Origin of the sequence: Dactylosporangium sp. NPDC050588, assembly GCF_040654975.1 — a bacterium.
Classification (GTDB): domain Bacteria; phylum Actinomycetota; class Actinomycetes; order Mycobacteriales; family Micromonosporaceae; genus Dactylosporangium; species Dactylosporangium maewongense.
On sequence record NZ_JBFAJA010000018.1, the window covers coordinates 1 to 55,687 of the forward strand.

The window sequence follows — 55,687 nt, forward strand, 5'->3', positions numbered from 1 at the left end:
CCCCACCCCCCCCCCCCCCGCCCCCGCGACCGGCACTGCGAGCTGCCCAGGTTGACGAGGGACTCCTGGGCATGCGGGACACCCGAAGCCTCCTGGCCTTCTTGGGGGCGACCGTGGGTGTCCGGCCCGGATCCGGTGCGCGCCTGATCCGGGATGCACGACCTCCGTGTCCGGGTCGACGAGGGACTTCCCGGGCGAGCGGTGACGTTCGCGGTCGCCTTGCCTCCTTGGGGCGGCCGTGGGTGTCCGGCCCGGTTCCGGTGCGCGCCGGGTCCGGGCCGCAGGTCGTGTTTCCGCGCTCCGGAAGGCGCCGCGCGCCGCGGCACGGTTCAGTAGGGGACGCTGACCCGGTGGTGGACGTGCGTGGGGTCGGCGGCTGACTTGAGCACGGCGTCGGCGACGTCGGCGCGGGAGATGGTCCGGCCGCCGCGGAGGCTGCGGTCCAGCGCGGTCCTGTATGGACGGTGGCCGCCGTCCGTGAGGCGGGGCGGGCTGATCAGGGTCCAGTCGACGTCGCCCGCGCGCAGGACGCGCTCAGCCTCGGCGAGGTCGGCGAAGTTGTCCCGCAGGACGCGCTGGACGACCGGCTTGGCCACCGCGCGCATGAGGAAGCTGTCGCCGGGGCCGGTGAAGCGGCCGTCGGCGTCGACGGACACGATCCGGCGCACGCCCGTGGCCCGCATCGCGGCGACCGCGGCCCGGGCGCCGTCGGCCTGGACGGTGACGGGGCCGCCCTTGCGGTGGCCGAGCGCGGAGAGCACCGCGTCGCGCCCGGCGACCGCCGCCTCGAGGGCCGGCGCGTCGTCGAGCGCCGCCCTGACCACGGTCACGCCCGGCAGGTCGAGCTCGCGGCGGACGACGGCGGTCATCTCGTGCCCCTGGCGCAGACCCTGCTCGAGCAGCTGTCGCCCGATCCCGCCCGTCGCGCCGAACACGGTCAGCTTCATGGCCGCCCTCCCTGGTAAGTGAGCACTCACTAACCTCTATCATGGTGGGTGAGTGCTCACGAACTTGTCAAGGAGCGGGATTGGCCACGCGAGACGTGATCCTGGACGCGGCGGCGTCGGTGCTGCGGAGCCGGGGGCTGGCCAACGCCACCACCAAGGAGATCGCCCGCGCCGCCGGCTACTCCGAGGCGACGCTCTACAAGCACTTCCGCGACAAGGTCGACCTGATGGTCGCGGTGCTGCACGAGCGCGGGCCGCAGTTCATCCCGATGCTGCTCACGCTGCCCGAGCGGGCCGGCACGGGCACGGTCCGCGACACGCTCACGGAGCTCGCCACCGTCGCGATCGGGTTCTACCGCGACGGCCTGCCGATGTTCACGTCGATCTTCTCCGACCCGGCGATCCTCAACGCGCACCGCGACCAGCTCCGCGCCCAAAACCTCGGCCCGCACCGCGCCAACGACGGGCTCGTCGACTACCTGCGCGCCGAGCAGCGGCTCGGCCGGGTCTCCGCGGACGCGGACCTGGAGGCGGTCGCCGGCCTGCTCCTCGGCGCCTGCTTCCAGCTCGCCTTCATCGGCTTCTTCGCGGAGCGCCGCGGCGACCTCGAGTCCGCCGCGGCGTTCGTCGCCCAGCTCCGGCTGTGACGCGGGCGGGGCCCGGTCAGTAGCGCAGGATCAGGGCGATGCGCCCGTCGGTGGCGAGGCTGCCGTCGCCGACGAAGGTGACCTCGCCGGACTGGCGGGCGACGAGCTCGACCACGTCGTCGACGGCGTCGTCGACGAGGGTGCCGGCGGGGCCCTGGCTCGGCTGCTGCTCGGCGGGGTGCAGGTGGTCGCCGTGGATCCAGGCCGGGCTGTGGTAGCTCTCCTCGACGAGCAGGTGCGCGCCGCGGCCCTGGCGGGCCAGCTGCCACACCTCGGGCAGGCCGGCGGCGACGCGGTGCGCGCCGCGGGCGACGTCGAGGTGCTCCAGCGCCGCGATCTGCTCGAAGGCGTGGAATGCGGCGAGGTGCGGGGCGAGCACCTTGTGCAGGTCGTGCGGGCCGGAGCGGTCGTAGTTGCCGGGGACGGTGCCGGCGATCTGGGCGTGCCACTCCTCGGCGAAGAACGCCAGGTAGCGCTCCACGCCCAGGACGAACACGGGCCGCGTGTCGAGGGCGTCGACCTGGGTGAGGGCGGTGGCGATGTCGCGGAAGAACTGCCGGTGCCGCTCGTCGCGGTGCGCGCTGGGCCGCTGGCCGTAGTCGCGGGGCAGGCCGAGCGCGCCGCCGGGGCCTTCGTGCGTGAACGGGAAGCCGTGCGTCGTCACCTCCACCAGGTTGGCGCCGTCGCCGCTCCACAGGCGGGTCGGCTGCTCGGACAGGACCAGCGCCCAGTACCGGTGGCGGCGGGCCGCGTCGGCGACGACGTCGCGGATCTCGTAGGTCTCGGCGACGACGACGCGCTCGTTGACGGGGGTGTCGAGGAGGCGGACGTGCACCTGTCCCGGCGAGGCGAACAGCGCCAGCCCCTCGCCGACCTGCCGCAGGTCGACGTGCGCGGCGGCCTCCGCGATCTCGTCGTACACGGCGGTGGCGACGTCGTGCGGGATCGCCTCGTCGGCCTCCAGGCGGCGGCGGGTCTCCGTGAGGAGGTTGCGCAGCCGGATCGGGTCCTGCTGGTTGGCGGGCGGCGTGCGGTGGGTCGGCATCAGCAGGGACACCGCCGGGTAGCCGCTCGGCGTGAGGGTGGCCAGATCCTTCACCGTCATGCGCCCACCGTCGCCCGCCGCGACCGCGCGCCGACTCGCCCGCCCCAGGTGAAAGCCCCACGCCAGGCGGGACCGCACCAGGTGAAACCGCACGGTGCGGGCCGCGTCCGGTGAAGGGCCCGGACCGGGCGAGTCCGCACCGGGTGAATGCCCGGAAACCTAGGATCGGGGGATGGGCAGGGAGTTCGAGATCGTGCGCGAGGGCGCGCTGCCGGTGGACCAGGTCGCGGTGTTCGACGGGTTCGCCGACGGCACCGCGGGCTGGCTGTGGCCGATGGAGTACGAGCACCGCGAAGGTGGCGCCGCGGCGTTCGGCGGCACGGTGACGGTCTGGGATCCGCCGCACCGGCTCGTGAGCCGCATGGACGGGCCCGACGGCTGGTTCAACCAGCTGGAGCACGTCGTGGCGGCGGCGCCCGGCGGCGGGTCGACGTGGCGCTACGTGCACAGCGGCATCTTCGTCGACGACTGGGAGCAGCAGTACGACGGCGCCAGCCAGCACACCGACTTCTACCTGCACACGTTCGGGCAGTTCATGCTCCACTTCCGCGGACGGCCCGTCACCTACGTCACGGTCGACGCCCCCGCCGACGCGGGTTTCGCCACGGTGCGGGCGGCGCTCGGCACCGACGCGACCCCGGAGGGCGGCCCGGTCGACCTCAGCCTCCCGCACGTGGGGCGGGTCCAGGGCGTGCTGGACTACCGGCACCGGCACTTCGTCGGCATCCGCACCGGCGACGCGCTGATCCGCTGCTTCGGCCGGTCCGCGTTCGGCGGCGTCGACGCGGTCGCGGTCCACCACTTCGGCGGCGCCGACCCGGCCGCCCTCGAGAAGGCCTGGCGCGACTGGCTCACGGAGATCACCGGAACGTGAAGAGCCGCCCGGTGAGCGGGCCGGGGCGGACGGGGGCGGCGAGCCGGTGCATGCCGACCCGGAAGGGGGCGTCGTCGGGGGCGGTGAAGGACAGCTCCGTGAACCCGTGCTCGGCGAACAGCGACCGCAGCTCCAGGCTCGCGTCGCCGGCCCGGGTCCAGATGACGATGCCGCCGGGGACGAGCAGCGCGGGCAGCGCGGCGACGGTGCGCCGCGCGTCGTCCGCGTCGAGGTTGCCGAAGACGCCGCAGGTCAGCAGGATGTGTGCGGGCTGGACGCCGGCATAGGTCCGGGCGTCACCCGCGTCGGCCATGCGGATGTCCACATCGGACAGCAGCAGGTCGTCGGCGGTCTCGCGGGCCCGGGCGGCGAGCGTGGGGTCGAGCTCCACCAGCAGCGCGCTGACCCTGCGGTCGTGCTCGGCGATGACGGGCAGGACGTCGCGGCCGTCGCCGGCGCAGATGCTGATGATCCGCAGGGTCCCGTCCACGGTCTCGCCCGGTCCGGCCCGATGGGCTTCGCCGCTTCGGCCCGGACCGGGCGCGGGCGCGGCGCTCAGCGCCCGGCGCAGGTCCCGCCGGACCACCTCGAGGCGGCGGCCCAGCGACGATCCGGGCGTCGTGTAGAACTCATGCCACTCGACCCAGTCTCTGCTCACCGGGCCATTGAACTACAGTCCGCGGTAGGTCCGCAGGGAGGCCAGCCGGCCGGCGTCCGTGCGGAAGACCCACGCGAGCGGGGTGTCGCCCACCCGGCCGGTGGCCGTGACGGTGGCGCCGTCGCTGAGGACCGTGTCGAGCTCGACGTCGATGGCCACGTCGAGGGCATGGACCGCGGCGGCGACGTCGGCGGGGGTGCGCACCGACGGGTGGCCGTGGTCGGTCCAGTCCGGTGCCAGCAGCGAGTCCACTGTGGACGCGTCGCCGGTGCGCCACATCTCGAAGTACCGCCGCACCAGGTCCGCCGGGTCGCCAGGCTCGTCGAGGCGGGCCACCGCCGCCGCCGGCAGGTCCAGGTCGAAGCCGGCGAGGTTGTCCGCGAGCTGGGCGACGGTGCGCGGGCCGACGATGACCGACGTGACGCCGCGCTGGCGCCTCGCCCACGCCACGGCGACGGCGACCGGGGTGGTGCCGAGCCCGGTGGCCACGGCGGCGGCGAGGCCGGCCTGCCAGTCGTACCGTGGCCGCAGCATCGCCTCGGCCCAGCCGAGCGCCGCCGCGGTGCCCATGTCCCGCAGCCGCGCGACCCGCGAGCCGTCCTCGACGGTCCCGCCCCGGTAGCGGCCGGTGAGGACGCCGCCGCCGAGCGGCGACCACACGAGCGCCCCGACGCCGAGTCCGGCGGCGGCCGGCAGGAGCTCGGCCAGCGCGTCGCGGGCGATCAGCGACAGCTCCGGCTGCACGCTGACGAACGGCGTCACGCGCAGCGCCCGGGCGGTCCAGTGCGCCTCGGTGAGCTGCGCGGCGGTGACGTTCGAGCAGCCGAGGTACCGCACCTTCCCGGCCCGCACGAAGCCGTCCAACGTGGACAGCGTCTCCTCGACCGGCGTGCCGGCGTCCCACTGGTGGCACTGGTAGAGGTCGACGTGGTCGGTGCCGAGGCGGCGCAGGCTCGCCTCCAGGGCGCGGGTCAGGTGCCGCCGGGACAGCCCGCGGTCGTTCGGGCCCGGACCTTGTGGCATGCCGGCCTTGGTGGCCAGCACGACCTCGTCGCGGCGGCCGCGGATCGCCCGGCCGACGATCCGCTCGGACTCGCCGCCCGCGTAGGCGTCGGCGGTGTCGATCAGGTTGTGCCCGGCGTCGAGGAACGCGCCGACGATCCGGGCGGCCTCCGGCTCGTCGCAGCCCCGGACGCCGCCGCCGGTGCCGAAGTTCATCGTGCCGAGCGCGGCCGCGGACACCCGCAGCCCGGAGGCGCCCAACGTTGCGTGACCCATGCCGGACCCCCGTATGATCGCAGTTTCGGAACGCGCGTTCCGAAAGATACGGAACATTCGTTCCGTCTGTCAACGACGGGTGGTGTACGTGCGAGCCGACGCCGAGCGCAACCGGGTGCGGGTCCTGGAGGCGGCCGAGGAGGTCCTGGCCAGGGACGGCCTCGCCGTGTCGATGCGGGCCGTCGCCGAGCGGGCCGGGGTCGGCCTCGGCACGATCTACCGGCACTTCCCGACCCGCGAGGCCCTGCTGCAGGCCATCGTCGTGGAGCGGGTGCGCCGCCTCGCCGAGTCCGCCGGCCCGCTGCTCGCCGCCGCCGACCCGGTCGAGGCGTTCTTCGCGTTCCTCACCCGCATCGTCGACGTGTCCGCCCGCAAGAAGGCGCTGGCGGACGCGGTCTCCGGCGCCGGCCTCGACCCGAAGGAGGGACTCGGCGGCATCGGCGGTGACATGCGCGCCGCGATCGAGGCGCTGCTGCTGCGGGCGCAGGCGGCCGGTGGCGTACGGGCGGACCTGCGGATGCCCGAGCTGCTGGCCCTGCTGAGCGCGGCCTGCCTCGGCGCCGAGCGCAACCAGTGGGACGACGCCCTGCGGGACCGGACCCTCGACCTGATCTTCGACGGGCTGCGCGCGCGATAGTCGGGACGGCCATGTATTGACGTCAATGGAATCCTGGGGCTTGAATTCCGACGCATGACAGCAACGCTGGTCGAGTTCAGCGGCAGCCGGGGCGGGGTCTGCGGGCTGAGCTGGGGACAGATCGCGATCTGGCGGGCCATCCAGCGGATGGTCCCCGACGACGCGGTGCTCAACATGAGCTGGGTGACCGACCTCGAGGGCGAGGGCATCTCCGTCGGCACGCCGCTGTCGCGGATCACCGGCACCGTCCGCACCGTCATGGAGCGGCACGAGTCGCTGCGCACCCGGGTCCGCGCCGGTGCCGACGGCGCGCCGGTGCAGGACCTCGCCGCCGCCGGCACGATCGAGGTCCACGTCGTCGACGCCACCGCGGACACCGCGCCCGCCGCGGCGAAGGCGCTGCAGGAGCGGCTGACCGCGCCCGCGTACGACTACCCGCACGAATGGCCGCTGCGGGCCGGCGCGGTGCGGGTCGGCGACGTCGTCACCCACGCGGTGTTCGGCATCTGCCACCTCGTCACCGACCGCGGCGGGCTCACCGCGCTCGTCCGCGACGTCGTGCTGTGCCTGCGCGGCGAGCCACTCGCGGACGCCGACGACCGGCAGCCCTACGACCAGGCCCTGCACCAGCAGTCCACGGCCGGTCGCCGGCAGAGCCAGAAGGCGCTGCGGTACTGGAGCCGGCACCTGGAAGCCGTGCCGCTGCAACGGTTCCCCGTCGAGCGCGAGCGGCCCGCGGGTGAGCCGCCGTTCTGGGCCGCCACGCTCAGCTCGCCCGCCGGCGACCTCGCCGTCCCGCTCCTCGCGGGCCGGCACCAGGTCAGCACCTCCGCGGTCATCCTGGCCGCGGCCGCCGTCCAGCTCGCCCGGCAGACCGGAGCCCGGGAGGCGGTGCTGCAGGTGATCGTCAGCAACCGGTTCCGCCCCGGGCTCGCCGGCGCCGTCGGCCCGGCGTCGCAGGACGGGCTCTATGTCATCGACGTCGGCGACGACGACCTCGCGCCGGTCATCGGCCGGGCGATGCAGGCGTCGCTGCAGGCCTACCTGCACGCCCAGTACGACCCGGCCGCCCTCGACGACCTGCTCGTCACGGTCGGCGCGGCGCGCGGCGGCGAGGTGGACCTGTCGGTGTCGTTCAACGACCGCCGGTTCGACGCGCAGACCCCGGTCGCCGCCGGCGGGGCCGTGACCACCGAGGCGATCGAGGCGCTGCGGCCGGCGACCACCCTGACGTGGGAGCGGGTCGAGCGCTACGGCGCCCGCTACTTCCTGCACGTGAACGCCGTCCCCGGCACCCTCGACCTCACCCTCTTCGCCGACACGACCGTGCTGCCCGCCGCCGCCGTCGAGGCCCACCTGCGCGGCATCGAGGAGCTGCTGCTGCGGTCCGTCTGAGCGGACGGGTACCGCTGCGTCAAGTTACCGGCGCGTGCCGTGAGGTTGATCACCTGCTGTTTGATGATCTTGCCGAATGTGCAAGTTTCAACTCTTGAGCACCTGGAATGTGCAAGGTCACGGGGACCTTCACAGGAAAGGAGGTGATCGAGTGAGACGGATCAACCCGAAGGGGAGACCGGAGCATGAGCGGGCGGTGGCCGTGCTGCGCGCCTCGTACGCTGCGGTCCCGGACGGCAGCCCGGTCCGCCTGGCGAAGAAGACATCGAACCTGTTCCGACCGAGATCCGCGGCCGGCCCGGCCGGCCTGGACGTCAGCGGCCTCGACGGGGTCATCGAGATCGACCCGGCCGCCCGCACCGCCGACGTGCAGGGCATGTGCACCTACGAGGACCTCGTCGACGCCACCCTGCCGCACGGCCTGATGCCACTGGTCGTGCCGCAGCTGCGCACCATCACGCTCGGCGGCGCCGTCACCGGCCTCGGCATCGAGGCCACGTCCTGGCGGCACGGGCTGCCGCACGAGTCGGTGATCGAGCTCGACATCCTCACCGGCACCGGTGAGATCGTCACCGCCCGACCCGACAACGAGCACGCCGAGCTGTTCGCGGCGTTCCCCAACTCGCTGGGCAGCCTGGGCTACGCCACCCGGCTGCGCATCGAGCTGCAGCCCATCGCGCCGCAGGTCGAGCTGCGCAACATCCGCTTCGACGACGTCGAGGAGCTTCTCGAGGCCGTCGGCGTGGTCATGCGCACCGGGAGCTGGGACGGCGTGGACGTCGACGTCATGGACGGCGTCGTGTTCCGGCCCGGGGAGTCCTACCTCGTCCTCGGCCGGTTCGGCGGCACCGGACCGACCAGCGACTACACCGGCCAGTCGATCTACTACCAGTCGCTGCGGGCCAAGGCGACCGACAACCTCACCGCCTACGACTACCTGTGGCGGTGGGACACCGACTGGTTCTGGTGCTCGGCCGCGTTCGGCGCGCAGCAGCCCCTGCTGCGCCGGCTCTGGCCCACCAGGCTGCGCCGCAGCGACGTCTACCACCGCATCGTGCGGCTGGAGAACCGCTACGGCGTCGCGGCCAGGATCGACCGGCTGCGGGGCAACCCGGACCGGGAGCGGGTCGTGCAGGACGTCGAGCTGCCCCTGGCGCACACCGGCAAGTTCCTGGACTGGTTCGCCGGCAACGTGCCGATGGCACCGATCTGGCTGTGCCCGCTGCGGCTGCGCTCCGGGACGGCCTGGCCCCTGTACCCGATGCACGCGGGCGAGGCGTACGTGAACGTCGGCTTCTGGGGAACAGTGCCCATCGTGCCCGGCGCCGCCGACGGCGATGTCAACCGGGCCATCGAGGACAAGGTGTCCGAGCTCGGCGGCCACAAGTCGCTGTACTCCGACGCGTACTACGACCGCGAGACCTTCGACCGGCTCTACGGTGCCGACGCGTACCGCGCCGTCAAGGGTCGCTACGACCCCGGCCACAGACTGACCGACCTCTACGACAAGGTAGTAGGACGACGATGACCATCACCAACAAGCGTTCATCGGCGCCGCGGCAGCGTCCGCCGATGCCCACCGTCGCGGAGATCGTCCGCGCCGTCACCAGCGGCGAGCCGGCCGTGCGCATCACCGCCTACGACGGCAGCGCCGTCGGGCCCGACACGGCGCCGATCGGCCTGCACGTCGCCTCCGAACGCGGCCTCACCTACCTGCTCACCGCCCCCGGTGACCTCGGCATGGCGCGCGCCTACGTGTCCGGCGACCTCGAGCTGCGCGGCGTGCACCCCGGCGACCCGTACGAGGCGCTCAAGGCCCTCGAGGGCGGCCTCCAGCTGCGGATGCCGTCGCCCGCCGACGCGCTGCGGCTCGTGCGCGGCCTCGGCTGGGACCGGCTGCGCCCGGTGCCGCCCCCGCCGCAGGAGCACGTGCCGAACTGGAAGCGCACCCTGCAGGGGCTGCGCCACGGCCGCGGCCGCGACGCCGAGGCCATCCACCACCACTACGACGTCTCCAACGCCTTCTACGAGAAGGTCCTCGGCCCGTCGATGACCTACACCTGCGCGGTCTACCGCTCGCCGAGCGACACCCTGGAGCAGGCCCAGTCCAACAAGTACGACCTGGTCGCCGGCAAGCTCGCGCTCAAGCCCGGGATGCGCCTGCTCGACGTCGGCTGCGGCTGGGGCGGCATGGTCCGCCACGCCGCCCGCGAGTACGGCGTGAAGGCCCTTGGCGTGACCCTGTCGCGCGAGCAGGCCGCGTGGGCGCAGGCGGCGATCGAGCGCGAGGGCCTGTCCCACCTCGCCGAGGTCCGCCACCTGGACTACCGTGACGCGCCGCTGGAGCACTTCGACGCGGTCAGCTCCATCGGCCTCACCGAGCACATCGGCCTGCGTAACTACCCGGTGTACTTCAAGACGCTGCGCGACCGGCTCAAGCCCGGCGGCCGGCTGCTCAACCACTGCATCACCCGCGCCGACAACCGCACCTCGCACCGTCCGGGCGCGTTCATCGACCGGTATGTCTTCCCCGACGGCGAGCTGGCCAGCCCCGGCAAGCTCGTCAGCGCCGTCCACGACGCGGCCTTCGAGGTGCAGCACGAGGAGAACCTCCGGGTGCACTACGCCCACACGCTCGCGGGCTGGAACCGTAACCTCGTGGAGCACTGGGACGCCTGCGTCGACGAGGTCGGCATCGGCACCGCCCGCGTCTGGGGCCTGTACATGGCGGGCTCCCGGTTCGCCTTCGAACGCAACCAGATCCAGCTGCACCAGATCCTCGGCACGAAGACCACCCGCCTGGGCGAGTCCTCCTACCCGCTGCGGCCCGACTGGACCGCCTGACCGTCCGCACCGCATCGCAGCACAGCGGCACGTCTCCCCGGAGGCGTGCCGCTTGTCTTTGTCTCAATGTATCTGTTAGAAATATCTGGCAGATACAAGGGGATGGTCATGAGCAGATCCAGTCAGACGCAGGTGGCGGTGCTGGGGGCGCTGAGCGTCGAGCCGATGACGGCGTATGCGCTGCGGGAAGCGATCCGGGACGTGCTGGGGCACTTCTGGAGCGAGAGCTTCGGGCAGATCTACCCGACGCTGCAGGCCCTCGAGGAGGCGGGACACGTGCAGCGCCGGGGCGGCACCCGGGCCCGCTCGTCGGTGTTCGTCATCACCGAGTCCGGGACGGCGCGGCTGATCGAGCTGCTGAACGAGCCCGTACAGGAGAACCCACCGCGAAACGGGCTGCTGCTGCGGCTCTTCTTCGGGCGCGTCCTCGGCCGGGAGCGGTGCCGGGAGCTGCTGCGAGGGGCCCGCGACGCCGCCGACGCGCAGCGCGCCGAGTATGAGCAGCTGCTCGCCCGGCTCACCGCCGAGGAGGGCGACACACCCGACTTCCCGTACATCCGGATGACCATCCTCGCCGGGATCCACCACTCCCGGGCGGCCGCCGCCTGGGCCGGCGAGTGCCTCGAAACACTCCAGGATCCGTAGCAGGGGGACCCATGACTCGTGTCCGGCTCAACTTCGTCCTCTTCGCCGCAGCCGTGGTCGGCGCCGGGTGGATCGGCGTCGCCGCCGACCGCGCGAGCGGGACCCCGCTCACCAACGAGGCCGCGTTCAGCGACAGCGGCGGCACGCCCGGCATGCTGCTGTTCATCCTCGGCCCGGTCGTGACGGCGCTCGCGCTGTACTTCGCCTCCCGCGACGGCGCCGGCGGCCTCGGCCTCACGCTGCGCTTCCCACACCGGGCCCGCTGGTTCGGCGCGGCGACCGCGCTCTACCCCGTGGTCACCGTCGTCACGGTCGGCGCCGGGCTCGCCGCCGGCGGGGTGACGCTGTCGCTGACCGGCGGCGATCCGCTCCTGGCCGCGTTCCTGACCGTGCTCGCCGTCCAGGTGGTGAAGAACCCGATCGAGGAGTTCATCTTCCGGGGGTACGGCACCCGCACGGCCATGGCGCTGGGCCTGCCCGGCCGGGTCACCCCGCACCTGCTCGTCGGCGTCGTGTGGGCCGCCTGGCACCTGCCGCTCTACCTGGTGTGGACCTCGGACGCCGACATGCGCCTGGTGACGTCCCTGTCGATGCCGCTCTTCGTCGCGCTGATGTTCGCCGGTCTGACCGCCGCTTCCCTGGTGTACGGGGAACTGCGTGTCCGGACGGGCTCCATCTGGCCCGGCGTCGTCCTGCACAGCATGACCAACGCGATCGCGACCCCGCTCCTGGTCGACGGCCACCTGAAGTTCACCGGCCACGCCGACGCCTGGTTCTCCCCGGTCGCCGGCTCGATCGTGGTGACGGTGCTGTTCGCCGCGCTCGGCCTGCTGTTCGTCGCCCGCCGCCCGGCCCCGCCGGCGCCGTCGGACGCCACCCCGGCCCCACTCGCCGCAGCGCGACCGTAGCCGGCCCGACTGTCCGGTGGCCCACCGCCCCTCACCGCCCCGGCGGGCCACCGATCCACGCCTCGGCCGTCGTCGGCCGGGGTCAGCGGCGGCCAGGCGTCGCCGGCCGGCGGGGTCAGCCCGAGCACGCGGCCGCGGACCCCCGGCCAGTCGACGGGGTCAGCGGTCAGCGACCGGGTCCAGGATCGGCTTGACGTCGAGGATGGGCGTGCCGTCGAGGGCCTCCAGGGCGTCGACGTGGACGCGGGTGCCGTCGACGGCGAGGATCGTGACGCGGTGCAGGCCGATCGGGTTGGGGCGGTCGGGGGAGCGGGTGCTGAAGACGCCGGTCGCCGGGCGGGTCAGGTCGCCGCGCGGGTGGACGGTCAGGGTGGTGCGGTCGGCGCGGTCGAGCCAGGTGAGCAGGAGGACCTCGGTGCCCGGGGTCAGGTCGCGCAGGCCTGGCGCGGCGGTGTCGGTGAAGCGGAGCCAGGCGTCCGGGGCTCCCTCGTCGCCCTGCCTGGGGGCGGCGGCGCGGTCACGCAGTGGCGACTCCACCCAGCCGATCGGGTGGACGACGAAACCGGTCATGGCGGTCGACCGTACACGAGCGGGGACGGCTCACGGCGAGTTCCCAGCCGAAGTCCAGTTTGGGCGGAGGTGTGGTGTGCAAGGTGGACATCATGAGTGACGAGGACCGCCAGTGGAGCGCACCGCCCACCGCAGCACGCCCTGCGACGCCCGGCCAGCCGCCGGGTGCGGACGGCTCCCCGGGCGCCTCCGACGTCCCACCGCCCGGCGGGGCCGCTGAGCCGCTGTCGTCGCCGCCCGCCGGGTCCTCGCAGGCGTCGCCGCCGGAGCCGATCTGGGCCAGGCCGGTCGGGGGCGAGCAGCGCACGGGGGCGTCCGGGCAGGTGCCGGCGGGTCCGTTCCCGCCGTCGGTCGGCCAGCCCGCCGCCGGGGCACACACGACACCGCTGCCGGGCCACCCGCAGCCCGCCGCCGGAGCGCACCCGGCGCCGTTGCCGGGGCACCCGCAGCACGCGGCGCCATTGCCGGGGCACCCGCAGCACGCGGCGTCGTTGCCGGGGCACCCGCAGCAGACGACGCCGTTGCAGAGTCACCCGGCGCCGAGCGCGCAGACGTGGCCGGCGCAGCAGACGGGCGCGTTCCCGGCCGGCGGTTCGCCCGGGATCGGCTCGACCACGGCGGCGTTCCCCGCGGTCGCCGCGCCCGGCCGGCAGCCCCACAACGGCCATCCCGGCTACGGCAGCCAGCCGGTCTCCGGCTACCCGGTCTCGGGCTACCCGGTGTCCGGTCACCCCGCCTCGGGTCAGCCCGCATACGGGCCGCAGCAGCCGGTGCGCGGAGGACGGGTCGCCGGGCTGATCGTGGCGGGCGTGGTCATCGCGGTCGTGTCGGCGTTCGGCGGGGGGCTGGTCGCGACCAAGTTCGCCGGCGACAGCGCCGCGCCCACCACCGTCATCACCCGCAACGCCGCCCCCAACCTCGAGCGCGGCTCCGTCGGTGCCGTCGCCGAGGCGGTCCTGCCCAGCGTCGTGGACATCACGACCGGCGAGGGCGAGGGGTCCGGCGTCATCATGAGCACCGACGGCACCATCATCACCAACAACCACGTGGTTGCCGGAGCGACCAAGCTGACCGTCACGTTCAGCACGGGCAAGACCGCCACCGCCACCGTCGTCGGCACGGACCCGGCCGGCGACATCGCCGTCATCAAGGCGCAGAACGTGTCGGGGCTGACGGCCGCGAAGTTCGGCGACAGCGACGCCCTCCGGGTCGGTGACACGGTCCTCGCCGTGGGCAGCCCGCTCGGCCTGCAGGGGTCGGTGACCGCCGGCATCGTCAGCGCGCTGCACCGCACGATCAGCTCGGGCGAGCAGGGCGCGAAGTCGATCGCCGACGCGATCCAGACCGACGCGGCGATCAACCCCGGCAACTCCGGCGGCGCGCTGGTGAACCTGGCCGGCGAGGTCGTCGGCATCAACACCGCGATCCTCACCGCCGGCGAGAACAGCAACGGCAACATCGGCGTCGGCTTCGCGATCTCCGTCAACCGGGCCCGTTCCGCCGCCGACCAGCTCGCGAAGGGCGGGAAGGTCAGCCACCCGTACCTCGGCGTGCAGCTCGGCGACGGCGACGGCGGCGCCCTGATCGGTGGCGTCGTGGCCGCCGGCCCGGCGGACAAGGCCGGCATGAAGACCGGCGACATCGTGACGAAGATCGGCAGCACGCAGGTCAAGGACGCGACCGACCTCATCAACGCCATCCAGGCCGCCAAGGCCGGCGATCAGCTCAAGATGACCGTCAAGCGCGACGGCGCCGAGCAGCAGCTCACCGTCACCCTGGGCGAGTCGCCGTGACCGTCCGCCCGGCGATCAGCGCCCGGAACCGCTCGAAGGCGGGCTTCGGCGTGTAGTCCGAGCGCACGAGCCCGAACTGGAACATCGTGGAGGGGTTGGCCGAGTCCGCGTCGCGCAGCGAGAAGTGCTCGTATGTCGTGATGTTCAACGGCACGGCCAGCCCCTCCACGGTTCGCACGACGGTCTCCAGCACGTCGGCCTGGCGCTCGTACGACCGGCCGGCGCCCGTCGCCCAGCCGTGCTCCGTCACGTGGACCGGGACCGTGGCCGGGATGCCTGCGGCGGCGAGGCTGACGTCCCGGAACCCCCGCAGCACGGCTGTCACCGCGCCGGTGAAGGCGTCCGCCGGTACAGGACGGAACACGTCAGGAAAGAAGTCCAGGCCGACGTAGCCGAGCGCGTCGCGGAACTCGCCGCCGCCGAGCCGCCCCAGGCCGGTCCAGAACTCCTGCGCGGGGTCGAAGACCGGCGTGGAGTTGCAGCCGACCAGCACGTCGAGCCCGAGCCGGTCCGCCTCGTCGCGGGAGGCGAGGACGCCCTCCACGACCGCCCGCCGCGCGTGCGGGGACCCGCCGTCGCCGCCCGGGCCGGCGTGGTTGGCCTCCTCGCCGACCTGCAGCGTCGCGAGGACGCCGCCGTGCGCGCGGACCAGCCCGCGCAGGAACGCCAGCCAGCGGCCGAGGTCGTCGCCGGGCTCGCGGAAGCAGGCGACCAGGTCGAGCCGCCGCCCGCCGGTCGCGTGCTGGGCGGGGCGCGGCGGCGCCTCCTGGTGGCCGCCGAGGGCGTCGCTGTAGTGCACGTAGCCGCGGACGATCTGCGGGCGCAGCTCGTCGAGCCGCTCGTCGATGCGCGCCGCGTCCTCCGGCGGGCCGGGGGTGACGACGCCGTCCATGTCGGCGCCGAGGCCGCCTGGGTAGATCCCGAAGTTCAACATGCCGCCACCGTACGACGAAAATTGGTGTCACACCAAATTTTAAGTGACGCTAGAATTCCGGTCATGGCGTTGCGGGCGGAGAAGAAGGCGGCGACCAGGACCGCGATCGCGGACGCGGCGCTCGCGTTGTTCCTGGCCAGGGGGTTCGACCGGGTGACGGTCGCGGAGGTGGCCGAGGCGGCCCGCGTGTCGGTGAACACGGCCTTCAACTACTTCCCGACCAAGGAGGACCTCTTCTTCGACCGGCAGGAGCAGGTCGTGCAGCGGTTGGCGGCGGCGGTGCGGGACCGCGCTCCGCACGAGTCGCCGGTCGGCGCCGTCCGGCGGCTGTTCCTGGAGGAGCTCGACCGGGGCGACCCGACGCTCGGCCTGTCGCCGGGCGCGGAGGCGTTCTGGCAGGTCGTCGAGGACTCGCCGGCGCTGCAGGCCCGGGCGCGGCTGCTGGCGCAGCTGGCGGAGGAGGCCCTGGCTGATGCGCTGGGTGGGGCGCTGGGCGGACCGCGGTGGCGGGCGGCCGTGCTCGCCGGCGTCGACCGGGCCCTGCACGCCCAGATCCGCGACCGGATCCGGGCCGGCGCCGACCCTGAGGCGGTGCGCGCCGAGGTGCGGGCCGAGGCGGAGGCCGCCTACGACGCCCTGTCGAAGCTGGCGTGAGCGGCACTTGGCCGGCGCCGTTGCCGGAGTGCGGCGGAAGCTCCTCGCGGGCGGGGTCAACCCTGACAGGCGACGGCGCCGGCCGGCAGGTCGAAGAGCGGGAACAGGTCCGCGCGGCCCAGGAACGCGACCGACGACGTGATCAGCGGGCCGCCGGTGAGCAGCAGCAGGGCGAAGGGCCGGCCGTCGCGGTACTGGCCGAACGCCGGCCCGCCGTTGGCCCGCACCTGGATCAGCACGTCGCCGCGGCACGCGTCGGAGGCACGCATCGTCGCCGCGATCGCGTCCCGGCCCGACAGCCACCACGAGAACGGCGGCATCGACATCGTCGCGTCCTCGTGCAGCAGCGACACGAGCGCGTCGACGTCGTGGTTGGTGAACGCGTGCACGTACCGGTCCAGCAGCCGCTGATCCAGCTGCCCCGCCGGCTGCCGCTGGTGCGGGACGGACGGCAGCGCGGCCCGCGCGCGCTGCAGGGCGCTGTTCACCGCCGGCACCGTCGAGTCCAGCAACGTCGCGACCTCCGCCGCGGACCAGGCCAGGACGTCGCGCAGGATGAGCACCGCGCGCTGCTTCGGCGGCAGGACCTGCAGGGCCGCCACGAACGCGAGCCGGATCGTCTCGCGCCGCACGGCGAGCTCGGCGGGGTCGGCGGCGGGCAGCACCCTGGCGTCCGGGACGGGGGAGACGAACGCGGACTCCGGCAGCGGCGCCCCGAACCCGGAGCCGGGCACGGCCGCGGGCGCCAGGTCGGCGGCGAGCGCGCGGCGGCCGGCGGCGCGCAGCACATCCAGGCACACGTTGGTGGCGATCGAATACAGCCACGTCCGCAGGGTCGCCCGCCGCTCGTCGAACCTGCCGGCGGCGCGCCAGGCCCGCAGCATGGTCTCCTGCACCGCGTCCTCCGCGTCGAAGGGCGAGCCCAGCATGCGGTAGCAGTACCCGGTGAGCTCCACCCGGTGCGCGTCGAGGTCCGCGCCCGTGAGGTGGCCGGTGATCACGTCCGGACGCCGACGGCGCCGAGGCCGGCGTACGCCTCCGGGTCCGCGACCGGCGGGTCGCCCGGGTCGGGGCGCCACGCCGGCAGGTGGACCAGGCCGGGCTCGACCAGCTCCCAGCCCTCGAACAGGGCGAGGATCGCGGCGCGGTCGCGCAGCACCAGTGGTGTGCCGGTCCGCACGTACAGGTCGGCGAGGGCCTCGAGCCGGTCGGTGCGCGACCCGGCGGTGCCGTGCGTGATCGCGAGGAGGCTGCCCGGGGCGGCGGCGTCCCGGTAGCGGCGCAGCGCCGCGTGCAGGTCCGCCGAGTCCGGGATGAAGTGCAGCATCGCGACCAACAATAGGCAGACCGGCTCGCCGAAGTCGACCAGCGCCCGCACCGCCGGGTCGTCGAGGATCCGGCCGGCCTGGTGCAGGTCGGCCTGCAGCACCACGGTCAGCGGGTCGTCGCCGAGGATCTGCCGGGAGTGGATCACCGCGGTCGGGTCGGCGTCGACGTAGACGACCCGGGCGCCGGGGTCGGCGGCGCGGGCGGCCTCGTGCACGTTGCCCTCGGTCGGGATGCCGGAGCCGATGTCGATGAACTGCCGCACCCCGCGGGCCGCGGCGAGCCGCACCACCCGGCGCAGGAACGCCCGGTTGTCCCGCGCGACCTGCGGCAGGTCCGGGACCAGCGCGTACGCCCGCTCGGCGACCTCCCGGTCGACGGCGAAGTTGTGCGTCCCACCGAGAAAGTGGTCATAGATGCGGGCCGCGCTCGGCCGGTTCGGGTCTACGCTCACGCCGCCGCCTCCGCCACTGCTTTCCGAAACTTGCCTACTGTCTGTTTTGATCACCTTACTCTGAGTGGATAGGCGGAGGTGCGGGGGCGGTCAGGTGCGATGGACGGAAACGCTCGCCAGCGGCCTGCTCGAAGTGGCGCCCGACGCGATCGTGGTGGCCGACGGCGACGGCTGGATCGTGTTCGCCAACGCCGCCGCCCGGGCGATGTTCGGCACCGACGACCTGGTCGGCGCCTCCGTCGACGTGCTCGTGCCGCCCGCCACGCCGACCATGACCGAGCGGGTCCGCGCATACCTCGGGGCCGTCCAGCCCGACCGCCGCCAGGGGCAGCCGCTGCGGGCGGTCCGTCACGACGGCACCCAGTTCTCGGCCGAGGTCGTCCTCTCCGTCGTCGAGGGCCACATCTTCGCCGTGCTGCACGACCTCGGCGCCGCGACCGGCGTGGACCGGGCCCGGTCGCTGCTCGCCTCGATCGTCCAGTCGTCGCACGACGCGATCGTCTCCACCGACCTCGACGGCATCATCCTGTCCTGGAACCCGGGCGCCGAGCGGCTCTACGGCTACACCGCCGGGCAGATGCTCGGCCGGTCGAAGGACCTCATCATCCCGCCGGAGCGCCGGGCCGACGAGGCCGAGATCCGCTCGATCGTCGCCGCCGGCGGGCGCGTCGACCCGTACCGGACGCTGCGGCTGCGCGCCGACGGCTCGCTCTTCACCGTGTCGATGCTCGTGTCGCCCCTCGAGGCGGGCGACGGCCGCACCATCGGCGTCACCACCACCACCCGCGACATCAGCGAGCGCGAACGCGCCGAGGCCCAGATGCAGGCGGTCATCGACGCGGGCCCCGACGCGCTCATCGGCGTCGACGAGCGCGACCGGGTCGCCCTGGTCAACACCCAGGCGGAGCGGCTGTTCGGCCAGCCCCGCTACGACATGCTCGACGTGCCGGTCGCCCGCCTGCTGCCGGAGGGGGAGCGCGCCGACGGCTGGGCCGGCCCGGTCGCCCGCCGCCGCGACGGCACCCTCGTGCCCGTCGACATCACCCGCAGCGTCCTGCCCACCGACGAGGGCATCATCACGCTCGCCGGCATCCGCGACGTCACCGAGCAGATCGCCGCCCGCGCCGAGCAGGAGCGCCTCCGGGCCGAGGCCGACCGGCAGATGGACGAGGTCCGCCTCCAGCGTACCCAGCGCCTGGAAAGCCTCGGCCAGCTCGCCGGCGGCGTCGCGCACGACTTCAACAACCTGCTCGCCGTCATCCTCAACTACGCCGAGTTCATCGTCGAGGACGGCGCCGGCACCCCGTTCGAGGAGGACGCGAAGCAGATCCTGCGGGCCGGCCAGCGCGGCAGCGAGCTCACCCACCAGCTGCTGGCCTTCGCCCGGCGGGAGGTGATCCGGCCGGTGCCGCTGGACGTCAACCGGGTCATCACCGAGATCGAGCAGATGCTGACCCGCTCCATCGGCGAGCACATCGAGCTCGGCACCGCCCTGTCCGAGCACCTCCCGGCCGTCGTCGCCGACCCCGGCCAGCTGGAGCAGGTCCTGGTCAACCTCGCCGTCAACGCCCGCGACGCCATGCCCGAGGGTGGCCGGCTCACCATCGACACCGGCACGGTCACCGTCGACGGCGATCACTCGCTGACCCGCGACGGTTTCAAGCCCGGCCTGTACGTGCGGCTCCGCGTCTCCGACACCGGCACCGGCATGCCCCGCGACGTGCAGGACAAGGCGTTCGAGCCGTTCTTCACGACCAAGCCCAGCGGCGCCGGGACCGGCCTGGGCCTGGCCACCGTCTACGGCATCGTCGTGCAGGCCGGCGGCACCGTCCGCCTGTACTCCGAACCGGGCCTCGGCACGACCATCACCATCCTGCTGCCCGCCAGCGACGCCGAGCCGCTCGACGCCGGCGAGCAGCCCTGCGCCGGCAGTCCCGCCGGCCAGGGTCAGACGGTGCTCGTCGCCGAGGACGAGGAGGCGCTGCGCGAGGTGACCACCCGCATCCTCGGCCGCGGCGGGTACACCGTGCTCGCCGCCTCCGACGGCGCCGACGCGCTCGAGGTCGCCGCCGCCCACGAGGGCCCCATCCATCTCCTGCTCAGCGACGTCGTCATGCCCGGCATGCTCGGCCGTGTCCTCGCCGAACGCCTCCGCCGGCAGCGCCCCGAGACCAGGGTGCTGTTCATGTCGGGCTACGCCCAGCCCGTCCTCACCAGCAACGGCATCCTCGACCCCGGCGTCCACCTGGTCGAGAAGCCCTTCACCGGCGCCGACCTCCTCGCCGCCGTCGCCGGACAACTCGCCCCATGATTTTCGGCCGGCCTGTCGATCCGGGGTGGGCGCCGTTCGACCTGTGGTCAGGAACCGGCACCGGGCCGGTCCGCACACCGGAGGTCATCATGTCCGCGACGCTCACCACCGCCCGCCCCCGCACCACCACCGCCCTCGTCGTCACCGGCCTCGCCGCCACCGCCGTGGCCAGCGCCGCCACCTCGGCCGTCGCCGCCGCCGGCAGCGCCGCGGGCATCAGCCTGAACGTCGGCGGCGCCCCGATCCCCGTGCCCGGGTTCGCCACCCTCACCGCGGTGTTCTCGCTGGTCGGCGTGGTCCTCGCGGTCGCCCTGTCGTTCAAGGCCCGCCGCCCGCGCCGCACCTTCGTCCGCACCACCGTCGCGCTCACCGTGCTGTCGCTGGTCCCGGACGCCGTCGCCGACGCCACCACGGCCACGAAGGCGCTGCTGATGCTGACCCACCTCGTCGCCGCCGCCATCGTCATCCCCGCGATCGCCCGCCGCCTCTCCGCGGCATGACCGGTCGACGCCCCACCGGAGCCGTGGTCGCGCGGCGGGCCTCTCAGTGCCCCGCCGCGGCGGCCGTCCGGCGCAGGGCGGCGATCCCGACGACCATCGCTGAGCCACGCTCCGCCCCCAGCCGGCGGAGCGCGGCGACGGCGACCAGCGACGACACGGCGTACAGCGCGAACGGCACCGCGAGCTGCCCCCACCCCGGCATCAGCGCGACGCAGGCCGCGGCGGCGAGCACGTTGACGGCGACGTAGAACGACGCCAGTGCCCGCCCCAGCCGGAACGCCCACGCCCGGTCGCCGTGCAGTCCGTAACAGACGACACCCGTCGCGACGGCGCACAGCACCGACGCCACGAGGTCCCCGGCCCAGGCCACCGTCCCGGCGGCACGCCCGGCCGCCTCACCGGCGAGGACGGCGACCGGTCCCAGCAGCGGCCCCACGGTGGACACCGAGAGCACCCACAGCGCTCCGCGCAGCACCACCGACCCGACCAGCCCGGCCAGCAGTATCGACCCGCTCCGTACGTTTTTGAACACGTTCAGATCGTACCGTCGGGTGTGGATCCGCCGACGCCCGGTCGGGCGGGAGACGGGTCAGCGAGCGGTCAGGGCGGGCTCCGGAGCGGGGGCGGAGCGGCGGCTGGTGCGGTCCTCGACCAGGAAGCTGACCGCGGCGAGGCCCAGGCCGACGACGCCCAGGGCGATGCCCACCCAGGCGGGGGCGAGGTAGCCCCAGCCGCGGGCGATGACGAGGCCGCCGAGGGCGGCGCCGAGGCTGTTGGCGATGTTCATGGCGGACTGGTTGACCGCGGCGCCCATCAGCTGGGCGGTGGGGGCGACGCCGATCAGCCGCGACTGCATCGCCGGGCCGAGGAAGAGGCCGGTGGCGCCGATGAGGAAGGCGCCGGCGAACAGGCCCGCGGTGGAGCCGGCGACCAGTGCGAAGACCACCATCGCGGCGATGAACATGACGAACCCGCCGAGGATGCTGCGGCGCAGGTCGCGGTCGGAGAAGTAGCCGCCGGCGGCGTTGCCGACGGTCATGCCGAGGCCGACGGCGACGAGGACCCACGGGACGGTGCCGGTGGGCAGGCCGGCGACGTGGGTGGTCACCGGGGCGATGTAGCTGTCGATGGCGAAGAAGCCGGCGAAGCCCAGCGCCGCGACCGCGGCGACGAGCCACACCTGCGGCGCCCGGAACGCGGCCAGCTCGGCGCGCGGCGAGCCGTCGACGGCGGCGGCGACCGCGGGCACGGTGGCGAGGACCGCGAGGAGCGTCAGGACGAACATGAGGGCGATCACCATGTATGCGGTGCGCCAGCTCGCCGTCTGGCCGAGCCTGGTGATGGCGGGGACGCCGACGAGGTTGGCCGCGGTGAGGCCGCCGAGGACGACCGCGAAGCCCTTCGCCTGGTTGCCCGGGCCCATGATGGCGGCGGCGAGCAGGCCGGCGGCGCCGAAGTAGGCGCCGTGGGGCAGGGCCGCGACGAACCGGGCGGCCAGCACCAGCTCGAACGTCGGGGCGAGCGCCGAGGCGACCGTCCCGGCCGCGAACAGCGCCAGGAGCCCCACGACGAGCCGCTTGCGTGGCACCCGCGCCGTCAGCGCCGCGATGGTGGGCGCGCCGACGACCACGCCCAGGGCGTACACGGTGATCATCCAGCCGCCGTGCGCGACGGCCTTCGCGCTGGACCGCGCATAGAGCGACGGCAGGAGGTTGCGGGCGATGTCCGGCAGGAGCCCCATCGCGACGAACTCGGTGAGCCCGATGGCGAAGCCGCCGAGCGCGAGGGCGAGCAGCGCCGTCCAGCGCCGGGACGCGGTGAGGTGGTCCATGCGGGCAGTTTAGCAACGCTGTTGCGTAATAGACTGTGGTGATGGACACGCCCGGCGCGACACCCAATCGCGTGCACCTCGAGCACCTGCGGGACTACAACGAGTCGCTCGTCGTCGCGCTCGCGAGGACGCGGGCCGAGTTCGACCGGGCCGGCGTCGCCGAGGCGACCGGGCTGACCCCGCAGGCCGTGTCGAAGGTCCTCGGCCGGCTCACCGAGCAGGGCCTCGTCGAGGTGTGCGGGGTCCGCCGGCAGGGCGTCGGCAAGCCGGCCAGCATCTACCGGCTCGTGCCCGGCAGCCGCCACGCGGTCGGCGTGCACGTCGCCCGCACCACGCTGCGCACCGTGCTGACCGACCTCGCCGGCACGGTCCTCGCCTCGCGGGTCGTGCCGCTGCCCCCCGACTTCACGCCGGGCCAGCTCCTGGACGCGCTCCGGTCCTCCATGCCGCCCGGGCAGGACCTGGTCGGGGTCGGCATCGGGATGGTCGGGCCGCTCGACCACGCCGCCGGCATCGTCCGCGGCGCGCACCGGCTGCGGCACTGGCACGACGTGCCGCTGCGCCGGCTCGCGCAGGAGGCGCTCGCGCTGCCCGTACACCTGGACAAGGACGTCACCGCGGGCGTCACCGCCGAAGCGTGGCGGCGCGGACCCGCGTTCCGCGACGGAGCGCTGATCATGGTCGAGTCCGGCGTCGGTGCGGGCCTGTGGCTCGGCGGCGCCGCCTACCGGGGCGCGCACACCAACGCGGGCGAGTTCGGGCACACCGTCGTCCAGCTCGACGGGCCGCGCTGCGTCTGCGGGCGGTCGGGCTGCCTGGAGGTCCTGCACGACACGGCCTTCGCGGACGGGCGCGTGGACGACGCCGCGCGGGTGCTCGCGGCGGGCATCGTCAACCTGCTGCAGACCACCGACGTCGACCACATCGTGCTCGCCGGTGCCGACCTGCTGCGGTTTCCCGAGGTGTACCGCGCCGCCACGCGCGCCGCGATCCCCGTCTCACACTGGATGGACGTCTCGGTCACGCTCGCCGACCTCGGCGCCGACGTCATCGCGGCCGGCGCGGCCATGCAGGTCCTCGACGCCGCCTACGGCATCCCTTCAAAAATGGGTGTTCGTTCATTATTCTGACGGTGTGATCGACCGCAGCAGTCGCACCGCCGAGCACGTCGCCGGGTTCCGGGCCCTGGAGTCGGCGCGCCCGGGCGGGAGCCTGTTCCACGACCCTCTCGCGTGGCGTCTCCTCGCCCCGCGGCACCGTCCCGTCGTCGGGCTGTGCCGCCTGCCTGGGGTCCACGCGGCGCTGGTGCGCTACATCGACCGGCGCTGGTCCGGCGGCCCGCGCGCCTCGGCGGTGGTCCGCACCGCGCTCATCGACCGCTGGCTGGCGTCCGCCCTGTCCGGCGGCGCCCACCAGGTGGTGCTGCTCGGCGCGGGGTTCGACAGCCGCGCCCACCGCTTCCCCGGCGGCGCCACGTGGTTCGAGGTCGACCACCCCGCGACCCAGGCCACGAAGCGGCGCCGCCTCGGCCGCCACGCCCGGCCGGGTGTCGTGTTCGCCCCGGCGGACCTCATCACCGACGACCTCGCCACGGTCCTGCGCGCCGCCGGCCTCGACCCGTCGAAGCGCACCGTGGTGATCTGGGAGGGCGTCACCAACTACCTGTCCGCCGAGGCCGTCGACGCGACCCTGCGGGCCCTCGCCACGCTGTGCCCGGCCGGCAGCACCGTCATCTTCACGTACGTCGACCGCGGCGTCCTGGACGGCACCGCACGGTTCCCGGGCGCCGCCGAGTGGCACGCCGCGGTGCGCCGGCAGGGTGAACCCTGGACGTTCGGCCTCGACCCCGCCGCCGTCCCCGCCTACCTGGCCGCGCGCGGGCTCCGGCTCGAGGAGGACCTGTCGACCCGCGCGGCCGCGGCGCTGCTGCTGCCCGCGCCCCGCCAGGCCGCCGAGCCGACCGCCGAGTTCTACCGCGTCGCCCGCGCGCTGGTGGCCGGCTGATGCCGAAGGTCGACGACGCCCACTTCGCCGCCCGCCGCCGGCAGATCCTCGACGCGGCCGCCGCCTGCTTCGCCCGCGAGGGCTTCCACCGCACCTCCGTGCAGGACATCGTCCGCGAGTCGGGCGTGAGCGCCGGCCTGGTCTACCGGTACTTCACCAGCAAGGACGACATGATCGCCGCCATCGTCACCGAACGCCACGAGCAGCGCGAACGCCGCCTCCGCGAGGAGGACCCGGTCACCGCGTACACCGACCTGCTCCGCGGTCTCGGCGACCCCGCCACCCGCGACGCCCTCCGCCTCTCCCTGCAGGTCTGGGCCGAGACCGTCCGCTCCGAGCGCATCCGCGACCTCGTCCGCTCCGGCATCGACCGCCCCGCCCGCCTCCTCGCCGGCGCCGCGCTGCCGCCGGACCTCGACGCCGACTCGGTCATCAGGATCTTCATCGCCATCTACCAGGGCCTCCTCCTGCAGACCGTCCTCGACGACACCCTCGACCACGCCGCCCTGGCCGCCACCGCCGAACGCCTCCTCCGCACCGCCCTCACCCCGCCACCGGAGCGCGGACCGGCAGGTGAAGGCATGATGGGATCATGACCGTTCGTGCCGGGCTGCTGCACGTCGCCGGGCTGCTCTCGCTGGTGGCGTTGGTGGTGGCGGCGGCGGTCCTCGTCGGGGTGCCCGACCAGCAGCGGCTGCGGGAGGACGTCCTCGGGCTCGGATGGTGGGCGCCGGTCGCGTTCAGCATGTTGTACGCCGTGGTGTCGCTCTCGCCGTTGCCGAAGACGGTCTTCACGCTGGCCGCCGGGGCGCTCTTCGGGGTGCCGGCCGGGGTCGCGGTCGTCGTCAGCGGCGCGATGCTCGGGGCGGTGGCGGCGTTCCATCTCGGGCGGTTGCTGGGCCGCGACTCCGTGCGGTGGCTGACCGGCGGCCGCATCGACCGCCTCGACAGCCTGCTGGCCGGCAATGGGCTGCGGACCATCGTGGTCGCCAGGCTGATCCCGATCGTGCCGTTCACCGCCGTCAACTACGTCGCCGGGCTGACGTCGGTGCGGCTGCGCGACTTCGTCCTCGGCACGCTGGTCGGCATCCTGCCGGCGACCACCGCGTACGTCACCGTCGGCGCCTATGGATCGCAGCCGGGCCACTGGCCGATGTGGGCGGCCCTCGCGACGCTGCTGGCGCTCACCGTCGGCGGGCTCGCCGTCGAACGCCACCGCCGCCGTCGCGCCGGCCGGGACGGCGACCGGACGCCGGTGGAGTCGCACGGCCAGGCGTGAACGCCGGCGGCGTCGCATCGCGGGTGAGGCCGGTTGGTCAGCGCCTGCCGGCTCGTGGGGGGCGGCGGATGGCCGCCGGTGGTGTCGGCCAGCTCGTGGGTCAGCGGGTCGCCACCCGGTGGTCAGGCGTTGGCGGGCCTGCGCGGTAGCGGGTGGTCGCCGGTGGCTGCCGGTGGTCAGGCGTTGGCGGGTGTGCGCGGTGGCGGGTGGCTGCCGGTGGCGGGTGGCTGCCGGTGGCTGCCGGTGGTCAGGTGCCGGTGGACTCGCGCAGCAGCGGGTGGGCCGCCGCGGCGACGAGGTACACCACCAGTGCGGCCGTGGTCCAGCCGGCGAGGGGTGTGCCGTGGACCTCGAAGTCCGAGGCCACGCCGGGCGCGAACGCGGCCAGCGCCGCGAGGGTCTCGAAGCGCAGCACGGCCACCGCCACGAGCGCCCCCGCGGCGACCGCGCAGGCGACCGTCCACAGGTGCGCCGGCAGCCGCCGGACGGCGCCGACGAGCGCCAGCAGCCCGATCGCGACCACGCAGGCGATGGCGAACCCGTCCAGCAGGCCGGGGATCGCGTGGCCGAGTGCCGAGCGGACGGCGGCGTGCGCCCCGTCGTCGTACAGCTGCAGCATCGAGGACTCGCCGTGGGCCGCGACCCGGCCGTCGGGGAACAGGTCGACCTCGAGGCGCCGGGCCGGGTCGGTGCCGTGGTCGCCCCGGGCGGTGCTCAGGCCGTGCAGCGTGCAGGTGGCCCAGGCGCCGGTGGTGAGGCCGACCAGCGCCACGGCCGCGCCCACGACCGCGACGGCGGCCAGCGCCCGCCCGGTCCAGGCGCGCCAGATCTCCTCGGACACGATCCCCCCGTACACACGGCTCGAACCCATCGGAGGGGCCAGGTTACCGGTACATCAGCGATCGCCGCTGCCCGAGCACCGCTCGATCGGTCCGGGTGACGGGCGTGGCGGGGCTCGCCGGCGAGCTGTCCGGACCGGTCGGGGTGGCGGCCGCACCGGAGGAGGGCGCCGAGCGGGTGCCCACGACGACGGCGGCGAGGACGGCGACGGCGCCGAGCAGCTGGCCGGGGGAGAGCGACTGGTCCAGCGCGAGCCAGCCGACCACGGCCGCGACGACCGGGCTGAGCAGGCCGAGCAGCGTGACCCTGGCCGGCGCGAGGGACGTCACGCCACGGAACCACAGGAAGTAGGCGCCCGCGGTGCCGACCAGCGAGAGGTAGCCGAAGCCGGCCGCGTTGGTCCACGTCAGTACCGGCGGAAACCCCTCGACGGCGAGCATCACCGGGGCGAGCAGGAGGCCGCCGACGGTCAGCTGCCAGCCGGTCAGCGCCAGCAGCGCCGTGCGGCGGTCCGGCAGCCCGGGCGGCGTGCCCCAGCGGCGGCCCAGCACCGTGCCCAGGGACATCGACACCATGCCGGCGGCCGCGGCGGCCAGGCCGATCGGGTCGAGGGCGGCGTCGGAGCGCAGCACCAGCAGCCCCACGCCGGCCACGCCCGCGGCGCCGGCGAGCAGGACGCGCACCGCGGGACGCTGGCCGAGCAGCCCGAACGCGAGCGCCGCCACGACGAACGGGCCGAGCGCGCCGAGCACGGCCGCGATCCCGCCGGGCAGCCGGTAGGCGGCGACGAACAGCAGGGCGAAGAACAGGCCGATGTTCAGGAACCCGAGCACCGCCGCGCGCCACCACCAGGCGCCGGACGGCAGGCCGCGGCGCCCGGCGGCGGTGGCCGCGGCACCGACCAGCAGGAGCCCGGCCGGCAGGGCGCGCAGCGTCCCGGCGAGCAGCGGGCGGCCGTCGGGCAGGAACTCCGTGGTGACGAGGTAGGTGGTGCCCCACAGCGCGGGGGCGATGGCGGTCGTCGCGGCAAGGTTCCTCATGACTAAGTAGCTTAGCAGTAAGCTACTTAGAAGCAAGATGTGCGAGGATGGTGGACGTGGCAGACGACGTCGACCGGATCGTGGAGCAGTGGGCCCGCGAGCGACCGGACCTGGAGACCGAGGCGATGGCGGCGTTCGGTCGCGTGTACCGCCTGGCGAAGATCCTCGGTGACCGGCAGGAGCGGGTGTACGGAGCGCTCGGCCTCAACCGCGGCGAGTTCGACGTGCTCGCGACGCTGCGCCGGTCGGGCGAGCCGTTCCAGCTGTCGCCGAAGGCGCTGACCTCGTCGCTCATGCTGACCTCGGGCGGGATGACCGGCCGCCTCGACCGCCTCGAGCGGGCCGGGCTCGTCGCCCGCTCGCCCGACCCCGCCGACCGTCGCGGCCTCGTCGTCACGCTGACCGGCGCCGGCCGGGTGCTCGTCGACGAGGCCGTCGCGGTCGGCCTGGCCGAGCAGCGGGAGGTCTTCGAGCGGCTGCCCGAGCCGCGCCGCCGGCAGCTCTCCGCGCTGCTGCGCGAGCTTCTCGCCGCCGCCGAGGAGGGCTGACCGTCCATAAAGGACACGATGTTTGAGCGCGGCGCGGACCGGCAACCAAGACAGTACAAGCCCTCGGTCTCCGTACTGCCCTATCGACTGCGGAGGCGAGCGGCGCCACGAACGGTGGGTCCCGGCACACGACGCCGGGGCCCACCGTCGTTTCCGTCCCACCAGGCGCGTGATGCTCTGCGCGTTCCTCGGCCTGTGGTCTTCCGCGCGTTCCGCGGCGCGTGGTTTTCTGTCGTACCCGGCACGTAGGTTCTTGTCGTGCCCGGTGCGTAGGCTCCGGGCGCCGGGTCGAGGAGGGTGCCGTGCTCCGGTTGGTGCTGGGTGCGCTGCGGGCGCGCACCGCGCAGGCGTGGACCGTGTTCGCGCTCGCGGTCCTGCTCGTCACCGCCGCGGCCGCCGGCCCCTGGTATGCGGCCGCCGCCGAGCGCCGCGCCGTCGCCGCCGACGTCGCCGTCGCGCCCGCCACCCAGCGCATGCTGTCGGTGCGCAGGCAGAGCGACACGGACGGCGACGCGACCGTCGCGCTCACCACGTTCCGCGCCGGTGTGGAGCGGCTCCTGACCGTCCGCGACGCCGCGCCGGTCCTCGGCATCGCCGTGTCCATGTCGTATGGCAGCGGCGGGGCGAGCGTCGTCGCCGCATACCGCGACGGCGCGTGCGAGCACATGCGCGTCGAGGGCAGCTGCCCGCAGGCGGCCGGTGAGACCGTCGTCAGCGGCGCCACCGCCGCGGCGTACAACCTCCGCGTCGGCGACACGGTGCTGCTGAGCGCCCAGCCCGGCGCGCCGCAGGAGCGGCTGCGCGTCGTCGGCCGCTACGAGCTCGCGGACCCCGCCGGCCTTTACTGGGCCAACCCGCTCTTCCGCCGCGACCGGTCCGTCGCCGCCGACCCGTTCTTCGTCGCCGCCGACACGTTCGCCAGCAGCCGGTTCGCCGACCCGACGTTCGACTACACGACGACCGTCCCGGCGCAGGCGCTCGCCGGCGGCGACCTCGACGAGCGGCTGCGGCGCGCCGAATACACCCTGCGCTCCGGCGGCTACTACCTGGTCGCGCCGACCCAGGACCTGCTCGCCCGCATCGCCGCCGACCGGGTCGCGATCCACCGCGGCGTGCTCACCGGCGTCCTGCAGGCGGTGATCCTGTGCTGGTTCGCGCTCGGGCTCGCCGGCCGGCACACCGCCGGCGACCGGCGCGGCGACGTCGCCCTGCTGAAGCTGCGCGGCAGCACCCGCCGCCGGACGCTGCGGCTGGCCGCCGGGCAGCACCTGGTGCCGCTGCTGGCGGCCGCACCCGCAGGACTCGGGCTGGGCCTGCTGCTGGGGCACGTCCTGGCCGGCGCCCCGCCGTCCGCGGAGACCGGCTCGGTGCTGCGCGCGAGCGGCGTCGCCGCCGGCCTGGCCCTGCTCGGGGGCGCCGCCGCCGTGCTCAGCGCCGAGCTGCCCGTGCTGCGGGCGCCGGTCGCGGCGCTGCTGCGCGAGGTGCCGGGCCGCCGGCGCGGCTGGCGGCGCGGCGCGGCCGACGCGGTGCTCGTGGTCCTCGCCGCCGTCGGCGCGTTCCAGCTGGGGCGCAACGGCTTCGCCGCCGCCGTCCCCGTGCTCGTCGCGGTGCTGCTCGCCGTGCCCCTCGCCCGGCTGCTCGGCGCCGCCGCCGACCGGGCCGGCGCGGTCGCGCTGCGCGGCGGGCGGCTGCGGCTCGGGCTCACCGCCGTGCAGGTCTCCCGCCGGCCCGGCGCCGACCGGGTCTTCGCGCTCGTCGCCGTCGCCGTCGCGGGCCTCACCGCCGCGACCGCCGCGCAGGTCTTCGGCGACACCGCCCGGGCCGACCGCAGCGGTCAGGAGCTCGGCGCCGACCGGGTGCTCACCGTGCAGGCCGCCAACCCGACGCTGCTGCTGCGGGCGGTCCGGGAGGCCGACCCGACCGGCCGGTATGCGATGGCCGCAGTCGTCGACGACACCAGCCGCCCCCGCATCCTCGCCGTGGACGCGTCGCGGCTCGCCGCCGTCGCCCGGTGGCGCACCGCGTTTGGTCCGCTGCCGGCGCTCGCCGCACCGCCCGCCGGCTCCTCCGTGTCCGTGACCGCCGGGCCGCTCGTCCTGCGCGCCCGCAACACCGGGGAGCGGCCGGCGGCGCTGGCCGTGCACCTCCAGGACGCCGCGACCGGGGCACTGGGCACGGTCACGTTCGAGCCCGTCCCGGCCGGCGAGCACGAGGTCACCGCCGCCGTCGAAGGCTGCGCCGGGGGCTGCCGCGTCACCCGCCTCGACCTGGTCCGCGCGGCCGCCGGCGACGCACTCACCGTCGAGGCGCTGCGGCAGGCGGACCGGGCCGTGTTCGACAGCGCCGCGCTCGGCGACCCTAGGCTGTGGCGGGCGGCGGCGAAGGGACCCGCGATGTCCGTCGTCGCCCGGCAGGGCACCCTGACGCTCGCGCAGGCGCCGGCGCCGTACCGGGGCGACAGCAGCGCCTACCCGATCGCCACCGGCCTGCCGCTGCCCGTCGTCGTCGCCGGCGAGGCACCCGAGGCGTGGCGGCTCGGCGACCCGGCCGTCGACGTCTTCGGCAGCGGCGCCGTCCCGGTCCGCGTCGCCGGCACCACCGGCGTCCTGCCCGCCGTCGGCACCGCCGGCATCCTGCTCGACCTCGACGCCGCCCAGCGGCTCGGCACCGGCGGCACCGGCGGCCGCACCGAGGTGTGGCTCACCGCCGGCGCACCCGTTTCCGTCGTCGCCGCCCTCTCCACCGCCGGCCTCGTCGTCCTCGCCGACGACACCGTCACCGACCGCGCCGACCGCCTGGCCGGCCAGGGCCCCGCCGTCGCCGCCTGGCTGCAGCTGGTCACCGCCGCGCTCGGCCTCCTCGCCGCCGCGACCGCGCTCGCCGTCGCGGTCGCCGTCGAACGGCGCCGGCGCCTCACCGAGCTGCGCGCCCTGCGCCGGCAGGGCCTGCCCGCCGGCGTCGCCGTCACCGCCGGCCGCGCGGGCTACGCCGCCGTCCTCGTCCTCGGCGCCGCCACCGGCCTGCTCGCCGCCGTCGCCGCCCGGCTCGCCACCGGCCCGCCCCGCCGCCCGTTCGTCGACGACTGGCAGGTCATGCCGGCGCCGTCCGCCCTGCCGCCGCCGGCCCTGGCCGCCGCCGCGGCGGTCGCCCTGTGCGTCCTCGGCCTGTCCTGGTGGCTGACCGCACTCCCGCTCACCGCCACCTCAACGCCCCCGACACCGCCCTTGGCCCGTCCCGATGACACCACCGCCGCCACCGGCCCCATCCGCCCGCCGCCCTTCACGCTGCTGGCGCTCTTCACGCTGTTGGCGCCTTTCACGCTGCTGGCGCTCTTCACGCTGCCGGTGGCTCTCGCACCGCCGGTGGCTCTCGCGTCTGCCGGTGGCTCTCGCGTTGCCGGCGATGTTCGGGCTTGTCGCAGGCGTGCGACCAGGCGTCGGGTCTGCGGGCCGGCCGTTCGTGTCGGCGCCGTCGGCGGGCGTCACGGACGCGGTGGTGGCTTTCGGCGGGTGTGGTCGGCGCGGTTCGGTGGCAGTTGGAGCTGCGGGTCGTTCCCGGGTTCGGTGCTTGCCGAGGTCGATCGGGGTTCGCCGCGTTGAGGCTGTCGGCGCTGGGCATGTCGCCTGCTCACCTCAGGCGGCCCATGGACCCGAAGCCGCCGGCGGCCCTCGCGTTGCCTGCGGCCCTCGTGTTGCCGGTGGCCGTCACACTGTCGGCGGCTGGCGGGCTGTCGGTGGTGCTCGCGCTGCCTGTGACGTCCGAGGCTGCTGTCGCCGTGTGGCTGGGGATCCGGGCGTTGGGCCGGTTGTCCGGCGAAGCATGGAACGTGTGGCCCGCGGCGGCCATCGGCGCCGGGCCCGTCGCGGTGTTGGTGTTCGGCGGGTTCCGGTGGTTGCCTGCGATGGCCGGTTGCTTGGCCGGTGTCCGCCAGGCGGGTCAGGGTGGGTCGCGGTGATGCCGTCGGTGAGGGGCGGGCTGCGTGTCCGTCCTGGTCAGGAGGCTGTCGTGCCGTTGCCGACGACGTTCGCGGCTTCTGCTGTCGCGGGGCTGCCCACCAGGCCGCCGGGCCGGTTGATCGCCGAAGGACGGCGGGCCGTGCCGGCGCTGTCTGAGCCGCTGGTCGTGGCTTTCGCCGTCGAAGTGACGGCCGTTGTGCTCGCCGGCGCGGTGGTGTCCTCCGGCCGCTCCGCTGCGGTGGCGGCCGGGCGGTTCCTTGTCGCCGCGGCGCTCGTCGTTGTGGGGGCGGGCGGGATCGGCATGGGCTGGTCGGTGGTGGGTCTGCCGGGCGGTCGTCGGGTTGATGCGTGGCACGTTGATCGGGGTTGGTCGCGATGATGTCGTTGTTGCTTGGCATGTTGCGTGCCCGTCGGGGGCAGGCGGTCACGCTCGCGCTGCTGGCGATGTTCGCGGTCGCGGCGGCCGTTGCCGCGCCCGCCTACCTCCAGGCGGTCGACCATGCCGTGGTGGCCGGGCAGGTGGCCACGGCCAGCCCCGCCGAGCTGTCGCTGACGGTCCAGGCCACCGTCAACGAGCAGCGGGAGCCCGGCGGGGTCTCGTTCGCGGACGTCGGTGGGGCGCTGGTCGCGGTACCCGGGTTCACCCAGGTGTACGCCGAGGAGTTCGCCGCCATCGGCATCGAACCGGACCCTCGGGTGGCGTCGCGGTTGCTGTACCGGCAGGGTGCCTGCGCCCACCTGACGATCGTCACCGGCCGGTGCCTGGCCGCGGCGGGTGAGGTCGTCGTGGGGGAGCAGACCGCCCAGCGGCTGCACCTCGCCGCCGGTGACCTGATCACCCTGACGTACGCGGTGATCAGCACCGACCCGACCCGGCCCATCTACGTCGCGGACGGCGACGCCACGCCGCTGACCGTCGCCGGGACGTACCGCACGCCTGAGCCCGACGGGCAGTACTGGGGCGCCCACGGGTACTTCCGGCTCGACCACACCGCCCGCCCCGGCGAGCCGGTCTTCACCGGCGCCGAGACGATCCGCACCATGTCGCACGGGCCCAGCGACGTCTCCATCGACGCGACCGCCGTCCCCGGCACGATCACCGAGGCGAGGCTGCCCGCCCTGCGCCGCGACCTCGCCGGGCTCGACGCCCGCGGGGAGAACCTCGGCCGGGCGCTCACCCTCACCACCGCGATCCCGCAGCTGCTCGACCGGATCGACCGCAGCCGCGACCTCGCCCGCCGCAGCATTCCCGTCGGTGCGGCGCCGCTGCTGCTGCTCGCGTACGCCGTCATCTTCATCGCCGCCGGGTACGGCACCGAAGGCCGGCGACCCGAGCTCGCCGTCATCGCGCTGCGCGGCGCGCGCTGGTGGACGCGGTGGTGGCTGACCAGCGGTGAGAGCCTCGCCGCGCTCCTCGCCGGTGGGGTCGCCGGTTGCGTCGCCGGGCAGCTGCTCGTCGCCGCCGTCGTCGCGTGGCGGTTCCCCGGCGTCGACACGCCGGTCCTCGGGCTCGACGCGCTGCGGTGGGCGCCGTGGGCGCTGCTCGGCGCGGTCGTGGCGATGCTGGCCGCCCAGCGCCGGCACCTCGTCAGCGGCGTCGCGGACCTGATGCGGCGGGTCCGGGCACAGCTGACCGGGTGGCGGCTCGTCACCGCCGAGATCGTCGTCGGGCTGCTCGCCGTGACCGCCACCGCGCAGCTGTTCCTCACCGGCGGCTCGCTGTCCGGGGTCGCCCTCGCCTCGCCCGCGCTCGTGATCATCGCGCTGGCGGTCGGTGCCGCCCGTGGCGTCGTCCCGCTCGCACGGATCGCCGGTAACCGGGCGTTGCGCGGGGGCCGGCTCGGTGCCGCGCTCGCCGCGTTCCAACTGGCCCGCCGCCCGGGCGCGCAGCGGCTGCTCCTGCTGCTCGTCGCGGCCGTCGGCGTGCTCGGCTACGCGGTCACCGCCGCCGACGTCGCCGCCCGCGACCGGGACCTCGCCGCGCAGATCGGCACCGGCGCGCCACGCGTGCTCAGCGTCGCCCCGCTCACCCGCCAGCAGCTGCTGCACGCCGTCCGCGCCGCGGACCCGGCCGGTGACTACGCGATGGCCGTCGCCGAGCTGCCCGCCGGCGGCCCGGGGGAGGCACCGAAGCTCGCCGTCGACGCGACCCGCCTCGCGACCGTCGCCACCTGGCGCGACGAGTACGGCGACCTCGACGCGGCCGGCGCCGGCCGGCTGCTGCGGCCCGCCGCCCCGGCACCCGTCGTCGTCGCCGGGCAGGACGTGTCCGTCGACGTCACCGTCAAGGGCGCCGACGCGGCGAAACCGGTCGGCTTCAGCGTCGTGCTGTCGTCGGTCACCGGCCGCGGCACCGCCGTCGTCGGCTTCGGGGTGCTGCACGACGGCCCGTACACCTTCCAGCAGCGCTCGGCCGTCTGCGCCGACGGGTGCCGGGTCGCGGGCCTGCACCTCACCCCCGACACGACCGCCACCGGCGTAAAGCTCACCGTCGTGCTGCGCGCCATCGGCAGCATCAACCCGGTCGCCGTCGCCGCGGGCCGGGCCGACCTCGCCGACCCGTCCCGCTGGCGCTCCGACGGCGCCACGCTCACCGCCGCGCCCGACGGGCTCCGGGTCACCCTCGACGCGCCCGAAGGCCTGCCGCACGGCGCCTGGGTGCAGGCCGCCGACGTCCCCGCGCCGCTGCCCGTGGTGACGACCGCCGCCCTGCCCGACGGCACCGGCGTCGCGGGCCTCGACGGCCTGCCCGTCCCGGTGCGTGCCGCCGCCCGTCTCACCGCCGTGCCGCGGCTGGGCACGCGGGGGACGTTGGTCGACCTCGAGTACGCGGACCGCGCCGCCACCGACGCCGGCGAGGCGAAACGCCCCGAGGTGTGGCTCGGTGCCGCCGCCCCGCCCGACGCCGTCGCCCGGCTCACCGCGCAGGGGCTCGTCGTCACCGGCGACAACGGCGTCTCCGCGGCCCAGGCGCGGCTCGCCGCGCAGGGTCCCGCGCTCGCCGTCTGGTTCCACGTGCTGGCCGGCATCCTGGCCGTCATCCTCGGCGCGGGCGGCCTCGCCCTTGTCATCGCCGTCGACCGCCGCGAACGCCTCGCCGACCTCGCCGCCCTGCGCGCCCAGGGCCTGAGCCGGAGGGCGGCCGCGCGGACCCAGCTGTGGACGTACCCGGTGCTGGTCGCCACCTCCGGCGTCCTCGGCCTGGCCACCGCCCTCATCGCGTGGCGGCTGACGGGCTGGGCGCTGCCCGTGTTCGGGGAGGACATGCCAGGCTTACCCCTGCCGCACTGGCCGGGCCTCGTCCTCGTCCCGTCGACGTGGCTGCTCGCGGTGGCGCTGCTGACGACGGTCGCCGTCACCGCCGCCCGCCCCCGGCCCGCCGCGCCCACGGTCGCCGCGTCCCGCCCCTGACCGCCCCTGCGCGGTCCGGGCCGCCCGCCCGCACCCGCGTGCGTCGCCGGATGGTCCGCATCGTGGAGTGTGGTGTCGGGGCGGGTTGTCGTGGGTGGTTGCGGGTCGCGTGTGTTGCCGGGTGGTCCGTGTTGTGGGGTGGGGTACCAGGGGCGGTTGTCGTGGCCCGGTGCGTCGGTGGTGGTTGCGCGCTTCGATGGGTGGCGGTGCGGAGGCGGGGTTGGTGGCGCGGCGGCGTATCGGCGAAGATCCCTGCATGCGGAGTCGGGTGGGCATCCTGCTGGCGGTCGTGTCCGGCCTGTTCTCGGTCCTTCTTGCCGTCGCCGTCAACGTGGCGACCGGTGGCACCCTGCCGGCACCGATCGACGCGGTGGCCTGGCTGGCGTGGCCGGCCGTCGGGGTGCTCGGGGTCGCCGGGGCGGGCCTGGCGTTCTGGCAGCAGTCGGCCCAGACGCCGCCGCCACCGTTGCCGGCGCCGCCGCCCGAGCCGTCGCCGGTCCCGGTGCCCGACCCGGTCCCGGCCGAGCTGCCCGCGGCGACCCCGCTCTTCGGGCGTGGCGCCGAGGTCGCGAGATCGTGCGGGTCCTGAGCGGCGGGTCGGCGGTCGTGACGCTCGCCGCCGCGCCGGGCACCGGCAAGACGTCGCTGGCGCTCGGGGCCGCGCACGCGCTGCGGCCGAGCTTCCCGGACGGGCAGCTGTTCGCGACGCTGCGCGGTGCGTCGGCGGAGCCGGTCGCGCCCGAAGCGGTCCTCGGCCGGTTCCTGGCCGCGCTCGGCGTGCCCGAGGACGAGCGGCGCGGCGGGGTGGAGGAGCTCGCCGCGCGGTTCCGGTCCGCGGTGGCCGACCGGGCGGTGCTGGTCCTGCTCGACGACGCCCGCGACTCCGCCCACGTCGCCGCGCTCCTGCCCGGCGGCGCGGTGCGCGACGATCGTCACCAGCCGGCGGCAGCTGACCGGGGTCGCCAACGCGCACTCCGTGCCCCTTGCCGCGTTGCCCGAGGACGCGGCGATCGAGCTGCTCGCACGGGTCGCCGGCGCCGACACCGTCCACAGCGACCCCGAAGGCGCGGGGGCCCTCGTCGAGGCGTGCGCCGGGCTGCCCCTCGCGGTCCTGATCGTCGCCGGCCGGCTCCGGACACGTCCACAGTGGACGCCGTCGGCGCTGGCGGAGCGGCTCGCCGGGGAGCACCGCCGGCTCGACGAGCTGCGCCAGGGCGACCTTGCCGTCCGGTCGATGTTCCAGGCCGCGTACGCCGAACTGTCCGAAGTGGACCGTCTGGTGTTCCGCCGGGCCGGATCGCACCCGGGGCAGGTGTTCACCCTCGAGGCGGCGGCCGCCCGGGCGGGGGTCGACGTGCCGCGGGCGGAGGCGTCGCTGGAGCGGCTCGTCGACGCGTTCCTCGTCGAGTCGCCCGGGCCCGAACGGTTCCACCTGCACGACCTGCTGCGCCTGTTCGCCACCGAGACCCTGACCGGCGACGAGCACGCGGACGCGTCGGAGCGGCTGCTGCGGTGGCTGGCGACCCGCCGGTCCGCGGCGGACCGCGCGAGCCTCCCCGCGGTGCTTGCCGAGGGGGTCGGCACCGGCCGGCACGACGCCGTCAGTGCGCTGGTCGACGTCGTACACCAGGAGATCATCGACCCGTTCGACCGGCTTGCCGTGTGGACCGCCGCCGCGGACGCCGCCGGTGACCCGGTGGCCCGGGCCCGGGCGCTGCGCTGGGTGTCGCACTCGTGGACGATCGCGGGAGAGGTGCAGCGGGCGCTGCCACCGGCCGACGAGGCCCTGGCGCTGGCCGCCGGCGACCAGTGGGAGACCGCGCAGGCCGTCCGCCGGCGCGGCGAGGCGCTGCGCGACCTGCACCGCTTCGCCGAGTCGGAGGCCGCGCTGCTGCAGGCGCTGGACCTGTTCGTCGAGCTGGGCCGCGTCGAGGAGGAGGTCGAGGTACGGACAGCGCTCGGCACCCTGTACAACAACTTCCGCCGCCACGACCTGAGCCTGCCGATGATGGAACGCGCCCGCGAGCTGCTTCCCCAGAACGGGCCGGACCAGGGCGAGTCGGTCCAGGGCGGCTGGGTGCGGCTGGCGCTCGGCCTCGCCTACCGGTTCGCCGGGCGCCGCGAGGAGGCCGACGCGATCACCGCCGAGGTTCCCGGCATCGCCGCCCGGGCCGGCGACGACTACCTCCTGGCGTACTACCACCAGGAGGTCGCGTGGGCCGCCGAGCAGAACGACCGCCTGGACGACGCCGAACGCCACTTCGAGCAGATGCGCGTCCTCGCCGAACGTGTCGGCAACGGCGCCGCGGTCGCCGGTGCGCTGCAGGGCTTCGCCCAGGTAGCCGAGCGCCGCGGGGAGCCGGACGTCGCGGTCGCCCGCTACCGGGAGGCCGCCGACCGTACCACCGCCTCGGTGACCGGATCCGCGAGGGCGAGGCACGGTTCAGGGCCGCCGCCGTCCTCAACACGCAGGGCCTGGTCGACGACGCTGTCGGCGAACGCGCCACCGCAGACGCCCTGATCGGCGACATCGACTTCCCGTGGGGCGAGGGCCTGCTGTCCCGCCTGCCGTGACCCGTTCTCAGCCGCCCGCGTGCCGTCCGCCTGCCGTGACCCTTTCTCAGCCGTCCGCGTGCCGTCCACCTGCCGTGACCCGGACTCAGCCGTCCGCGTGCCGTGTGACGGCGAACAGCGCCGCGCTCGCGAGGGGCGCTCAGCCGTCCGTGTGCTGTGTGACGGTGAACGGTGCCGCGCCCGCGAGGGCGACCGCCGCCCGGAACCCGTCCGGAGCGACGAGATCCGCGATCCGGAACGGCCCGTCGTGGTCGACCACCACCGGGGCGGGTCCGGCGACCGGCGTGGCCAGTCCACGGGTCAGCCGCGCGCCGGCCGCCTTGACGAGGGACTCCTTGCGGGCCCACAGCTCGGCGAAGCGTTCGTGCCCGTCGGCGCCCGTCACCAGGGCGGCCTCCGCGGGCGGGTAGAAGCGCCGGGCCATCGCGGCGCAGTCGAGGGCCGGCACGACCCGCTGCAGGTCGACCCCGACGGGGCGGCGCGGCGACACGGCGACCATGACGAGGTCGCCGGAGTGCGACAGGTTGACCTCGACGCCGGTGTACGGGCCACTCAGCGACGGCTTGCCGTTGGGGTTGTGGGACCAGCGCAGCTCGGACGGCGGGGCGTCCAGGACCGCGCCGACGAGACGGCGGGTGACGGCGTGCGCGACGATGAACCGGCGGCGGTCGATGGCGTGCACGATCGACGCGTGGCGGCGCCGCTCGTCGGGGTCCAGCAGCGCGAGCATGGCCGGCAGCGCCGACTCCGGCACCCGCGCGTCGGCCAGCCAGACGTCGACGGCGTCCACGATCGGGGCGGGTCAGACCGAGGCGAGGAAGCCGGCGAAGCGCCGCACGCCCTCGTCGACCTGCGCCGGTTCGAGGGCGCTGCACGACAGCCGGATCGCGTGGCTGCCGCCGTCGCCCAGGTAGAAGAAGCGCATCGGGGTCCACAGCACGCCGTGCTCGCGGGCCGAGACCTCCAGCAGCTCCTCGGTGGCGTCCACCGGCACGTCGACGACGACGAAGAAGCCGCCGCTCGGGCTGTTCCAGCGCACGGGCCCGCCGCTGAAGTGCCGCTCGAGCGCGGCGAGGAGGGTCCGCAGGTTCTGCCGGTAGAACTGGATCTTCGCCTGGTTGGCGCCGCGGAGGCTGAAGCCGCTGTCCAGCAGCATGCCGCCGACGACGGCCTGGGAGAGGGCGGAGGTGTTGACGGTGAGCATGCTCTTCACCGTCGACAGCTCCTCGGCGAGGACGGTGCGGCGCCCGGCGGCGTCGACGACCGGCTGGTCCGCGACGAGGAACCCGACCCGCACCCCCGGGAAGTACGACTTGGCGAACGAGCCGAGGTAGATGACCCGCTGGTCGGTGTCCAGCGACTTCAGCGTGGGCCGGGGCTCGTCGTCGAGGCCGAAGAGGCCGTAAGGGTCGTCCTCCAGGATCAGCAGGTCGGCCTCGCCGGCGACGTCGAGCAGCGCCCGGCGGGTCGCCACCGGCAGCGACACACCCGACGGGTTGGCGAAGTTCGGCACCAGGTACAGGGCCTTCGGGGTGCGGCCGCCGGCCCGTACCGCCGCGGCGACCTCACGAACCGTCGAAGGTCGCAGCCCGTCGGGCGACTCCGGCACCGGCACCACGTCGATGCCGAGGATCCGGGCGGCACCGGTGAAGCCGACGTAGCACGGCTCGGCGGCGAGCACGACGTCGCCGGGGCCCGCGCACAGGCCGCGCAGCGCGATGACCATCGCCTCCTGGCAGCCGGCGGTCACCATGACGGCCTCGTCCGGGACGCGGATGTCCTCGTCGACGTCGAGCATGCGGGCGATGAGACCACCGATGTGGCCGTTCGTCCGCCCGTACATGGTGAGCAGCACCCTGCTCTGCGCGTCGCTGATGCCGCTCTCGCGCAGGTGCGTCAGGTACGCCTGCAGGTGCTTGTCGACGTCGGCGGCGGAGTGGAACTCGTCGAACGGGCGGCCCGCGGCGAGCGAGATCGCGTCGGGGAACCGGCCGGCGACCTCGTTGAGGAAGTTCATCGAGGTGGACACCGGGTCGGAGACCGACACGTGCAACGCCTCGCGGGACAGCTCCACCATCTACAGTTCGCCTCCAGGTCGGGCCCGCAGCACCGACCGGTCCAGGTCGGCGAGGCGCGGGCGGCCGGCGAGCGCCATCGCGTGCGCCAGCTCATCGGTCGTCGTGCGCAGCAGTCCTTCGACCCCGTCGGCGCCGCCGGCCGCGAGGCCCCACAGCGGCGGCCGGCCGAGCAGCACCATGCGGGCGCCGAGCGCGAGCGCGACGAGCGCGTCGGTGCCGCGGCGGACCCCGCCGTCGAACAGCACCGGGATGGCGCCGGCGACCGCGTCGACGACCTCGGGCAGCGCCTCGAGGCTGGCGACGGCGCCGTCGAGCTGGCGGCCGCCGTGGTTGGACACCACGACCCCGTCCGCGCCGTGCTCGACGGCCAGGGCCGCGTCCTCCGCGGTCAGGATGCCCTTGAGCACGATCGGCAGCCTGGTCTGCGACCGCAGCCAGGCCAGGTCGGCCCAGGTGACGGCGGCGTCGAAGGACTGGGCGGCGTGGTCGGCGATCGCGGAGTGGCCGACGTCGCTGTGGTGGGTGAGCGCCATGACCGCCGCGTCGATGTTGACGGCGGCGACGTCACCGCCGATCGCGAACCCGTTGCGCATGTCGCGCCAGCGCCGGCCGATGCGGGGCGCGTCGACGGTGAGCACCAGCGCCGTGTAGCCGGCGTCCTCGGCCCGCCGGATCAGCCCCGTCATCACCTCGCGGCGGCGGAACCAGTACAGGTGCAGCCACAGCCGACCGTCGGACGCCGCCGCGATGTCCTCGAGGGACCTGCTGGCGAAGACGCTCACCACGAACAGCGCGCCCACGGCGCTCGCACCCCGCGCGGTGGCGACCTCGCCCTCGGGGTTGACGAGCCGGTGATACGCGGTGGGCCCGACGCCGATCGGGGTCCGGTAGCCCGCGCCGAACACCGACACAGCGGTGTCGACTGTGGACACGTCGGTCATGACCCGGGGGCGCAGCCGCAGCCGGTCGAACGCGCCGACGTTGGCGCGCAGGGTGCGCTCGGACTCGGCGCCGCCCTCGATGAAGTCCCACACGTCCGCGTCGACGAGCTCCCGGGCGAGGTGCTGATAGTCGGAGGCGGTCAACACCGGCCCGGTCTTCGATCGTGTCACCGGCGCTCCATAGGCGGTAGCCTATCGGAACCACGCCACGACCGACAGGAGCCGAAAGGCTTGCATGGGCACCGACAGCATGCTGACCGCCGAAGTCTCCGACCCGTTCTGCCTCGCCGCCGGGGAGGCCACCGCGCTCCTCGCGGGGCACCCATGGCACCGGTTCGCGATCCTCGGTGACAGCGTCGCGGAGGGCCTCATCGACCCCGTCGACGGCTACCATCCCCTCGCGTTCCCCGACCGGGTGCGGGCGGAGCTGCTGCACGAGCGCCCCGGCCTCGCGTCCGTGAACCTCGGCCGGCGCAACCTGCGCGCCGCCGAGGTCCTCGACACCCAGCTCGCCCCGGCGCTGGAGTTCCGGCCGGACCTGGCGCTGGTCATCTGCGGCGCCAACGACGCGATGCGCCCCGGCTACGAGCAGCGCGCCGACGCCGTCGACGCGACGCTGACCGCGATCGTCCGCCCGCTGCAGGACGCCGGCGCCCAGGTCATGACCGTGTCGTTGTTCGTGATGCCGCAGTACCCGTCGATGCCGGCGTGGCTCGGCCCCGCGTTCTCCCGCAGGATGACGCTGCTCGGCCGCCGCACCGCCGCGCTCGCCGCGACGCTCGGCACCATCCACGTCGACCTCGCCACGCACCCGGCGATCGCCCTCGGTGAGGTCCTCACCGGTGCGGACGGGTTGCACGGCAACGGTCGCAGCCACGCCATCGCCGCGGCGGAGATGATCCGCCGCCTGTCCCGTGAGATCCAGGGAGCGTAGAGATGCCACTCGACCCGCAGCTGCAGGCGATGCGTGACCGGCGCGAGCGCGACGGCGCCACACCGCTGTACAAGATGACCCTCGAGGACGCGCGCGCCGACGACCTCGCGTCCATCAAGGCCGGCGGCGGCGACCCCGAGCCCGTCCACGAGGTGACCGACCACTGGATCGACGGGCCCGGCGGCCGGATGCAGGTCCGCGTGTACCGGCCGTCCGCCGACCGCCCGTTGCCCGTCCTGATGTACTTCTACGGCGGCGGCTGGGTCCTCGGCACGATCGACACCGCCGACGGGATCAGCCGCACCCTGGCCAACAGCGCCGGCTGCCTGGTCGTGGTCCCCGAATACCGGCTCGCGCCCGAGCACCCGTTCCCGGCGGCGATCGAGGACTGCTGGGCCGCCGTGCAGTGGGTCGCCGGCAACGCCGAGACGCTCGGCGCGGACCCGGCCCGGATCGCGGTCGGCGGCGACAGCGCCGGCGGCAACCTGGCCGCGGCGGCGACCCTCATCGCGCAGGAGGCCGGCGACCTCACCCTCGCCGGCCAGCTGCTCGTCTACCCGAACACCGACCAGCTCGCCGACGACGACTCCATGCGGGACAACGCCGACCCGTACCAGTTCAACCACCACTCGGTCGCCTGGTACCGCAAGCACTACCTCATCGACCCCGACGACGCCGAGAACCCGCTCGCGTCGCCGCTGCGGGCCGAGACGCTGAAGGGCCTGCCGCCCGCGCTCGTCATCACCGCCGAGTTCGACCCCCTGCGCGACCAGGGCGAACGCTACGCGAAGCGGCTCGCCGACGACGCGGTCCCCGTCACGCTCGCCCGCTACGACGGCATGTCCCACGGCTTCTTCACGATGGCCGGCGTCGTCGACGGCGCCCGCGTCGCGCTGGCCCAGGCCGCCGCGCAGCTGAGGGCGTGGTTCGGATCCTGACGACCCTGTCCCGCAACGTCACCGGCGTCTGGGGAGCCGCGGGCGAGCGCTGGCTCGCCGGCCTGCCCGCCCTGCTCGACGGCCTCGCCGCCGACTGGGACCTCGTCCTCGAAGCCCCCTACGACCTCACGTTCCATTACGTCGCGCCGGTACGGCGGGCCGACGGCACACCCGCGGTCCTGAAGGCCGGGTTCGAGCTGGAGGTCGAGGCGGCCGCCCTGGGGGCGTTCGACGGCCGGGGCGCCGCCCGGCTGCTGCGGTCCGACGTGCGCCGGGGCGCCCTGCTGCTGGAGCAGGTGACCCCCGGCCACCGCCTCCGCGACCTGGTCCCCGCCGACGACCCCGCGGCGACGGCCGTCCTCGCGGACCTGATGCGGCAGCTGCACGTCCCGCCGCCGGCGTCGCACGGCCTGCCGCCGGCGCTGTCGCAGGTGGGTGCCCTGGACCGGCACCGCGGCCCGGTCCCCGCCGACCTCGTCTCGCAGGCCGCGACCCTCATGCGCTCCCTGTGCGCGTCGGCGTCCCGGGAGGCGGTCCTGCACGGCGACCTGCACCACGACAACGTCCTCGCCGGCACCCGCGCCCCCTGGCTGGCGATCGACCCGCACGGCCTGGTCGGCGACCCCGGCTACGAGGTCGGCTCGATCCTGTTCAACCCGCACCCCGACGACCGCGACCCGGCCCTGACCGCCCTCGTCCCGGCCCGCCTGCGCCAGCTGTCGGCGGCGCTCGGCGAACCCGAGGACCGCCTGGCCGAGTGGGGCTTCGTCAAGGCCGTCCTGTCCTCGGTCTGGACCGCCGACACGGGCGGCCAGCTGTCCCGCGCCCTCGACGTCGCCCACCTCCTGCGCCCCACCTGACCTGCGCTTTGGCCCGCAGACCCAGCGGCCGGGTACGATGCGTCATCGACTGGTGACGACCTTAGTGATCAATTAGGTAGCCTCAGGTACGGTGGAGTGAAGCGGTCAGCCCGACACCAGGACCCGCCTGTCGAGCCCTGTACGGACCGACCCGACGACGACGCCTGCCCCGAACCTCAGCTGCCGCCAGCGTCCGCGCCCGCGTGGTGCACCAACCGGCGGTCGCGTGTGCGACGCACCAACCCGCGGTCGCGTCCGCGTGGCGCACCCGGCCGCGCGTGTGTGGCGCGCGTGGTGCGACGACACGGTGCCGCGCTCCTGCGTGGCGTGCGTCCCTGGCCGGCAGCGGCCGTTGCCTGGGTGGCGGGCGGGGTCGGTCGGAAACGGCGAGCCGCTCAGCCGGAGGTCGCCCTCCGAAGGCCGCTGCCGCACGCAGGTCCGAAGGCCGCCGCCGCACGCAGGTTCAGAGCCGAAAGGTCGCCGCGCAGGTTCAGCCGAAGGTCGCCGCGCAGGTTCAGCCGAAGGTCGCCGCGCAGGTTCAGCCGAAGGTCGCCGCGCACAGGTAGTGCAGGGTGGGGTCGTGGTCGGCGACCGCGATCCGGCCGGCCGTCGCCAGGTCGAGCCCCGCCAGGGCCTCCCACACGCCGGTCATCGGTTGGGCGGGGTCGGCGAGGACGACCCGGTCGGCCTTCACGTCGTCGGCGAGCGCCGCCAGGCCGCCGCCGAGGATCACGGTCGTCGCGGACAGGCCGTCGAGCACGCTCAGCGAGGGCGCCGCGTCGGGCAGGGTGGTGACCGTCGTGAGCGGGGCGGGGGAGGCGGCCGACAGGTGCAGGGCGATGCCCGCGTGGGCGGCGGGCAGCGACAGCGGCACGCCGGGGTCGTAGGGCAGGTCGGCCTGCTCGACGGCGATGAGCAGCGCCCGGGGGTGGGTGGCGGCGTACGTCCGCATCAGCGACAGCGCGGTGAAGGCCGCCGCGCGGCCCTGGTCCGAGACGGCGAAGGACATCGGTTTGCCGGGGCACACGTGGGTCAGGTAGGTGCTGACGGCGCGGCCGGGGGAGACGTCCGGCACGTCGTAGGCGAGCACCAGCAGGTCGACCGGCGAGGACGGCAGCAGCTCGACGGCCATCTCGCCGTAGGACTGGGCGGCCGACGAGTCGCGGGCCACGGTGAGGTCGTACGGGGCGAGCAGGTCGGTCAGGTACGTCGACAGCCGGGCGGCATGCCCGGGGTCGGCGGCGAGCGCGGCCGGCGACGGGTACCGGCGCGACACCGCGCGCCGGAGACCCCAGCGGTCGTCGTGGAGAGCGGGCATGCTCACTCTTCCGGCAGCAGGTTTCCGGCGACGTAGTCGGCGAGGCTGCCGACCGTCTCGAAGTTGTCGCGGCCCATGTCCTCGACGCTGATCTCGCGCTCCAGCTTGTCCTCCAGCTCGAGGACCAGCTCCAGGCCGGTGGTGGAGCTCATGCCCAGGTCGTCCATGAGCGTGGTGGTCTCCGACGCGCCGGTGACCTCCCGCTTCAGCACGCGGGGCAGCAGCTCGCAGATCGTGTCGACGACCTGCTGGCGCAGGTCAGGGTCGATGGTCGTGGTGTCGCTCATGACAAACCCCTTCAAAGAAAGCCGAAAGAAGGCCAGAACCTAGTGCGTGAAGACCATTGCGGAGAAGGTCGCGCCGCGGCCGGCGCCCGCGGCGGCGATGACGTAGTGGTCGCCGGGGCGCAGCAGCGAGCGCTGCACGGCTGTGCGGTGGTTGAGGAACGCGTCGGCGCAGAAGACGTGACCGTAGTCGGCGACGTGGTCGAGCAGCACCTGGTCGAGCGGGTAGCCGATCCGCTTGCACACCCGCTGCCAGGCCACCACGTTCACGTTGTGCGGCAGGATCAGCGCGATGTCCGACAGGGTCAGGCCCGCCCGCTCGACGGCGGACGTCACGGCGGCGCCCAGCGCGTCGTGGTAGATCCGCTGGAACTCGCCCGCGACCTCCTCCAGCTCGCCGTCGAACTCGCCGCGCAGGTCCGCCACGTAGGACAGCTGCCGGTCCCGAGGGCCGGCGGCGGAGACCAGGCAGGCCGCCGCCCCTTCGCCGAACATCGACGTCTCCGGCACGAACCGCGCCTCCCCGGTGAAGGCCTTCTCCCCGGTGAGGACGAGCGCGAGCGCGGACGGGTCGGCCGATGCGAGCAGCCGCCCGGCGAGGTCGACGGCGAGCAGCCCGGAGGCGCACGCGTGGTGCCCGACGGCGAAGGCGGTGGCGTGCTGGAGCCCGAACGTCCGGCACACCTCGTGCAGCGGGTTGAACGGGTAGGGCGCCACGCCGGGGAACGTCCGCGCGTATAGCACGTACCGGATCCGCGCCGTCTGCTCGGTGGTGAGCCGCAGGTCGGCGACCGCCAGGCCGAGCAGCTCGGTGAGGGACAGGTCCGGCGCCTGCGCGGCGGAGCCGAGCTTGTGGTAGCGGCGGAACACCCGCAGCTGCATGGGCGTGAGCTCGAACTCGTCGGCGAGCGACTCGATCGGCACGCGGTCCGGGGGCACATAGGTGCCGATGGCGGCGAGAGCGGTCACGGCGTCTCCGTTCCGGCGAAGGTTTCCAGTGCCGTCAGCGCCTCTTGTACGGCGAGCGCCTCGACCGCCCTGGCGAGTGCCTCCACGCGGGCCGGCGGCGTCCGCCACGTGTCGGTGAACCAGGTCAGCTGGAACTCGCCGGGTGCGTCGTCCACGTCGATGTTCAGCGGGTCGTAGGGGTCGTCCTGCGCGACGGTCCAGGTGAACACGCCCGGTGCGGCGTCGCGGACCTGCTCGGCGGTGGGCACGGAGCCGGGGAACATCTGCCTGCTGATGGTCCGCCGGTCGTTGAACCAGACGCCCGCGTCGAGGTCGACGTCCAGCGTCGCGGCCAGCGCCGCGACCGCCGCCGGGTCGTGGTAGGCCCACTTGTAGGCCAGCATCGCCGCGATCCCCGTCCTGCGCATGGCCTCCTCGTATGGCAGCCCGGCGACGTCGGCGACGCAGATGCCGTGCTGCGCCACCATCGCCACGACGTCGCCGAGACCGCGGCGGAACCGGTTGTCCACCATGGGCCGGATGATCGCGGGCCGCCCGTCACCGGCCTGGGCGGTGACGGCGAGCGCCAGGAACGTCATGAGGACCTGCGACGTGTCGATGTCGAAGACGACGGACACCGCGTGGGTCGCCCGGTACAGGGCCGTCGAGACGAACGTGCCCCGGTGGAAGCGCGGCCCGGGCCGGGAATCCAGCGGCACCACCGGTGGCAGCTGCCGCAGCATCTTGTCCCAGTGCCGCAGCGCCTTCTCCGACTGTTTCCGCCCTTCCGGCGACGCCTGCCAGTGCGCCTGGGCGAGCGGCTGCAGGCCGCTGGTCGGGCCGGGCGGGTCGGTGCGCCGGGCGGCGACCTCGCGGAGCATGAGCAGGCCGCCGAACCCGTCGGTGACCAGGTGGCAGGTGACCGTCGACAGGTAGGCGGGCACGCCGTCCACGCGCACGACGCCCATCCGCACCGGCCACTCCTCGACGAAGTCGTAGGGCCGCGCCCGGTACTGCGCGTCGACCGACGCCGTGAACGCGGCCGGGTCGGCGCCCGGCGGCACGTCGAACACGTCCAGCCCGATCGTGCCCCACCCGGCCACCGCCTGCAGCGGGGCGCCGTCGTCGGTGAAGCGCAGCCGGGTGCGGAACGTCGGGTACCGCCGCATCGCCCAGCGCAGGTCGTCGGCGAGGTCCTCGACGGTCGCCCCGTCGGGCACCGGGGCCCAGCCGCCGATGGGCAGCCAGGAGCGCTGGCGGACCATGTCCTGCCAGATCCCGAGCTGCCCCCACGACAGCGGGCCGGTCCCGGCCCCCTCACCGTCGAACCGCACCGGGATCCGGGTGGTCGCGACCAGCGGTGGGGCCGGCAGGAACGTGTCAGGCATTCGCCAGCTCGGCGAGATGCCGCTGCCGCATCAGGAACTTGCGGACCTTGCCGGTGGGGCCGGTGACGATGTTCTCGTCGGGGAACACGACGACCTTCCGCAGCGTCGCCGCCGCGGCCGGGGTGAGCGCGGCGGTCACGGCGGCGGTGTGGTCGGTCGTCGGGTCGGCGCTCTCGTGCAGCGACAGCAGCACGTCGGACACGACGCCGGCGCCGGTCTTGAACGACACGATGGTGCAGTCGCGCACGTCGGGCACCGCGCGCAGGATCTGCTCCTCCGACATGGCGGTGTAGAGCCAGTTGCCGCCGCCGAGGTCGACGGAGTCGACGGCCCGGTCGACGTGGTAGTAGTAGCCCTCCGCGTCGCGGAACATCAGGTCGCCGGTGAGGTAGTAGCCGTTGAGCCGGTGCTTGTACGTGTTGGCGTGGTCGTTCCAGTAGCCGGGGGCGAGCGTCGGGGACTTGAGGCCGAAGTGGCCGACCTGCCCGACCGGCACCTCCTCGCCGGTCGTGGTGTCCAGCAGCGCCACGTCGGCGAAGACGTGCGGCACGCCGACGCACCGGCCGTAGCGCTCGGTGTCGGGGCTGTGGGTGATGTGGAACGCGGAGTGCCCCATCTCGGTCGAGCCGAGCCCGTCGACGAAGCTGGAGCCCTTGACCCGCTGGACGACCGGGCGGCCCTCGGCGGAGCGGGTGACGGTGTTGTGGCTGCCGACGTTCACGAGGTTGCGGATGTGCGGCTCGTGCGCGCAGTCGCCGGTGTTGAACCACAGCGACACCGAGTCCATCTCGTGCTGGGTCAGGTCGAAGCGGGCGAGCTCCGACCAGGTGACCGCGAAGCCGAAGACGCCGGTCGGCTTCCACCGCTCGATCGCGTCCAGCACCGCGCCGCCGTCGCTCTGCTGCGACAGGAACAGCAGGTCCGACCGGTTGCTCAGGGCGTGGTTGATGGTCATGATGCCGGCCGCGTGCGGGGCTGGCAGGGCACTGAGGATCCGCTCGGTGCCCTGGGCCCTCGGGCCGCTCAGCCGGATCTTGCGGGTGGCGTGGAACAGGCTGGCGTGCGAGTGCACGACGGCGGTCGGCATGCGGGTGGTGCCGGAGGAATGGGTGATGGCGATCGGGTCGTCGGCGTGGTGCCGGAACGGCGCGGGCGCCTGCGCCGGGTCGCCGGTGCCGGTGTCGGCGGCGTCGATGACGGGGATGCCGACGTCGGCGCCGGCGAGCCGCTCGAGGTGGGCGGCGTCGGTGACGAGCGCGGTCGCGCGCAGTTTGGCGATGTACTGGACGGCGATGTCACCGGCGATGTTCGGGTTCATCAGCGCGGGGATCGCGCCGAGCCAGACCAGGCCCATCCAGTTGAGGAAGCAGTCGGCGCTGCTGGTCACGTAGACGGCGACGGGGTCGCGCCGGGTGATGCCGTTGGCCTGGAACCAGGCGGCCCTGGCCGCGGCGCGGTCGCGCAGCTCGCCGAGGGTGAGGCCCTGCCAGGCGGGGAAGCCGTCGACGTCGACGTCGAACGCGATGCCCGGCCCGTCCAGCGCCGCGCCGTGCTCGATGAGCTTGTGCAGCACGTTGCCGGCACCGACGTCGGGGTCGGCGGCGAGCGCCGCCCGGATGCTCGTGGACGCCATGGGGTCTACTCCTCGGTCTGCGTGGGGAACGAAAGCTTCGCCACCTGCTCGACGGCGGTGCGGATCTGCGCGCGGGTCGGCTGCAGCGCCAGGTCCAGCTCCCGGGCGAACGGCAGCACCGCGCCGTCGGGTCGGGTGATCCGTTTCGGTGGCGCGATGAGGCGCATCTGCTCCGCGGCGGTCGCCAGGATCTCCCCGCCGATGCCGCAGGAGCGGTTGGAGTCGTCGACGACGACGAGCCGGCCGGTGCGCTCCAGCGACGCGGCGAGCCCGGCCCAGTCGAACGGGTGCAGCGTCCGCGGGTCGAACACCTCCACCGACACGGTCCCGGCGAGCTCCTCGGCGACGGCGAGCGCGTCGTGCACGAGGTGGCCGACCGCGACGACCGTCACGTCGTCGCCGGTGCGGTGGACGCGGCCGACGCCGAGCGGCACCGGCGCGAGGGTGGCGAAGTCGACGTCGTCGCGGACCCCGATCGCGCCGGCGGGGGCGAACATGATGACGGGGTCGTCGTCGCGGATCGCGGTCAGCAGCAGGCCGTAGGCGTCGGCGGGGGTCGCCGGCACGACCGTCTTCACGCCGACGTGGGCGAAGAGGCTGTACGGGTGGTCGGAGTGCTGCCCGGCCCAGCCGCCGCGGGAGCCGGAGCTCGGCAGCAGGTAGGTGACCGGGACGTTGATCTGCCCGCCGGTCATCAGCGAGAACTTGTGGGCCTGGTTGGCGATCTGCTCGAACGCGAGGAACAGCAGCGCCGGGATCTGGAACTCGATCACGGGGCGCTGGCCGGCCATCGCGGCGCCGGTCGCGAAGCTGGTGAACCCCTGCTCCGAGATCGGCATGTCGACGACCCGTTCGGGGCCGAACTTCTTGAGCAGGCCGGTGGTGACGTTGCTGACCGCGACGCCGACGTCCTCGCCGAACACGACCACGCTCGGGTCGGCGGCCATTTCGGTCGTCAGCGCCCGGTTCAGCGCCTTCAGGTACGACAGGTTCGGCATCAGGAGACCCCCGCCCTGGCCCGCAGGCCGTCCGCGTACAGGTGGTCGAGCGCGCCGGCCGGGTCCGGCAGCGGGCTGTCGACGGCGAACCGGACCGCCTCGTCGAGCAGCGCCTCGATCTCCGCGTCGATCCGGTCCCGGTCCGCTTCCGGGATGCGGGAGCCCTGCAGCGCCACCGGGTCGCGCTGGACACCGAGCGCGACCTCGTCGTCGGTGCGGTACCGCGGCCGCGCCGCGTGCTCCCAGGTGTGGTGGGCGTCGAAGCGGTAGGCGACGCACTCGATGAACGAGGGGCCGCCGCCGGCGCGGGCCCGCTCGACGGCCTCGGTGGCCGCGGCGAGCACCGCCTCCGGGTCGCTGCCGTCCACTGTGGACGCCGGGATGCCGAACGCCTCGGCCCGGCCGGTGATCGAGCCGGCCACCGCCTGCTCGACCCGGGTGGTGGTGGCGAAGCCGTTGTTCTCGCAGACGAGCACCACCGGCACCTTCCACAGCGACGCGAGGTTCATCGTCTCCAGCACGACGCCCTGGCTGACCGCGCCGTCGCCGAAGTAGGTGACGGCGACGAGGTCCTTGCCGGCCCGCCGCGCCGCCCACGCCGCGCCCGTCGCGATCGGCACGGCGGCGCCGACGATCGCGTTGGCGCCGAGGATGCCGAGACCGAAGTCGGCGGCGTGCATGGAGCCGCCCCGGCCGGCGTTGAGGCCGGTCGCCCGGCCCGCCAGCTCGGCCAGGGTCCGGGCCGGGTCGGCGCCCTTGGCCAGGACGTGCCCGTGGCCGCGGTGCGTGCTGGTGATGACGTCGCCGGGGCGCAGCGCGGCGCAGGTGCCGGCCGCGATCGCCTCCTGCCCGATGTACGGGTGGATCCCCCCGACGATCGTGCCGTCCCGGACGAGCTCGATCGCGCGTTCCTCGAACCGTCGGATGAGGCGGACCGTCCGGTACAGCCCGGCGGCGTCAGTCACGTGGTACTCCTTCAGAACAGAGAGCCGCGGACTAGGCCGCGAGGACCTTCTCGTCGATCTTGGCGAGGATGCCGCTCCAGAGCTTGGCGCGGGCGACGAGGGCGAGGTTGATCGTCTCCACGCACTCGTTCCACTTGTTCTCGTCGTCGCCGCAGAGGTCGGTGACCATCTGCATGGCCATCGGCGTGTGGAACTCGCCGTCGACCTCGATGTGCCGCTCCAGGTAGTCGACGAACGTGCCGAGCTGCCCGCCCTGCTCGTTGACCTTCACGACCTGCTGGAACATGTCGGGGATCAGGTCCTCGCGGCCGAACGCGAACGCCGCCGCCTGGCAGTGGATCGGCGCGGTGTCGATGAGGTGCCAGGTGAGCCCGACGAACTCCGCCGACGCCTCGGGCACGCCCGCGGCCGCCATCGCCGCCGGCACCGGGGTCTTGTCCCGCAGCAGCTGGATGAAGGTGTCGATGACGGTCGTGTCGGCGCCGGCCTCCTGCATGCCGAGCAGGTACAGCTCGAAGTGGCTGATGAAGCCGCCGCGCAGCTCGTCGCTCTCCTCGACCAGGACGATGTCGTTGATGAGCCGCCGGCTGCCGGTCGGCCCGGTCGGGATCCACGGGACCTCGACGCAGGTGAGGTTGCGCTGCAGCGACTTCAGCAGCGACATGAAGTCCCACACGGCGAAGACGTGGTGCTCCAGGAACGTCTGGATCGCCGGCAGGCTGTCCAGGCGGGCGTAGATGGGGTGGGTGACGACGTCGGTCCGGGCGTCGGCGATCAGCGCCTCGAGCCGGTCGATGCCGGGGTGCCGCTGACCCCAGTCGTATCGGGACATGTGAGCCTCCTGAAGGTGTGTGTTAGGCCGTACGCCACAGCACGGGGCAGTACTCGGGGTCGGAGTAGTCGGGACGGCCGTCCTCGGTCCGTCGCACCAGCACGTCGTGGTTGTAGGCCACGAGATCCCCCGTGCTGAGCTGGAACGGGCGGAACGCGTTGGCGCCGTCCTGCAGGTGGAAGGAGATCGCCCGCCGCGGCCGGTCGCTGCGGTTGGCGCCGCTGCCGTGGTACGTGCGGCAGTGGTGGAAGCTCATGTGACCCTTGGGGATGATCATCGGGACCTTGGTGACCGTGGCGTTGTTGTACGCGGCGTTGTCCGAGAGCATCACCTCCAGGTCGTCGTTGTCGCGCTCGGCGAAGTGCCGGGTGGTGGTGTCGTCGGCGCCGATCTCCTCCCAGCGGTGGGAGCCGTCGACCATCGTGATGGTCCCCATCTCCTCGTCGCAGTCGTGGAAGGGGATGAACGCGGTGAGCATGTTCTCCGACGTGCACGAGGCCCAGTAGTGCCGGTCGAAGTGCCACGGCACGACGTTGCTGGGCTCGCCCGCGATCGGTGGCTTGTAGATCAGCGTCGACTGGAAGACGCGGATCTCGTCGGCCTTCGCCAGCCGCGCGGCGACCGCGCCGAGCAGCGGCTTGCGCAGGATCCGCGCGAGCGCGTCGCTCTCGTAGTGCACATAGTCGTTGTGCCGTTGCACGTCGCCCTTGGACGGTTCCCAATAGGCGAGGCGCGGCGGCCGGGTCGGTAACGAACGGGACCGCTCACCGGCGTAGTACCGCTCGCTCGCCGCGACGAGCTCGTCGACCTCGTCGTCGGTGAAGATCTTCTTGGACAGGTACCAGCCGTGCTGGGCGTAGTGCTCGACGTCGTCGTCCGACGGCAGCAGCGCGAGCTCGTCGTCGGTCAGCGCGAACGTCTGCGTGGGTGAGATGGTCAAGGTCTATGTCCTTTCAGGAGTAGGACTGGGGGAGGGGTCAGCTGCGCAGGCCGTCTGTAGTGTCGCGCACCGCGGCCAGCTCGCGCTCCTTGGCCGCGTACAGCGCGGGGATGTTGCTGGTGCCGAACGTCCGGGCGCCGTGCCGGTCGATGAGCTCGAGGAAGTAGGTGCGGCGGATGTGCGTCGACTTGGCGAAGATCTGGTACATCTGCCCCCAGTGGTCCCGGTCGACGAGGATGCCGAGCGGCCGCAGCTGGTCCACGGGCACGTCGACGGCGCCGAGGCGGGACTCGAGCACGTCGTAGTAGCTCGCCGGCGTCTGCGCGAACTCGACGCCCTTCGCGCTGTACGCGCGCACCGCGTGCACGATGTCGTTGGTGCTGTAGGCGATGTGCTGCACGCCGGCGCCCTCGTGCCACGACAGGAAGTCGTCGATCTGGCCGGCGCGGCGGCTCAGGTCCGGCTGGATCAGCGTGAACGTGACGCCGCCCGACGGGCTCTGCACCACCTTCGACTGCATGCCCTGCTCGCCGACCTCGATGTACTCCTGGAAGATCATGGTGAAGCCGAAGACGCGCTCGTAGTACTGGACCGTCTCGTCGAGCTCGCCGGCCTGCAGGCAGATCGCGGCGTGGTCGATGGTGTACAGCAGGTCCTCGTCCGTCGGCGCCGAGGGCGCGCCGGTCATGTCGATCGCCCCGGGCAGGAAGGCGCCGTCGCCGGGGGTGCGCTGCACCAGCCGGTGCGTCACGTCGCCGAAGCCGGACACCTCCGCGGTCACGACCGTCGAACCGTCCTGCTCGAGCCGCTGCGGCGGCTGGATCGGGGTGGCGCCGGCGGCGACCGCCTCGGCGAACGCCGTCTCCACGTCGGCGCAGCCGAACGCGATCACGGCGACACCGTCGCCGTGGCGGGCCACGTACCGGCTAGCCCGGTGCCCGCCGCTGAGGCCGGAGGTGAGCAGGATCCGGATGTCGCGCTGCCCCAGCAGCACGCTGCGCTGACCCGTGAGGCCGGTTTCGGGGCCGCCGTGGCCGTAGACGTGGAAGCCGTACGTCTCGCACAGCTGGTGCGCCGCCTGGCGCGCGTCGCCGACGAACATCTCGATGTGGTCGGTGTCGAGGATCTGCATGGCCTGCTTCCCTTTCGGGTTCTGATCGGTCGTTCCCAGGGGTCTGTGACGCGCTGGCGTCACGCCGTGCGTGTCCAGGCGGACTCCGGCCGGCCGAAGATGAGGCTCACGTTGTGGCCACCGAAGCCGAAGGAGTTGGACAGGACATGGGTCACCTGCGCGGGGCGGGGTTCGCGGAGGTGGTCCAGGTCGCAGGCGGGATCCGGCTCGTCCAGGTTGTGCGTCGGCGGGAGCAGCCCGCGGAGCATGGCGTGGACCGACACCGCGGCCTCCACCACCCCGGAGGCGCCGAGCATGTGGCCGGTCACGCCCTTCGTCGAGCTGACCGGCGGGGCATCGGCACCGAAGACCGCGCGGATCGCGGTCGACTCGGCCACGTCGCCGAGCTTGGTGCTGGTGCCGTGCGCGTTGACGTAGCCGACGTCCCCGGGCGAGATCCCGGCGTCGGCGACGGCCCGGCTCATGCAGGCGGCGGCGGCCGACCCGTCGGGGCGCGGGGTGGTGGGGTGGTGCGCGTCGTTGGTGGCGCCCCAGCCGACGATGTCGGCGTACCGGCGGGCCCGGCGCGCCTCGGCGTGCTCGGCGCGTTCGACGACGAAGACCCCGGCGCCCTCGCCGAGGACGAGCCCGTTGCGCCGCCGGTCGAACGGGCGGCTCGCGGCGGTCGGGTCGTCCCAGCCCCGGGCGAGCGCCCGGGCGTTGCCGAACGTGTCGGCGAGGGTCGGGAAGAGCGGCGCCTCGCTGCAGCCGGCGACGACGACGTCGGCCTCGCCGGCGCGCAGCAGCCGCACCGCCTCGCCGATCGACTGGGCGCCGGCGGCGCACGCGGTGCCGATGGATGAGCTGTACCCCTGGATGCCGTGGCGCATCGCGACCCGGGCCGCGCCCATGTTCGGCAGCATCCCGGGCAGCAGGTAGGGGCTGACGCCGAGGCGGCCCTTCTGCGAGCGCAGCACCGCCTGCGCGTCGAGGGTCGCCAGGCCGCCGGTGCCGGACAGGATGATGGCGATCCGGAACGGGTCGACGTCGCGCCCCACCTCGATGCCGGCGTCCGCCAGTGCCCGCTCGGCGGCGACCATCGCCATGATGATGTACCGGTCGACGACGCGTGTCTCCGGCGCCGGCAGGACCGACGTCGGGTCGATCGGCGGCGAGAACGCGGCGACGTCGGCGGACCCTGCCAGTGGGTGGTCGGCGGGGGGCCGCACGAGCCCGGACCGCCCCTCGCACATCGCGTCGAAGACCTCGGCACCCGTGCCGCCGACGGGGGTGACGAGCCCGATCCCGGTCACCGCGACGGATCTGCTCATGCTGTACCCCTTTCGACCACGACGACCGCGGACGCGGTGTCGTGGCTGGTTCCGGTGATGGCCTCGGGCACGGTGGCCTGTTCGAGGAGGACGACGAGGACCTCGCCGGCGTCGCCGTCGGCGAGCAGCAGCCGGGCCACGTCCAGCCCGGCGTCGGTGCTGTCGACGCACACGACCGGGCCGGTCAGGCCCCACTTCGCGGCGACGTGCCCGGCGACGGCGTTG

The 55,687-nt window shown here is 74.3% G+C and carries 53 protein-coding genes (1 of these 53 cut by a window edge); 26 read left to right on the forward strand and 27 right to left on the reverse strand.

Translation table 11 applies throughout. From position 1 onward, the window contains the following. Positions 1-329 precede the first annotated feature (329 nt). Complete coding sequence (locus AB0I21_RS14470; RefSeq protein ID WP_360561260.1) at positions 330-947, reverse strand: NAD(P)H-binding protein; 618 nt, start codon at positions 945-947, stop codon at positions 330-332. 80 nt (positions 948-1,027) lie between these two features. Between AB0I21_RS14470 and AB0I21_RS14475 the strand changes: the two genes are divergently transcribed. Continuing rightward, positions 1,028-1,594: a helix-turn-helix domain-containing protein gene (locus AB0I21_RS14475; RefSeq protein WP_344502445.1), complete on the forward strand. Its 567-nt coding sequence runs from the start codon at positions 1,028-1,030 to the stop codon at positions 1,592-1,594. A 16-nt stretch (positions 1,595-1,610) separates the two neighbouring features. Here the strand turns inward: AB0I21_RS14475 and AB0I21_RS14480 are convergent, their stop codons facing one another. Then, positions 1,611-2,699: a hypothetical protein gene (locus AB0I21_RS14480; RefSeq protein WP_360561262.1), complete on the reverse strand. Its 1,089-nt coding sequence runs from the start codon at positions 2,697-2,699 to the stop codon at positions 1,611-1,613. A 172-nt stretch (positions 2,700-2,871) separates the two neighbouring features. On the opposite strand from AB0I21_RS14480, the gene AB0I21_RS14485 reads away from it, so the two are divergent. Next, a complete protein-coding gene (locus AB0I21_RS14485) occupies positions 2,872-3,573 on the forward strand; it encodes a hypothetical protein (RefSeq protein WP_360561264.1) in 702 nt (233 codons plus the stop codon). On the opposite strand, the gene AB0I21_RS14490 is transcribed toward AB0I21_RS14485, so the two are convergent. Next, on the reverse strand, positions 3,560-4,231 hold the full coding sequence (locus tag AB0I21_RS14490; protein ID WP_360561265.1) for a class I SAM-dependent methyltransferase family protein: 672 nt from the start codon (positions 4,229-4,231) through the stop codon (positions 3,560-3,562). The genes AB0I21_RS14485 and AB0I21_RS14490 overlap by 14 nt on opposite strands. A 12-nt stretch (positions 4,232-4,243) precedes the next feature. Next, positions 4,244-5,509 carry an aldo/keto reductase gene (locus AB0I21_RS14495; RefSeq protein WP_360561267.1) on the reverse strand — a complete coding sequence of 422 codons (1,266 nt, stop codon included), beginning with the start codon at positions 5,507-5,509 and terminating at the stop codon, positions 4,244-4,246. A 79-nt stretch (positions 5,510-5,588) separates the two neighbouring features. Between AB0I21_RS14495 and AB0I21_RS14500 the strand changes: the two genes are divergently transcribed. The 6 genes from AB0I21_RS14500 to AB0I21_RS14525 all read left to right on the forward strand — a co-directional run bounded on the left by AB0I21_RS14500 (position 5,589) and on the right by AB0I21_RS14525 (position 11,938). Then, positions 5,589-6,146, forward strand: coding sequence for a helix-turn-helix domain-containing protein (locus AB0I21_RS14500; RefSeq protein WP_360561269.1), 558 nt, complete (start codon positions 5,589-5,591; stop codon positions 6,144-6,146). Positions 6,147-6,200: 54 nt separating this feature from the next. After that, positions 6,201-7,541 (forward strand): condensation domain-containing protein, encoded by a 1,341-nt coding sequence (locus tag AB0I21_RS14505; protein WP_360561271.1) that lies wholly within the window; start codon positions 6,201-6,203, stop codon positions 7,539-7,541. A 160-nt stretch (positions 7,542-7,701) separates the two neighbouring features. Next, positions 7,702-9,069 (forward strand): FAD-binding oxidoreductase, encoded by a 1,368-nt coding sequence (locus AB0I21_RS14510; RefSeq protein WP_360561470.1) that lies wholly within the window; start codon positions 7,702-7,704, stop codon positions 9,067-9,069. Next, positions 9,066-10,385: a class I SAM-dependent methyltransferase gene (locus AB0I21_RS14515; RefSeq protein ID WP_360561273.1), complete on the forward strand. Its 1,320-nt coding sequence runs from the start codon at positions 9,066-9,068 to the stop codon at positions 10,383-10,385. The genes AB0I21_RS14510 and AB0I21_RS14515 overlap by 4 nt, the downstream gene beginning before the upstream one ends. A 108-nt stretch (positions 10,386-10,493) precedes the next feature. Continuing rightward, positions 10,494-11,030 (forward strand): PadR family transcriptional regulator, encoded by a 537-nt coding sequence (locus AB0I21_RS14520; protein WP_360561275.1) that lies wholly within the window; start codon positions 10,494-10,496, stop codon positions 11,028-11,030. An 11-nt stretch (positions 11,031-11,041) separates the two neighbouring features. Beyond that, positions 11,042-11,938, forward strand: coding sequence for a CPBP family intramembrane glutamic endopeptidase (locus AB0I21_RS14525; protein WP_360561277.1), 897 nt, complete (start codon positions 11,042-11,044; stop codon positions 11,936-11,938). 159 nt (positions 11,939-12,097) lie between these two features. Here the strand turns inward: AB0I21_RS14525 and tsaA are convergent, their stop codons facing one another. Next, positions 12,098-12,508, reverse strand: coding sequence for a tRNA (N6-threonylcarbamoyladenosine(37)-N6)-methyltransferase TrmO (tsaA, locus tag AB0I21_RS14530; protein ID WP_360561279.1), 411 nt, complete (start codon positions 12,506-12,508; stop codon positions 12,098-12,100). A gap of 92 nt (positions 12,509-12,600) precedes the next feature. Between tsaA and AB0I21_RS14535 the strand changes: the two genes are divergently transcribed. After that, positions 12,601-14,301 (forward strand): trypsin-like peptidase domain-containing protein, encoded by a 1,701-nt coding sequence (locus tag AB0I21_RS14535; RefSeq protein WP_360561281.1) that lies wholly within the window; start codon positions 12,601-12,603, stop codon positions 14,299-14,301. Here the strand turns inward: AB0I21_RS14535 and AB0I21_RS14540 are convergent. Beyond that, positions 14,279-15,235, reverse strand: a complete 957-nt coding sequence (locus AB0I21_RS14540; protein WP_360561282.1) for a hypothetical protein — start codon at positions 15,233-15,235, stop codon at positions 14,279-14,281. The genes AB0I21_RS14535 and AB0I21_RS14540 overlap by 23 nt on opposite strands. Before the next feature lie 63 nt (positions 15,236-15,298). Here AB0I21_RS14540 and AB0I21_RS14545 point away from each other — a divergent pair, with 63 nt between their 5' ends. After that, a complete protein-coding gene (locus AB0I21_RS14545; RefSeq protein WP_360561284.1) occupies positions 15,299-15,889 on the forward strand; it encodes a TetR/AcrR family transcriptional regulator in 591 nt (196 codons plus the stop codon). Between the two features lie 56 nt (positions 15,890-15,945). Here the strand turns inward: AB0I21_RS14545 and AB0I21_RS14550 are convergent, their stop codons facing one another. Beyond that, the gene (locus AB0I21_RS14550; RefSeq protein WP_360561286.1) at positions 15,946-16,890 is read right to left on the reverse strand and encodes an RNA polymerase subunit sigma-70; all 945 of its coding nucleotides are present in this window, start codon (positions 16,888-16,890) and stop codon (positions 15,946-15,948) included. After that, positions 16,887-17,669: an SAM-dependent methyltransferase gene (locus AB0I21_RS14555; RefSeq protein WP_344502429.1), complete on the reverse strand. Its 783-nt coding sequence runs from the start codon at positions 17,667-17,669 to the stop codon at positions 16,887-16,889. Before AB0I21_RS14555 ends, AB0I21_RS14550 begins: the two co-directional genes overlap by 4 nt. Before the next feature lie 94 nt (positions 17,670-17,763). On the opposite strand from AB0I21_RS14555, the gene AB0I21_RS14560 reads away from it, so the two are divergent. Together AB0I21_RS14560 and AB0I21_RS14565 are read left to right on the forward strand one after the other, a co-directional pair. Then, positions 17,764-19,980 carry a PAS domain S-box protein gene (locus tag AB0I21_RS14560; protein ID WP_360561288.1) on the forward strand — a complete coding sequence of 739 codons (2,217 nt, stop codon included), beginning with the start codon at positions 17,764-17,766 and terminating at the stop codon, positions 19,978-19,980. 89 nt (positions 19,981-20,069) lie between these two features. Continuing rightward, positions 20,070-20,480 (forward strand): DUF6069 family protein, encoded by a 411-nt coding sequence (locus AB0I21_RS14565; RefSeq protein ID WP_360561290.1) that lies wholly within the window; start codon positions 20,070-20,072, stop codon positions 20,478-20,480. 43 nt (positions 20,481-20,523) lie between these two features. Here AB0I21_RS14565 and AB0I21_RS14570 read toward each other — a convergent pair whose 3' ends face one another. Beyond that, on the reverse strand, positions 20,524-21,012 hold the full coding sequence (locus AB0I21_RS14570; protein WP_360561292.1) for a hypothetical protein: 489 nt from the start codon (positions 21,010-21,012) through the stop codon (positions 20,524-20,526). Between the two features lie 57 nt (positions 21,013-21,069). Next, entirely contained in the window at positions 21,070-22,311 is a 1,242-nt protein-coding gene (locus AB0I21_RS14575; protein WP_360561293.1) for an MFS transporter, read from the reverse strand. A gap of 41 nt (positions 22,312-22,352) precedes the next feature. Here AB0I21_RS14575 and AB0I21_RS14580 point away from each other — a divergent pair, with 41 nt between their 5' ends. Genes AB0I21_RS14580 through AB0I21_RS14595 form a run of 4 tightly spaced genes read left to right on the forward strand, consistent with a single transcriptional unit; the run spans position 22,353 to position 25,594 of the window. Continuing rightward, complete coding sequence (locus AB0I21_RS14580) at positions 22,353-23,441, forward strand: ROK family transcriptional regulator (protein WP_360561295.1); 1,089 nt, start codon at positions 22,353-22,355, stop codon at positions 23,439-23,441. 4 nt (positions 23,442-23,445) lie between these two features. Continuing rightward, positions 23,446-24,315 carry an SAM-dependent methyltransferase gene (locus AB0I21_RS14585; RefSeq protein ID WP_360561297.1) on the forward strand — a complete coding sequence of 290 codons (870 nt, stop codon included), beginning with the start codon at positions 23,446-23,448 and terminating at the stop codon, positions 24,313-24,315. Then, positions 24,315-24,911, forward strand: a complete 597-nt coding sequence (locus AB0I21_RS14590) for a helix-turn-helix domain-containing protein (RefSeq protein WP_360561298.1) — start codon at positions 24,315-24,317, stop codon at positions 24,909-24,911. Before AB0I21_RS14585 ends, AB0I21_RS14590 begins: the two co-directional genes overlap by 1 nt. Then, a complete protein-coding gene (locus AB0I21_RS14595) occupies positions 24,908-25,594 on the forward strand; it encodes a TVP38/TMEM64 family protein (protein WP_360561300.1) in 687 nt (228 codons plus the stop codon). Before AB0I21_RS14590 ends, AB0I21_RS14595 begins: the two co-directional genes overlap by 4 nt. 247 nt (positions 25,595-25,841) lie before the next feature. On the opposite strand, the gene AB0I21_RS14600 is transcribed toward AB0I21_RS14595, so the two are convergent. Together AB0I21_RS14600 and AB0I21_RS14605 are read right to left on the reverse strand one after the other, a co-directional pair. Then, on the reverse strand, positions 25,842-26,435 hold the full coding sequence (locus AB0I21_RS14600) for a hypothetical protein (protein WP_360561301.1): 594 nt from the start codon (positions 26,433-26,435) through the stop codon (positions 25,842-25,844). Positions 26,436-26,478: 43 nt separating this feature from the next. Next, complete coding sequence (locus tag AB0I21_RS14605; protein WP_360561302.1) at positions 26,479-27,474, reverse strand: EamA family transporter; 996 nt, start codon at positions 27,472-27,474, stop codon at positions 26,479-26,481. Positions 27,475-27,521: 47 nt separating this feature from the next. On the opposite strand from AB0I21_RS14605, the gene AB0I21_RS14610 reads away from it, so the two are divergent. The 7 genes from AB0I21_RS14610 (at position 27,522) to AB0I21_RS14640 (ending at position 37,910) form a co-directional block, all read left to right on the forward strand. Beyond that, the gene (locus AB0I21_RS14610; RefSeq protein ID WP_360561303.1) at positions 27,522-28,022 is read left to right on the forward strand and encodes a MarR family transcriptional regulator; all 501 of its coding nucleotides are present in this window, start codon (positions 27,522-27,524) and stop codon (positions 28,020-28,022) included. A 302-nt stretch (positions 28,023-28,324) separates the two neighbouring features. Then, the gene (locus AB0I21_RS14615) at positions 28,325-31,621 is read left to right on the forward strand and encodes an FtsX-like permease family protein (RefSeq protein WP_360561305.1); all 3,297 of its coding nucleotides are present in this window, start codon (positions 28,325-28,327) and stop codon (positions 31,619-31,621) included. Positions 31,622-31,665: 44 nt separating this feature from the next. Then, positions 31,666-31,977 (forward strand): hypothetical protein, encoded by a 312-nt coding sequence (locus AB0I21_RS14620; protein ID WP_360561307.1) that lies wholly within the window; start codon positions 31,666-31,668, stop codon positions 31,975-31,977. Between the two features lie 50 nt (positions 31,978-32,027). After that, on the forward strand, positions 32,028-32,357 hold the full coding sequence (locus AB0I21_RS14625; RefSeq protein ID WP_360561309.1) for a hypothetical protein: 330 nt from the start codon (positions 32,028-32,030) through the stop codon (positions 32,355-32,357). A gap of 17 nt (positions 32,358-32,374) precedes the next feature. Continuing rightward, the gene (locus AB0I21_RS14630) at positions 32,375-35,389 is read left to right on the forward strand and encodes an FtsX-like permease family protein (RefSeq protein ID WP_360561310.1); all 3,015 of its coding nucleotides are present in this window, start codon (positions 32,375-32,377) and stop codon (positions 35,387-35,389) included. Between the two features lie 256 nt (positions 35,390-35,645). Then, a complete protein-coding gene (locus AB0I21_RS14635; RefSeq protein ID WP_360561311.1) occupies positions 35,646-35,978 on the forward strand; it encodes a hypothetical protein in 333 nt (110 codons plus the stop codon). 126 nt (positions 35,979-36,104) lie between these two features. Next, complete coding sequence (locus tag AB0I21_RS14640) at positions 36,105-37,910, forward strand: NB-ARC domain-containing protein (RefSeq protein ID WP_360561313.1); 1,806 nt, start codon at positions 36,105-36,107, stop codon at positions 37,908-37,910. Positions 37,911-38,102: 192 nt separating this feature from the next. Here AB0I21_RS14640 and AB0I21_RS14645 read toward each other — a convergent pair whose 3' ends face one another. From AB0I21_RS14645 to AB0I21_RS14655, 3 genes are read right to left on the reverse strand one after another with little or no spacing between them, the layout of a single operon-like run. Then, positions 38,103-38,753, reverse strand: a complete 651-nt coding sequence (locus AB0I21_RS14645; RefSeq protein ID WP_360561314.1) for a 4'-phosphopantetheinyl transferase superfamily protein — start codon at positions 38,751-38,753, stop codon at positions 38,103-38,105. 12 nt (positions 38,754-38,765) lie between these two features. Continuing rightward, positions 38,766-40,040 (reverse strand): PLP-dependent aminotransferase family protein, encoded by a 1,275-nt coding sequence (locus tag AB0I21_RS14650; protein WP_360561316.1) that lies wholly within the window; start codon positions 40,038-40,040, stop codon positions 38,766-38,768. Further along, a complete protein-coding gene (locus tag AB0I21_RS14655) occupies positions 40,041-41,153 on the reverse strand; it encodes an alpha-hydroxy acid oxidase (protein WP_360561317.1) in 1,113 nt (370 codons plus the stop codon). A 64-nt stretch (positions 41,154-41,217) separates the two neighbouring features. On the opposite strand from AB0I21_RS14655, the gene AB0I21_RS14660 reads away from it, so the two are divergent. Genes AB0I21_RS14660 through AB0I21_RS14670 form a run of 3 tightly spaced genes read left to right on the forward strand, consistent with a single transcriptional unit; the run spans position 41,218 to position 43,714 of the window. Continuing rightward, positions 41,218-41,916, forward strand: a complete 699-nt coding sequence (locus AB0I21_RS14660; protein WP_360561319.1) for an SGNH/GDSL hydrolase family protein — start codon at positions 41,218-41,220, stop codon at positions 41,914-41,916. A 2-nt stretch (positions 41,917-41,918) separates the two neighbouring features. After that, positions 41,919-42,854 carry an alpha/beta hydrolase gene (locus AB0I21_RS14665; RefSeq protein WP_360561320.1) on the forward strand — a complete coding sequence of 312 codons (936 nt, stop codon included), beginning with the start codon at positions 41,919-41,921 and terminating at the stop codon, positions 42,852-42,854. Then, on the forward strand, positions 42,839-43,714 hold the full coding sequence (locus tag AB0I21_RS14670) for an aminoglycoside phosphotransferase family protein (RefSeq protein ID WP_360561322.1): 876 nt from the start codon (positions 42,839-42,841) through the stop codon (positions 43,712-43,714). Before AB0I21_RS14665 ends, AB0I21_RS14670 begins: the two co-directional genes overlap by 16 nt. 538 nt (positions 43,715-44,252) lie before the next feature. On the opposite strand, the gene AB0I21_RS14675 is transcribed toward AB0I21_RS14670, so the two are convergent. The 12 genes in view from AB0I21_RS14675 to AB0I21_RS14730 are tightly spaced (at most 59 nt apart) and all read right to left on the reverse strand, a layout consistent with a single transcriptional unit that may run on beyond the window. Then, a complete protein-coding gene (locus AB0I21_RS14675; protein WP_360561324.1) occupies positions 44,253-45,032 on the reverse strand; it encodes a 2-hydroxy-acid oxidase in 780 nt (259 codons plus the stop codon). A 2-nt stretch (positions 45,033-45,034) separates the two neighbouring features. After that, positions 45,035-45,319, reverse strand: coding sequence for an acyl carrier protein (locus AB0I21_RS14680; RefSeq protein ID WP_344502406.1), 285 nt, complete (start codon positions 45,317-45,319; stop codon positions 45,035-45,037). Positions 45,320-45,358: 39 nt separating this feature from the next. Next, the gene (locus AB0I21_RS14685) at positions 45,359-46,285 is read right to left on the reverse strand and encodes a 3-oxoacyl-[acyl-carrier-protein] synthase III C-terminal domain-containing protein (RefSeq protein WP_360561326.1); all 927 of its coding nucleotides are present in this window, start codon (positions 46,283-46,285) and stop codon (positions 45,359-45,361) included. After that, the gene (locus AB0I21_RS14690) at positions 46,282-47,652 is read right to left on the reverse strand and encodes a hypothetical protein (protein ID WP_360561328.1); all 1,371 of its coding nucleotides are present in this window, start codon (positions 47,650-47,652) and stop codon (positions 46,282-46,284) included. The genes AB0I21_RS14685 and AB0I21_RS14690 overlap by 4 nt, the downstream gene beginning before the upstream one ends. Next, positions 47,645-49,285 carry a class I adenylate-forming enzyme family protein gene (locus AB0I21_RS14695; RefSeq protein ID WP_360561330.1) on the reverse strand — a complete coding sequence of 547 codons (1,641 nt, stop codon included), beginning with the start codon at positions 49,283-49,285 and terminating at the stop codon, positions 47,645-47,647. The genes AB0I21_RS14690 and AB0I21_RS14695 overlap by 8 nt, the downstream gene beginning before the upstream one ends. Before the next feature lie 5 nt (positions 49,286-49,290). Beyond that, on the reverse strand, positions 49,291-50,283 hold the full coding sequence (locus tag AB0I21_RS14700) for a transketolase C-terminal domain-containing protein (RefSeq protein ID WP_360561331.1): 993 nt from the start codon (positions 50,281-50,283) through the stop codon (positions 49,291-49,293). Beyond that, complete coding sequence (locus AB0I21_RS14705) at positions 50,283-51,248, reverse strand: thiamine pyrophosphate-dependent dehydrogenase E1 component subunit alpha (protein ID WP_344502401.1); 966 nt, start codon at positions 51,246-51,248, stop codon at positions 50,283-50,285. The genes AB0I21_RS14700 and AB0I21_RS14705 overlap by 1 nt, the downstream gene beginning before the upstream one ends. Positions 51,249-51,279: 31 nt before the next feature. Next, positions 51,280-52,080: a DUF3050 domain-containing protein gene (locus AB0I21_RS14710; protein WP_344502399.1), complete on the reverse strand. Its 801-nt coding sequence runs from the start codon at positions 52,078-52,080 to the stop codon at positions 51,280-51,282. Between the two features lie 22 nt (positions 52,081-52,102). Then, positions 52,103-53,020 (reverse strand): phytanoyl-CoA dioxygenase family protein, encoded by a 918-nt coding sequence (locus AB0I21_RS14715; RefSeq protein WP_360561332.1) that lies wholly within the window; start codon positions 53,018-53,020, stop codon positions 52,103-52,105. Positions 53,021-53,057: 37 nt separating this feature from the next. After that, positions 53,058-54,152: a 4-hydroxyphenylpyruvate dioxygenase gene (hppD, locus tag AB0I21_RS14720; protein WP_360561333.1), complete on the reverse strand. Its 1,095-nt coding sequence runs from the start codon at positions 54,150-54,152 to the stop codon at positions 53,058-53,060. Positions 54,153-54,211: 59 nt separating this feature from the next. Then, a complete protein-coding gene (locus AB0I21_RS14725) occupies positions 54,212-55,462 on the reverse strand; it encodes a beta-ketoacyl-[acyl-carrier-protein] synthase family protein (RefSeq protein WP_360561335.1) in 1,251 nt (416 codons plus the stop codon). Continuing rightward, positions 55,459-55,687, reverse strand: the end of a protein-coding gene (locus tag AB0I21_RS14730; protein ID WP_344502798.1) for a beta-ketoacyl synthase N-terminal-like domain-containing protein. It continues 284 nt past the right edge of the window; only the last 229 of its 513 coding nucleotides appear in the window; the start codon falls outside the window, past its right edge; its stop codon occupies positions 55,459-55,461. The genes AB0I21_RS14725 and AB0I21_RS14730 overlap by 4 nt, the downstream gene beginning before the upstream one ends.

Coding starts and splice junctions, on each gene's coding strand:
- AB0I21_RS14470 (WP_360561260.1), bottom strand. CDS start 947: ATGAAGCTGACCGTGTTCGGCGCGACGGGCGGGATCGGGCGACAGCTG.
- AB0I21_RS14480 (WP_360561262.1), bottom strand. CDS start 2,699: ATGACGGTGAAGGATCTGGCCACCCTCACGCCGAGCGGCTACCCGGCG.
- AB0I21_RS14485 (WP_360561264.1), top strand. CDS start 2,872: ATGGGCAGGGAGTTCGAGATCGTGCGCGAGGGCGCGCTGCCGGTGGAC.
- AB0I21_RS14495 (WP_360561267.1), bottom strand. CDS start 5,509: ATGGGTCACGCAACGTTGGGCGCCTCCGGGCTGCGGGTGTCCGCGGCC.
- AB0I21_RS14505 (WP_360561271.1), top strand. CDS start 6,201: ATGACAGCAACGCTGGTCGAGTTCAGCGGCAGCCGGGGCGGGGTCTGC.
- AB0I21_RS14515 (WP_360561273.1), top strand. CDS start 9,066: ATGACCATCACCAACAAGCGTTCATCGGCGCCGCGGCAGCGTCCGCCG.
- AB0I21_RS14520 (WP_360561275.1), top strand. CDS start 10,494: ATGAGCAGATCCAGTCAGACGCAGGTGGCGGTGCTGGGGGCGCTGAGC.
- AB0I21_RS14525 (WP_360561277.1), top strand. CDS start 11,042: ATGACTCGTGTCCGGCTCAACTTCGTCCTCTTCGCCGCAGCCGTGGTC.
- tsaA (WP_360561279.1), bottom strand. CDS start 12,508: ATGACCGGTTTCGTCGTCCACCCGATCGGCTGGGTGGAGTCGCCACTG.
- AB0I21_RS14535 (WP_360561281.1), top strand. CDS start 12,601: ATGAGTGACGAGGACCGCCAGTGGAGCGCACCGCCCACCGCAGCACGC.
- AB0I21_RS14540 (WP_360561282.1), bottom strand. CDS start 15,235: ATGTTGAACTTCGGGATCTACCCAGGCGGCCTCGGCGCCGACATGGAC.
- AB0I21_RS14545 (WP_360561284.1), top strand. CDS start 15,299: ATGGCGTTGCGGGCGGAGAAGAAGGCGGCGACCAGGACCGCGATCGCG.
- AB0I21_RS14565 (WP_360561290.1), top strand. CDS start 20,070: ATGTCCGCGACGCTCACCACCGCCCGCCCCCGCACCACCACCGCCCTC.
- AB0I21_RS14575 (WP_360561293.1), bottom strand. CDS start 22,311: ATGGACCACCTCACCGCGTCCCGGCGCTGGACGGCGCTGCTCGCCCTC.
- AB0I21_RS14580 (WP_360561295.1), top strand. CDS start 22,353: ATGGACACGCCCGGCGCGACACCCAATCGCGTGCACCTCGAGCACCTG.
- AB0I21_RS14590 (WP_360561298.1), top strand. CDS start 24,315: ATGCCGAAGGTCGACGACGCCCACTTCGCCGCCCGCCGCCGGCAGATC.
- AB0I21_RS14595 (WP_360561300.1), top strand. CDS start 24,908: ATGACCGTTCGTGCCGGGCTGCTGCACGTCGCCGGGCTGCTCTCGCTG.
- AB0I21_RS14605 (WP_360561302.1), bottom strand. CDS start 27,474: ATGAGGAACCTTGCCGCGACGACCGCCATCGCCCCCGCGCTGTGGGGC.
- AB0I21_RS14610 (WP_360561303.1), top strand. CDS start 27,522: ATGGTGGACGTGGCAGACGACGTCGACCGGATCGTGGAGCAGTGGGCC.
- AB0I21_RS14620 (WP_360561307.1), top strand. CDS start 31,666: ATGGACCCGAAGCCGCCGGCGGCCCTCGCGTTGCCTGCGGCCCTCGTG.
- AB0I21_RS14630 (WP_360561310.1), top strand. CDS start 32,375: ATGTTGCGTGCCCGTCGGGGGCAGGCGGTCACGCTCGCGCTGCTGGCG.
- AB0I21_RS14635 (WP_360561311.1), top strand. CDS start 35,646: ATGCGGAGTCGGGTGGGCATCCTGCTGGCGGTCGTGTCCGGCCTGTTC.
- AB0I21_RS14650 (WP_360561316.1), bottom strand. CDS start 40,040: ATGGTGGAGCTGTCCCGCGAGGCGTTGCACGTGTCGGTCTCCGACCCG.
- AB0I21_RS14660 (WP_360561319.1), top strand. CDS start 41,218: ATGGGCACCGACAGCATGCTGACCGCCGAAGTCTCCGACCCGTTCTGC.
- AB0I21_RS14665 (WP_360561320.1), top strand. CDS start 41,919: ATGCCACTCGACCCGCAGCTGCAGGCGATGCGTGACCGGCGCGAGCGC.
- AB0I21_RS14675 (WP_360561324.1), bottom strand. CDS start 45,032: ATGCCCGCTCTCCACGACGACCGCTGGGGTCTCCGGCGCGCGGTGTCG.
- AB0I21_RS14680 (WP_344502406.1), bottom strand. CDS start 45,319: ATGAGCGACACCACGACCATCGACCCTGACCTGCGCCAGCAGGTCGTC.
- AB0I21_RS14690 (WP_360561328.1), bottom strand. CDS start 47,652: ATGCCTGACACGTTCCTGCCGGCCCCACCGCTGGTCGCGACCACCCGG.
- AB0I21_RS14695 (WP_360561330.1), bottom strand. CDS start 49,285: ATGGCGTCCACGAGCATCCGGGCGGCGCTCGCCGCCGACCCCGACGTC.
- AB0I21_RS14700 (WP_360561331.1), bottom strand. CDS start 50,283: ATGCCGAACCTGTCGTACCTGAAGGCGCTGAACCGGGCGCTGACGACC.
- AB0I21_RS14710 (WP_344502399.1), bottom strand. CDS start 52,080: ATGTCCCGATACGACTGGGGTCAGCGGCACCCCGGCATCGACCGGCTC.
- hppD (WP_360561333.1), bottom strand. CDS start 54,152: ATGCAGATCCTCGACACCGACCACATCGAGATGTTCGTCGGCGACGCG.
- AB0I21_RS14725 (WP_360561335.1), bottom strand. CDS start 55,462: ATGAGCAGATCCGTCGCGGTGACCGGGATCGGGCTCGTCACCCCCGTC.